This is a genomic window from Kiloniella antarctica (genome assembly GCF_042682825.1).
GTDB classification, from domain to species: Bacteria; Pseudomonadota; Alphaproteobacteria; order Kiloniellales; family Kiloniellaceae; genus Kiloniella; species Kiloniella antarctica.
This window is the reverse complement of record NZ_JBHUII010000011.1, coordinates 1-57671: the sequence shown is the minus strand read 5'-3', so window position 1 is coordinate 57671 and position 57671 is coordinate 1. Positions and strand designations below refer to the sequence as shown.

Annotated in this window: 51 protein-coding genes, 1 pseudogene and 1 riboswitch; of the genes and pseudogenes, 20 read left to right on the top strand and 32 right to left on the bottom strand. The window is 44.4% G+C overall.

Features of this window, described 5'->3' with window-relative positions; genetic code table 11:
* Window positions 1-227: 227 nt before the first annotated feature.
* The 11 genes from ACFSKO_RS16180 to ACFSKO_RS16130 form a co-directional block, all read right to left on the bottom strand.
* Window positions 228-986, bottom strand: a complete 759-nt coding sequence (locus ACFSKO_RS16180) for a DeoR/GlpR family DNA-binding transcription regulator (protein ID WP_380253529.1) — start codon at window positions 984-986, stop codon at window positions 228-230.
* Window positions 987-1073: 87 nt separating this feature from the next.
* Window positions 1074-3587 carry an ATP-dependent helicase HrpB gene (gene hrpB / locus ACFSKO_RS16175; RefSeq protein ID WP_380253527.1) on the bottom strand — a complete coding sequence of 838 codons (2514 nt, stop codon included), beginning with the start codon at window positions 3585-3587 and terminating at the stop codon, window positions 1074-1076.
* Window positions 3588-3743: 156 nt separating this feature from the next.
* Entirely contained in the window at window positions 3744-4061 is a 318-nt protein-coding gene (locus tag ACFSKO_RS16170) for a PH domain-containing protein (protein ID WP_380253525.1), read from the bottom strand.
* Between the two features lie 177 nt (window positions 4062-4238).
* On the bottom strand, window positions 4239-4595 hold the full coding sequence (fdxA, locus tag ACFSKO_RS16165) for a ferredoxin FdxA (RefSeq protein ID WP_380254440.1): 357 nt from the start codon (window positions 4593-4595) through the stop codon (window positions 4239-4241).
* A gap of 63 nt (window positions 4596-4658) precedes the next feature.
* Window positions 4659-5192, bottom strand: a complete 534-nt coding sequence (locus tag ACFSKO_RS16160) for a DUF934 domain-containing protein (RefSeq protein WP_380253523.1) — start codon at window positions 5190-5192, stop codon at window positions 4659-4661.
* A 92-nt stretch (window positions 5193-5284) separates the two neighbouring features.
* Window positions 5285-6052: a phosphoadenylyl-sulfate reductase gene (locus ACFSKO_RS16155; protein ID WP_380253521.1), complete on the bottom strand. Its 768-nt coding sequence runs from the start codon at window positions 6050-6052 to the stop codon at window positions 5285-5287.
* A complete protein-coding gene (locus ACFSKO_RS16150; protein ID WP_380253519.1) occupies window positions 6045-7697 on the bottom strand; it encodes a nitrite/sulfite reductase in 1653 nt (550 codons plus the stop codon). The genes ACFSKO_RS16155 and ACFSKO_RS16150 overlap by 8 nt, the downstream gene beginning before the upstream one ends.
* A gap of 11 nt (window positions 7698-7708) precedes the next feature.
* On the bottom strand, window positions 7709-8020 hold the full coding sequence (locus tag ACFSKO_RS16145) for a DUF2849 domain-containing protein (RefSeq protein ID WP_380253517.1): 312 nt from the start codon (window positions 8018-8020) through the stop codon (window positions 7709-7711).
* 28 nt (window positions 8021-8048) lie between these two features.
* Complete coding sequence (gene cysG, locus ACFSKO_RS16140) at window positions 8049-9500, bottom strand: siroheme synthase CysG (protein ID WP_380253515.1); 1452 nt, start codon at window positions 9498-9500, stop codon at window positions 8049-8051.
* 319 nt (window positions 9501-9819) lie between these two features.
* Window positions 9820-10692 carry a pyridoxal kinase gene (pdxY, locus tag ACFSKO_RS16135; protein WP_380253513.1) on the bottom strand — a complete coding sequence of 291 codons (873 nt, stop codon included), beginning with the start codon at window positions 10690-10692 and terminating at the stop codon, window positions 9820-9822.
* Window positions 10693-10701: 9 nt separating this feature from the next.
* Window positions 10702-11796 (bottom strand): aminoglycoside phosphotransferase family protein, encoded by a 1095-nt coding sequence (locus tag ACFSKO_RS16130; protein WP_380253511.1) that lies wholly within the window; start codon window positions 11794-11796, stop codon window positions 10702-10704.
* 165 nt (window positions 11797-11961) lie between these two features.
* On the opposite strand from ACFSKO_RS16130, the gene hutU reads away from it, so the two are divergent.
* From hutU to hutC, 3 genes are all read left to right on the top strand, one after another.
* Window positions 11962-13626 carry a urocanate hydratase gene (gene hutU, locus ACFSKO_RS16125; RefSeq protein WP_380253509.1) on the top strand — a complete coding sequence of 555 codons (1665 nt, stop codon included), beginning with the start codon at window positions 11962-11964 and terminating at the stop codon, window positions 13624-13626.
* A complete protein-coding gene (hutH, locus tag ACFSKO_RS16120; RefSeq protein WP_380253507.1) occupies window positions 13623-15173 on the top strand; it encodes a histidine ammonia-lyase in 1551 nt (516 codons plus the stop codon). The genes hutU and hutH overlap by 4 nt, the downstream gene beginning before the upstream one ends.
* 202 nt (window positions 15174-15375) lie before the next feature.
* Window positions 15376-16116: a histidine utilization repressor gene (gene hutC, locus ACFSKO_RS16115; protein ID WP_380253505.1), complete on the top strand. Its 741-nt coding sequence runs from the start codon at window positions 15376-15378 to the stop codon at window positions 16114-16116.
* 19 nt (window positions 16117-16135) lie between these two features.
* Here hutC and mnmC1 read toward each other — a convergent pair whose 3' ends face one another.
* From mnmC1 to ACFSKO_RS16100, 3 genes are all read right to left on the bottom strand, one after another.
* Window positions 16136-17431 carry an FAD-dependent 5-carboxymethylaminomethyl-2-thiouridine(34) oxidoreductase MnmC1 gene (gene mnmC1, locus ACFSKO_RS16110; protein WP_380253503.1) on the bottom strand — a complete coding sequence of 432 codons (1296 nt, stop codon included), beginning with the start codon at window positions 17429-17431 and terminating at the stop codon, window positions 16136-16138.
* Window positions 17432-17663: 232 nt separating this feature from the next.
* Window positions 17664-19718: an AsmA family protein gene (locus ACFSKO_RS16105; RefSeq protein ID WP_380253501.1), complete on the bottom strand. Its 2055-nt coding sequence runs from the start codon at window positions 19716-19718 to the stop codon at window positions 17664-17666.
* A gap of 149 nt (window positions 19719-19867) precedes the next feature.
* On the bottom strand, window positions 19868-20722 hold the full coding sequence (locus ACFSKO_RS16100) for an OmpA family protein (protein ID WP_380253499.1): 855 nt from the start codon (window positions 20720-20722) through the stop codon (window positions 19868-19870).
* Between the two features lie 603 nt (window positions 20723-21325).
* On the opposite strand from ACFSKO_RS16100, the gene ACFSKO_RS16095 reads away from it, so the two are divergent.
* A complete protein-coding gene (locus tag ACFSKO_RS16095) occupies window positions 21326-21568 on the top strand; it encodes a CDGSH iron-sulfur domain-containing protein (RefSeq protein WP_380253497.1) in 243 nt (80 codons plus the stop codon).
* Between the two features lie 110 nt (window positions 21569-21678).
* On the opposite strand, the pseudogene ACFSKO_RS16090 reads toward ACFSKO_RS16095, so the two are convergent.
* From ACFSKO_RS16090 to ACFSKO_RS16055, 8 genes and pseudogenes are all read right to left on the bottom strand, one after another.
* Window positions 21679-22361, bottom strand: a pseudogene (locus tag ACFSKO_RS16090) (IS5 family transposase); the annotation flags it as partial.
* A 92-nt stretch (window positions 22362-22453) separates the two neighbouring features.
* Window positions 22454-23557 carry a carbohydrate kinase family protein gene (locus ACFSKO_RS16085; RefSeq protein WP_380253495.1) on the bottom strand — a complete coding sequence of 368 codons (1104 nt, stop codon included), beginning with the start codon at window positions 23555-23557 and terminating at the stop codon, window positions 22454-22456.
* Between the two features lie 19 nt (window positions 23558-23576).
* Window positions 23577-24650 (bottom strand): class II fructose-bisphosphate aldolase, encoded by a 1074-nt coding sequence (fbaA, locus tag ACFSKO_RS16080; RefSeq protein WP_380253493.1) that lies wholly within the window; start codon window positions 24648-24650, stop codon window positions 23577-23579.
* Between the two features lie 45 nt (window positions 24651-24695).
* Entirely contained in the window at window positions 24696-25769 is a 1074-nt protein-coding gene (locus ACFSKO_RS16075) for a Gfo/Idh/MocA family protein (RefSeq protein ID WP_380253491.1), read from the bottom strand.
* Between the two features lie 36 nt (window positions 25770-25805).
* Complete coding sequence (gene nagA, locus ACFSKO_RS16070; protein ID WP_380253489.1) at window positions 25806-26966, bottom strand: N-acetylglucosamine-6-phosphate deacetylase; 1161 nt, start codon at window positions 26964-26966, stop codon at window positions 25806-25808.
* Entirely contained in the window at window positions 26966-27997 is a 1032-nt protein-coding gene (locus ACFSKO_RS16065) for an SIS domain-containing protein (protein ID WP_380253487.1), read from the bottom strand. The genes nagA and ACFSKO_RS16065 overlap by 1 nt, the downstream gene beginning before the upstream one ends.
* 24 nt (window positions 27998-28021) lie before the next feature.
* Window positions 28022-28777, bottom strand: coding sequence for a GntR family transcriptional regulator (locus ACFSKO_RS16060; protein WP_380253485.1), 756 nt, complete (start codon window positions 28775-28777; stop codon window positions 28022-28024).
* The gene (locus tag ACFSKO_RS16055; protein ID WP_380253483.1) at window positions 28774-29697 is read right to left on the bottom strand and encodes a glucosamine kinase nucleotide-binding domain-containing protein; all 924 of its coding nucleotides are present in this window, start codon (window positions 29695-29697) and stop codon (window positions 28774-28776) included. Before ACFSKO_RS16055 ends, ACFSKO_RS16060 begins: the two co-directional genes overlap by 4 nt.
* Window positions 29698-29978: 281 nt before the next feature.
* On the opposite strand from ACFSKO_RS16055, the gene ACFSKO_RS16050 reads away from it, so the two are divergent.
* The 9 genes from ACFSKO_RS16050 to ACFSKO_RS16010 all read left to right on the top strand — a co-directional run bounded on the left by ACFSKO_RS16050 (window position 29979) and on the right by ACFSKO_RS16010 (window position 39512).
* Entirely contained in the window at window positions 29979-30878 is a 900-nt protein-coding gene (locus ACFSKO_RS16050) for an N-acetylmuramic acid 6-phosphate etherase (protein ID WP_380253481.1), read from the top strand.
* A gap of 56 nt (window positions 30879-30934) precedes the next feature.
* Window positions 30935-32206 (top strand): ABC transporter substrate-binding protein, encoded by a 1272-nt coding sequence (locus ACFSKO_RS16045; RefSeq protein ID WP_380253479.1) that lies wholly within the window; start codon window positions 30935-30937, stop codon window positions 32204-32206.
* 107 nt (window positions 32207-32313) lie between these two features.
* Window positions 32314-33246, top strand: a complete 933-nt coding sequence (locus tag ACFSKO_RS16040; RefSeq protein ID WP_380253476.1) for a carbohydrate ABC transporter permease — start codon at window positions 32314-32316, stop codon at window positions 33244-33246.
* Window positions 33247-33258: 12 nt separating this feature from the next.
* Window positions 33259-34092: a carbohydrate ABC transporter permease gene (locus tag ACFSKO_RS16035; RefSeq protein ID WP_380253474.1), complete on the top strand. Its 834-nt coding sequence runs from the start codon at window positions 33259-33261 to the stop codon at window positions 34090-34092.
* 66 nt (window positions 34093-34158) lie between these two features.
* Complete coding sequence (locus ACFSKO_RS16030) at window positions 34159-35322, top strand: ABC transporter ATP-binding protein (RefSeq protein ID WP_380253472.1); 1164 nt, start codon at window positions 34159-34161, stop codon at window positions 35320-35322.
* 319 nt (window positions 35323-35641) lie between these two features.
* Window positions 35642-35890 (top strand): chaperone NapD, encoded by a 249-nt coding sequence (locus ACFSKO_RS16025; RefSeq protein ID WP_380253470.1) that lies wholly within the window; start codon window positions 35642-35644, stop codon window positions 35888-35890.
* Window positions 35891-35936: 46 nt separating this feature from the next.
* On the top strand, window positions 35937-38441 hold the full coding sequence (gene napA, locus ACFSKO_RS16020) for a nitrate reductase catalytic subunit NapA (RefSeq protein WP_380253468.1): 2505 nt from the start codon (window positions 35937-35939) through the stop codon (window positions 38439-38441).
* Between the two features lies 1 nt (window position 38442).
* On the top strand, window positions 38443-38892 hold the full coding sequence (locus ACFSKO_RS16015) for a nitrate reductase cytochrome c-type subunit (protein ID WP_380253466.1): 450 nt from the start codon (window positions 38443-38445) through the stop codon (window positions 38890-38892).
* A 38-nt stretch (window positions 38893-38930) separates the two neighbouring features.
* Window positions 38931-39512 (top strand): NapC/NirT family cytochrome c, encoded by a 582-nt coding sequence (locus ACFSKO_RS16010; protein ID WP_380254438.1) that lies wholly within the window; start codon window positions 38931-38933, stop codon window positions 39510-39512.
* A 204-nt stretch (window positions 39513-39716) separates the two neighbouring features.
* Here the strand turns inward: ACFSKO_RS16010 and ACFSKO_RS16005 are convergent, their stop codons facing one another.
* Window positions 39717-39887 carry a periplasmic nitrate reductase, NapE protein gene (locus ACFSKO_RS16005; RefSeq protein WP_380253464.1) on the bottom strand — a complete coding sequence of 57 codons (171 nt, stop codon included), beginning with the start codon at window positions 39885-39887 and terminating at the stop codon, window positions 39717-39719.
* A 220-nt stretch (window positions 39888-40107) separates the two neighbouring features.
* A riboswitch (TPP riboswitch) is annotated at window positions 40108-40220 on the top strand.
* Window positions 40221-40555: 335 nt separating this feature from the next.
* Between ACFSKO_RS16005 and ACFSKO_RS16000 the strand changes: the two genes are divergently transcribed.
* The 4 genes from ACFSKO_RS16000 to ACFSKO_RS15985 are packed head-to-tail and all read left to right on the top strand — an operon-like array spanning window position 40556 to window position 43158.
* Window positions 40556-41569 (top strand): FAD-dependent oxidoreductase, encoded by a 1014-nt coding sequence (locus ACFSKO_RS16000; RefSeq protein WP_380253462.1) that lies wholly within the window; start codon window positions 40556-40558, stop codon window positions 41567-41569.
* Window positions 41569-41766 carry a sulfur carrier protein ThiS gene (gene thiS / locus ACFSKO_RS15995; RefSeq protein WP_380253460.1) on the top strand — a complete coding sequence of 66 codons (198 nt, stop codon included), beginning with the start codon at window positions 41569-41571 and terminating at the stop codon, window positions 41764-41766. The genes ACFSKO_RS16000 and thiS overlap by 1 nt, the downstream gene beginning before the upstream one ends.
* A gap of 2 nt (window positions 41767-41768) precedes the next feature.
* Window positions 41769-42557: a thiazole synthase gene (locus tag ACFSKO_RS15990; protein ID WP_417457973.1), complete on the top strand. Its 789-nt coding sequence runs from the start codon at window positions 41769-41771 to the stop codon at window positions 42555-42557.
* Window positions 42550-43158: a thiamine phosphate synthase gene (locus tag ACFSKO_RS15985; RefSeq protein ID WP_380253458.1), complete on the top strand. Its 609-nt coding sequence runs from the start codon at window positions 42550-42552 to the stop codon at window positions 43156-43158. The genes ACFSKO_RS15990 and ACFSKO_RS15985 overlap by 8 nt, the downstream gene beginning before the upstream one ends.
* Window positions 43159-43210: 52 nt before the next feature.
* On the opposite strand, the gene pyc is transcribed toward ACFSKO_RS15985, so the two are convergent.
* Window positions 43211-46669 (bottom strand): pyruvate carboxylase, encoded by a 3459-nt coding sequence (gene pyc / locus ACFSKO_RS15980; RefSeq protein WP_380253456.1) that lies wholly within the window; start codon window positions 46667-46669, stop codon window positions 43211-43213.
* Window positions 46670-47059: 390 nt separating this feature from the next.
* Window positions 47060-47575, bottom strand: a complete 516-nt coding sequence (locus tag ACFSKO_RS15975) for a PAS domain-containing protein (protein ID WP_380253454.1) — start codon at window positions 47573-47575, stop codon at window positions 47060-47062.
* Window positions 47576-47726: 151 nt separating this feature from the next.
* Between ACFSKO_RS15975 and ACFSKO_RS15970 the strand changes: the two genes are divergently transcribed.
* Window positions 47727-48284, top strand: a complete 558-nt coding sequence (locus ACFSKO_RS15970; protein WP_380253452.1) for a tetratricopeptide repeat protein — start codon at window positions 47727-47729, stop codon at window positions 48282-48284.
* A 12-nt stretch (window positions 48285-48296) separates the two neighbouring features.
* Here the strand turns inward: ACFSKO_RS15970 and ACFSKO_RS15965 are convergent, their stop codons facing one another.
* Window positions 48297-48803 carry an A24 family peptidase gene (locus tag ACFSKO_RS15965; protein WP_380253450.1) on the bottom strand — a complete coding sequence of 169 codons (507 nt, stop codon included), beginning with the start codon at window positions 48801-48803 and terminating at the stop codon, window positions 48297-48299.
* Between the two features lie 206 nt (window positions 48804-49009).
* Here ACFSKO_RS15965 and betI point away from each other — a divergent pair, with 206 nt between their 5' ends.
* Both betI and betA read left to right on the top strand, forming a co-directional pair.
* Window positions 49010-49627 (top strand): transcriptional regulator BetI, encoded by a 618-nt coding sequence (betI, locus tag ACFSKO_RS15960; protein ID WP_380253448.1) that lies wholly within the window; start codon window positions 49010-49012, stop codon window positions 49625-49627.
* Window positions 49621-51285, top strand: a complete 1665-nt coding sequence (gene betA / locus ACFSKO_RS15955; RefSeq protein ID WP_380253446.1) for a choline dehydrogenase — start codon at window positions 49621-49623, stop codon at window positions 51283-51285. The genes betI and betA overlap by 7 nt, the downstream gene beginning before the upstream one ends.
* Before the next feature lie 88 nt (window positions 51286-51373).
* On the opposite strand, the gene bioB is transcribed toward betA, so the two are convergent.
* The 6 genes from bioB to ACFSKO_RS15925 all read right to left on the bottom strand — a co-directional run bounded on the left by bioB (window position 51374) and on the right by ACFSKO_RS15925 (window position 57404).
* On the bottom strand, window positions 51374-52537 hold the full coding sequence (bioB, locus tag ACFSKO_RS15950) for a biotin synthase BioB (RefSeq protein WP_380253444.1): 1164 nt from the start codon (window positions 52535-52537) through the stop codon (window positions 51374-51376).
* 178 nt (window positions 52538-52715) lie between these two features.
* Window positions 52716-54032, bottom strand: a complete 1317-nt coding sequence (bioA, locus tag ACFSKO_RS15945; RefSeq protein WP_380253442.1) for an adenosylmethionine--8-amino-7-oxononanoate transaminase — start codon at window positions 54030-54032, stop codon at window positions 52716-52718.
* Window positions 54025-54714: a dethiobiotin synthase gene (gene bioD, locus ACFSKO_RS15940; RefSeq protein WP_380253440.1), complete on the bottom strand. Its 690-nt coding sequence runs from the start codon at window positions 54712-54714 to the stop codon at window positions 54025-54027. Before bioD ends, bioA begins: the two co-directional genes overlap by 8 nt.
* A gap of 37 nt (window positions 54715-54751) precedes the next feature.
* Window positions 54752-55573: a methyltransferase domain-containing protein gene (locus ACFSKO_RS15935; RefSeq protein ID WP_380253438.1), complete on the bottom strand. Its 822-nt coding sequence runs from the start codon at window positions 55571-55573 to the stop codon at window positions 54752-54754.
* Entirely contained in the window at window positions 55570-56208 is a 639-nt protein-coding gene (locus ACFSKO_RS15930; RefSeq protein WP_380253436.1) for an alpha/beta fold hydrolase, read from the bottom strand. Before ACFSKO_RS15930 ends, ACFSKO_RS15935 begins: the two co-directional genes overlap by 4 nt.
* Entirely contained in the window at window positions 56208-57404 is a 1197-nt protein-coding gene (locus ACFSKO_RS15925) for an aminotransferase class I/II-fold pyridoxal phosphate-dependent enzyme (RefSeq protein ID WP_380253434.1), read from the bottom strand. The genes ACFSKO_RS15930 and ACFSKO_RS15925 overlap by 1 nt, the downstream gene beginning before the upstream one ends.
* Window positions 57405-57671 lie beyond the last annotated feature (267 nt).

The window sequence follows — 57671 nt, the reverse complement described above, 5'->3', positions numbered from 1 at the left end:
CATAATGTGGGATTGCGTAGTTGTTGCGAAAAGAAAGGGGAATAATCGACACAAATTCCTTATGGTGCATAATATTTTTTGCCCAAAATAAAACCGCAAAATCTTGTTATAATTTTGGTAACACCAGGCTTTCTTACTGCCTATACTCGAAGAAAAAAAGATGACCACATATCTGTTGGCCACCTGTCAGCTACAATAAAATTTTCGAAAGATCACAAGGAAATCGCTTAAGCGATGATCACTTTAACCTCTGCCTCAACAAGGCATGCGGCAAGAGCCTCATCTGGCTCTTCATCTGTAATTAAGATATCAACACCTTTGATCGGCCCAACTTTAACAAGTCGAGATCTGTTGAATTTACTTTTATCCACCACGGCTATCGTAATTTGCGCCTGAGCCATTACTGTGCGTGAAAACTCTGCTTCGGCAAGATGATCAACCATCAACCCCTTAACCGGATCAATCCCCCCAAGAGATAATATCGCATACTTCACATCAAATTGGGCGACAAATGCATTTGCTGATGGACCAAAAGCCGCAGCATCATCAGCCCGGAGTTCGCCGCCAGCAATATAAACCCTATTGCCATTTCTAGTCGCCAAGGCCCTTGCCGTTTCAACTGAATTTGTTACCACCAAAAGGTTTGAATGATCTTGCAGCGCATGTGCAGCAATCGCCGTAGTACTGCCCGTATCCAAAATAAGAGAATCGCCATTTTGAATGATTCGGGCCAAGGCTTCGCCTATTTTCCTTTTCGCTTCCTGATTTTCTACCATCCGAAGTGAAAAGGGCGGTTCATGGGCTTGATCAGGTACAATTATACCGCCATGTACTTTTTCAACAAGACCGGCAGATACCATCGGCTTCACATCACGCCTTACAGTTTCATCCGAAACAGAGAACTGTTCGGCCAACTCAAGGATCGTGCAAAGCCCTTTGCTGCGAACCGCCTTTAGAATTTCTTTTTGTCTTGTTGTTGGATGCATGAAATCCACAAATCTCCATAAACTTTCTACAGCAATAAGGTAATTTCAAAAGAAAATCAAATACTCAGAGACCAAATCAGCTTATCGTTATCGCTTCCGCACCATGTTTTTTTTGGTTTTTGATGTTGGTTCAGCCACCAAAGGATCATCAGGCCAATAGTGTCTGGGATATCGGCCTTTCATATCTTTTTTCACATCGTGATATGTATTTTGCCAAAACCCCGCTAAGTCGTTTGTCACCTGAAGAGGCCTGCGGGCAGGAGAGAGCAAATGCAATCTTAAAGGAACTTTTCCCCTTAATATAGAGGGCGTTTCTGACAACCCGAACAATTCCTGCAACCGAACCTCTAAAACGGGCAGTTCGGGATCATTATAATTGATCCGCGGACTGTTACCAGTTGGCACCGTAAACCGCTCGGGAAATTCTTTATTTAAAAGCTGAAGTTTATCCCAACCCAACAATGAGGACAAAAGTGTATAAAGATCCAAATTTTTCAAATCTTTGAAGGAGGAAACATTCTTGAGGTATGGCGTGAGCCAAACATCAAGATTATCCAGCAACCAATGCTCATTAAAGTCCGGCCAGTCATCAACCTCACCATAGCACCGCGCCGTCGCAACTCTCTGACAAAGTTGCACCGCCTTCTCACTCGGCTCTAAAAACGAAAGCCCCTTGTTTCGAATAACCCGGAGGATTTCTTTTACAATAGATTTTTGGTCGGGATGTTTCTGACGTTTAGCAGAAAGGATCAATTCAGCAAATCTCTCGACCCGTTCCCCAAGGAAGATCCCTTTTACCTCATCTATACGGACCTGATCTTCAGAAGCTATTCTCTCCGCATGCAAACTTCGAACATCAAGTTCAGAAAGAGCCAAAGCCTGGTAAACGCGAACACTCGCGCCATTACCGCCCACATTTGTCATCACCAGATATGGCTCTGACGCCAAACTATCCAACGGATCAATTTCAGCGCCCTTGCCGCTGGACAACTTAAATCGGCCAGTAGAGTTTTTCCTGAGCTGACCAATGCGATCCGGATAAGCAAGAGAGGCAAACGCCCCTGCCATAGTCAAGTCGACACGGCCACCAACCTTAATATTGATTTGTTTGGCATACTGCTCGGCAATTCTTTTTATTTGTTTGATACGTTGCCGATCAAATCGTAAACCTTTATCAGCTCCTTTTCCAACCACACCTTCAAGGCGCAGCCGTAAATCAATGGGAGCCTTTGCGCTACTCTTTTGAAGGACATCCCGCTCATTTAACAAGGCAGCCAACAGACAGCCAAGCCACCCCTCACCCTGTTCTTTCGCCATAATCAGCATATGCGCCAGTCGCGGATGAACTGGCAGTCGCGACATAGCCTTGCCATGAGGCGTAATCCGTCCCTGTGTATCTATGGCTCCCAAAGAAGACAGAATCTCGACTGCCTGCTTCCAGGATGAGGCAGGTGGCATATCACACCACGAAAGCTCACTTGGGTCCGTCGTCCCCCAATTAAGAAGTTCTAGGACCAGCGAACAAAGGTCGGCTTCAAGGACTTCCGGCTTGTTTTGCATTGCCAAGGCACCGTTTTGAACTTCCGGCCACATGCGATAACAAACACCGGGCTCCAGCCGTCCTGCACGACCAGCACGCTGCTCTGCCGAGGCTCGCGAGACCCGGAGAGTTTCCAATCGTGTCATTCCACTAGATGGATCAAAACGCGGACTGCGCATATATCCGCAATCAACAATAACCCTTACCCCTTCAATCGTGAGACTGGTCTCTGCGATTGAAGTTGCCAATACGACCTTTCTCATGCCCGCGCCAGAGGTTGAAATTGCACTGCGTTGCTCTGCTAAAGCCAAATCACCATAAAGAGGCCTCACTTCAACATTTGATGGCAAAGTCTTGGATCGCAATAAATCATGTACCCGTTTGATTTCACCTACCCCTGGCAAGAACACCAAAACGCTTCCCTTCTCGCTCCGCAAGACTTCTTCAACCTTGTCTGCTACATCAAAGGAGATATTTTTCCGGTGCGTTTCCGGCCCATAGATATTTTTGACAGGAAAACTACGACCTTCACTGGTAATGATTGGCGCTCCGCCCATAACTTTTGAAACCGCGTCACCGTCCAAGGTCGCTGACATAACCAATATCCGAAGATCATCCCGAAGTGCCATTTGCGCTTCCAAGCACAAAGCCAGGCCAAGATCCGCTTGCAGACTTCTTTCGTGATATTCATCGAAAATAACCAACCCATAGTCAGAGAGTTCAGGATCAGTTTGCAAGATCCTGGTCAGAATTCCTTCAGTGACCACTTCGACTTTGGTGTGTATACTTATTTTACTTTCTAGGCGAATACGATATCCAACGCTCTCCCCAACATTTTCACCCAGCATCCCAGCCATTCGAACTGCAGCAGCACGGGCAGCAAGTCGTCTAGGCTCAAGCATGATAATCTTTTTATCACCAAGCCAGCCAGACTGGATCAAATGTATAGGGACGACCGTGGTTTTCCCGGCACCAGGCGGTGCCTGAAGAACGGCAGAGGTATTTTCATCAAGTGCCAATGATATTTGAGGAAGAACTGAATTTATGGGTAAGTCGATCATCACAGGCTTATATCATTACCTTTGAACCAACTTCTACAACATAATAACCCTATGTATGACGATGACAAAGGCGAGTTGTGGGTTTATGCGGTTAGAGACACAAGTTTAATCATAATATCCATGACAAACTTTCATCAACACGCACACCAACTATACTTACTCAGAAGTGTTGAGACAGTTCGCTGTTCCATTTACCTTGCAATTAAACAACTTGATAGCCTCATCACCTTTCAACCGCGCCTCGTCTTTCACACACTTTGTCCATACATCTAAACTTTCAAGATAATAAGTCACTTCTCTTTTACATATCTCAAAATCTTTAGAATCAGAAAATTGCACTTCAATATATTGGTTGGTGCATTTTGGTGGGGCATAATCAGGTTTTTTACAATCGGCCAAAACTTGGGTTGACCATAGAACGATGCTCATACCCAAAACGACACTTAGTTTATTTCTCATTTTCTCTTCGGCCAATCAGGATCTCACAAGGCTGAAATCCATGTACAATTTAAGGTTATACACCCTAAATACCCATAAAATGGTAAACGAAGTTATAATGAGAAAAAGCACAGGCTCTTTCGTTCGCATGTAGCGCATAACACAACACGCGGACAAAAATCCCCCTGTTGCCAAAGCAAGATCTCAACGGTATTAGCCGAATTTTTTATCTAGTTCTTGCCCACCCGGCGCAGGATTAAAGAATTTCGCATACTTGCCTTTAACACCGTTAAACTCATCTGCGTCAGACGGGGGTGTTCCCTGCACGGTAATATTTGGCCAGATCTCTGCGTACTTCGTATTCATCGCCAGCCAATTTTCAGCCTCAGGATCCGTGTCTGGTAATATTGCTTCTGCAGGACATTCCGGCTCACAGACGCCGCAATCAATACACTCATCCGGATGAATTACCAGAGTGTTTTCACCTTCGTAAAAGCAATCAACCGGGCATACTTCCACACAGTCCATGTATTTGCACTTGATGCAATTATCCGCAACGACATAAGTCATAACGTACTCCATTAGATCTTGGCCAGAACCCAGATCCTAATAATTCAACTTTGAAAACAAGCTTTAGGAAGCTTTTTCGTACCCAAGTTCTTTATGGCTATCAAGCAAACGCTTGCGAAGAGAAGAAGCTGTTGCTTCACCATCTCCTGTAGGCTGATAGAAAACATTCACATCCGCAGATTTATTGCGATTTAAAGACCGTAAGGTTGCTGGATTTTCAATTTCCATCGTATCAAATCCGCAGCGGTGCATGAGCTGAATTTGGTCATAAAGCACATCGCCAATCGCCCGAACCTCACCCTTAAAACCATAGCGCTCCCGAAGGATGCGGGCATAGGAATAAGCACGGCCGTCGCCGAAAGCAGGAAAGTTCAATGCAACCAAAGAAAGCTTATCAAGACCGTTTTCAATAAGTTCAGGAGATTGATTGCTTTCCAAAATAACACCAAGCTCAAGGGCCGATTTCAACAAATTTTCTGCATCATCGTTCCAGCGATCAAGTGAAACTATTACAGGAAAATTGTCAGAAATTTTAGCGTCATCAGCTAACTTTATCCAATTATCAGCAATCTGACGTCCATCTTTTATGAGCGGCATTTTACTCTCTTTTCTCTATCAATTGGCCGGAATAAAATATCCGGCTCTTTGGCAGCGATCTTGCTGCAAAAAATTATAAAACCCGACTTGATTTAGCCGTTGGTCTTTGCTGATCCGGTATCGAGAAAATGTATCCCGCACTCGGTTTTATCCTGATTTTTCCAGCGTCCACTACGGGGATCATCGCCAGGTTCAACCTTGTCAGTACAAGGCATACATCCGACAGAAGGATATCCATCTGCTTCCAGTGGGTGCCGAGGGAGATTGTGCTTATCGAAATAAGCCGTGATCTCGTCTTTCTCCCAATAAGCTAGAGGATTGATTTTGATACGGCTTCCTTCGGCTTCAACCATCTCCAACTTCGATCTTGATGCAGATTGAAAACGCTTCCGTCCGGAAATCCAGGCATCAAGACTATCCAAAGCACGATTCATCGGTTCAACCTTACGAACCCAGCAACACATATCAGCATCTTGGTTCCAAAGGATTGACTTTGGATCCTTCTCTGCCAAATTTGTCTCATCGGGCAAGATCTGACGCACGTCCGTAAGCCCCAAAAATTCAGTCAATTGACGGCGATAACGATGAGTTTCACCAAACAACTTCCCCGTATCCATAAAGACAACGGGCGTCGCTGGGTTAACCTGCGCAACAAGATGTAAAAGGATGGCAGACTCTGTTCCAAAAGATGAGACCAGAGCAACTTTTCCTTTAAACTCTTCTTCGATCAGGCGGACAAGAGCATCATGGGTCGACAAATTCCTCACACTGTCCAGCAACTCTGCTGCGCGTGATTTTGTCGTCTCAAGACGTTCTCGTGCGCTTCCTTCTTTTGGCAACAAGGTCGGTGCACTAAGCATAGAGCTTTTCCTTGAACGGAGCCATTCCTACCCGGTTATAGGCTTCGAGGAAACTTTCCTCGGCACCGTTCCGGAGTTCCAGATAAATATTCACGACGCTCTCAACTGCATCCACGATTTTGTCGTAAGAAAAAGAAGGACCGATAATCTTGCCAATAGCAGCGTTCTCATTGGCATTACCACCCAGTGTAATCTGGTAGTACTCTTCACCTTTACGATCCACGCCCAAGATACCAATATGACCAACGTGGTGATGTCCACAGGCGTTGATACATCCGGAAATCTTCAGCTTTAACTCGCCGATGTCATGCTGGCGCTCAATGTCGGAAAACCGTTTGCTGATTGCTTGAGCTACAGGAATGGAACGCGCATTTGCCAACGCACAATAATCCAAGCCCGGGCAGACAATCATATCCGATATCAAACCAAGATTAGCTGTCGCAAGCCCCGCCGCTTTCAACCCTGTGAAAACCTCATAAAGATCTTCTTGTTTCACATGCGGTAAAACCAAATTTTGTTCATGTGTTGCCCGGATTTCATCAAAGCTATATTTCTCGGCAAGATCTGCCACGACTTCCATTTGATCATCAGTGATATCGCCAGGCGCTTCACCTTCTGGTTTCAACGAAATGTTAGCGATCGCGTATCCGGCTTGCTTATGCCCGACAACGTTTGCCCTCACCCACGTAGCAAAGTCACGATCTTCAAAGCGTTTAACTTCAAACCCACGCGATGTCACATCCAGGGTTTCAAAACTTGGTGGTGTAAAATACTCATTGATCCGATCAACTTCTTCCAGCGGAAGCTTAAGAGCCGTATCCTTGATACGCTCCCACTCAGCTTCGACCAAGCGGCGAACTTCATCAATTCCTGTTTCGTGCACCAGGATTTTAATACGCGCTTTATATTTGTTATCGCGACGGCCAATTTGGTTATAAACTCGAAGAATAGCCTCAAGATAACTCAAGAGGTGTTCTTTCGGCAGAAACTCACGTACGACTTTACCAATCATGGGCGTCCGCCCCTGACCACCGCCGACATGCACTTCAAAGCCGACTTCACCTTCGTCATTTTTGACAATTGCCAAGCCAATGTCGTGAACACGGATTGCAGCACGGTCAGTGGTTGCACCTGTTACGGCAACTTTGAACTTACGTGGCAAGAAAGTGAATTCAGGATGCAAAGAAGACCACTGGCGAATAATTTCGCAATAAACCCGAGGATCTTCAATCTCATCGGCCGCAGCACCTGCATATTGATCAGAAGTCGTATTTCTTATGCAATTACCACTGGTTTGAATGGCATGCATTTCAACTTCGGCCAACTCTTTCAATATTTCCGGCACATCCTTGAGAACAGGCCAGTTGTATTGCAGGTTTTGACGGGTCGTAAAGTGGCCGTAGCCTCTGTCATATTTTCGGGCAATATGTGCCATCTTCCGCATCTGTAGCGAATTAAAGGTGCCATAAGGAATGGCAACACGAAGCATATAGGCATGGAGTTGCAAATACAGACCGTTCATCAAACGGAGCGGTTTGAACTGATCTTCAGTAAGATCACCCTCAATACGACGTTCCACCTGATCCCCAAATTGGGCAACACGCTGTTTTACAAAATCAGCATCAAATTCATCATAACGATACATTGCTTTATTCCTTACCCGGCCTGCTGCAGGATATTGTTATTCTGTCCGTGACCATAATGGACGGTTGGCCCCTTAGCCCGGATACCTTCTTTAACAGAAAGAGTGCGAATACCAGTTTCGTCGCGCTCAACTTTAATCAAATAAGGACCAACAATAAGCTGATTGGCTTCAGCCTTTTCAGCCTCCTTACGAAGAACAGCTTCACCGTCACTGTCATCGACAGTCTTTGCAGCAGAGAAATCATCTGTCCATTCAGCATTTTCGCCAAAGTAAACAACTCCACCACCAAGTAATCGGTTCGCAGTCATAATCTGCAATGCCATTGTTTTTACTCTCTCCTAGACGTGCCGATTAAAGTCCGGCAACGGCGACTTCGTTTAAATACAAAGCCACATTTTTGTTTTCTATCGCTCCAGCAGCTATTTGCTGAAAATCCGCTTTACTTGCAAAGCTTGCAACCGACCCGATAACGATCAACGCTGGCCCTGTAATATTATGCGTCTCAACCATGTGCGCCGTATCTAACAGCTTGCCCGGCAGCACCCTTTGATTTGGACGCGTGCCATTTTCGATAATTGCAACAGGTGTGTTTCTATCCAACCCATGTCTTATCAGCTTGCTCGCAATCTGATCGGCGTTGGAAATACCCATGTAAAAGACCAATGTTTGGCGGTTATTTGCTAAACCCGACCAGTCAGCCTGTGTGATCCCATCACCATTTTGTCCCGCAACAAAGGTAACCATTGAGGCATGATCTCGGTGGGTCAGCGGAACTCCTGCAGCTGCAGCACAACCAACCGCAGCGGTGATGCCTGGAACGATATCTACATCGATCCCTTCAGATTGCAGAACTTCCATTTCCTCGCCACCACGGCCGAATACAAAGGGATCTCCACCTTTCAAACGCACAACCCGCAAACCTTTTTGTGCTTGCTGAACAAGGATTTCATTAATCTCGTCCTGAGTTTTACTGTGTTTTCCCGGTGCTTTACCAACATAGATCCGATCAGCATCACGACGAACGTAATCAAGAATATCATCACTGATCAGTCGATCATAAACCACCACGTCAGCCTGTTGCATGAAACGCATAGCACGAAAGGTCAGAAGATCAGGATCACCAGGACCAGCACCAACGATGGCAACATGACCAGCTTTGCGCTCTTCTTTCCAATTTAGATTAATGAGCCCAAGCATTTTCTCCCGGGCAGAAACCTCACGACCGGACAAAACAGCTTCTGCAACAGGTCCATCAAAGAAATCTTCCCAGAATTTTCGACGTTCGTTTCCGCCTGAAATCGTTCCCTTAACCGCACCACGGAAGCTATCGGCAAAGGTTGCCAAACGACCGAGGGCGGGCGGCAGAATACTTTCGATTTTCTCTCTTAAATTTCGCGCAAGAATAGGAGCTGCCCCACCACTTGAAATTGCAACAACCATTGGAGAACGGTCAACGATTGCGGGCATAATAAAGTCTGAAAGATCAGGACGATCCACAGCATTAACTTTGATACCATGTGCCTGCGCAGCGTGACTTACCGAAGCATCCACCGCCTCTATATCCGTCGCGGCAAAAACCAAACTTGCGCCAACGACATCACTACTGTGAAATTTGCGTTCTTCATAACCGATGTGGGCGCCGGCAACCAACTCTTTAATTTCATCACAAAGAGTGGGAGCAATCACAGTGACAGCTGCATCAGCCTTACGAAGAAGACGCAACTTTCTCGCGGCCAGATCTCCGCCGCCTACTAAAATGACCTTCTGACCCTTAAGAGCCAAGAAAATAGGAAAGTGATCCATGACACCCTCACGTTAATTTCACACAAAATAAACGATAATTATTTTATCAATTACATTTGTTCATAGTGAATAGATGACATGTCTCGTTAAAAATACAAGCAAAAAAGTAAATTGTCTTAATTCGACACATAATTTGTGTTATTAATAAATTAATCAATAAAAACTTACTACTAATGATTAAAACACTCACCGCGGAATGTTATATTTTGTTTTATTTCAATTAATTATATCAATTTTTTTGAAAATATTTTTATTCAATGTTCGAATTAAAAAGAAAATATTGTACCAATTATAGTTAATTACAGAGCAAAAAAATATTTTATTCACAGTAAATAATTGGGAATATATTATCATTATCACATATACATTTTTGATGTGTGATTATATCAAGTTCCTCTTTACCACTCTGAACCGTTAACTCAATAATACGATACAGAGCACTAATTGCCTTTTGTGCAGCCTTTTCTTCAGCCTCCCCCTTCATCAACCATCCCATAAACAAACCTGTAAAGAGATCACCTGTTCCCGAGAAAGAAACGTTAAGACAAGGGGTTATGATCAAATGGGCCGTTTCGGAAGTAACGACAAGGACGCCAATGTTTGGCACTCTCTTATCACCAAAAATGTCGGGGGACGGTTCAGCAGATGTGATAACAACGCATCGTAAGGAAGTCTTATTTATCAAAGTCCGAGCGGCAGAAATCATCTCGGCGTAAGTTACCGTTTTCGTTTGCGTAATATAATCAAACTCAAATTTATTGGGCGTTATAATATCCGCAAGCGGCAATAAACGCTCCACGATTAGCTCAGGTATCCCCTTATTTACAAAAAATCCCGTTCCCTTGTCCCCCATGACAGGATCAAGACAATAAATTCCCGCTGAGTTGAGCCTTTTATAACGCCCTACTGCCTGTGCTATTATTTCAACATTTCCTACAGAAGCTAAATAACCCGACAAAATGCCCGCACAGTTCACAAAGGCTCCACGATCTTCAATACCATTAAATAGCTTTTGCAACAGTACGGGATCAACTGCTGCGCCATAAACACTCGGATGTGCAGGATGATTGGAAAGAAGTGTGGTAGGAAGGGAAACCACTTCAACTCCAAGCTTTTGCATGGGAAACACTGCTGCGGAATTACCAACATATCCATAACAGACGTAGGATTGAATAGAGATTACAGATGGCATGTGCCTACCTCATATCTTCTTTGTTAGTTCCACTACTGACTGTTCCGATGTACTCGCCAAGCTCTGAACCAGATTCCTGTCAATTGACACAAGGTTAGATTTGAAATCCGGAAAGTTCATCTCGAACCAATTCCTCACTGGGGACAAAATTTCCTGCTCCAAAGATCCCGTCATCAAATTGGAAACCCTTGGAATGTGCTGTAAGTATACGCTCTTGTTATCCCTGGCATTAAGGCGGGCAAATAACCCCAATACTTTGGCGTGCCGTTGTGCCGAAAGAACATAAAACCAATCCATAAAGATTTTCTGTGCTTCAGGTGAGGCATAAACCTCTCCCATGCTCGACAGATAACGGGATATCATCTTCGTTCGAAACTTGGGAACAATATCCCGTCTGGCATCCTCAACCAACGACATCAAATCATAGGGAGCAGGCCCAAGGACTGCCGTTTGGAAGTCCAGTAAACCACAAGATGCAACCCCATCACGCCCCTCAAGGATCATCAAATTATCTATATGAAAATCACGAAGCACCAAGGTCGTTGGCAAGCAAGGTAGATTATTAAATATCTCACACCACGCATCAATAAAGCTTTGACGTTGATTCGAAGTCAGTGCATTAGCGTTCACCGTGGGATAATACCAGTCCACCATAATAAGGGCTTCTCGGATGAAAAATGCCAGATCATATGGCGGCATTTCAATTTCAGGTAATTGCGCAGATGAATGCATCTTCACCAGCACATCCACCGCCAACGCATAGAGTTCCTCTTCGCTTCCCCCTGCAGCCAAGAGCTTGGCGTAGGTTTTTTCACCAAAGTCCTCTAGGAGCAAAAAGCCCTTTTCAATACTCTCCTCGTAAATCACCGGAACCGAAATTCCACAGGAAAGAAGGTGTCGGGCAACTTTGGCAAAAACCTCGACTGGCTCGGCAACACCGGGGGGAGCATCCATCAAAATTCTGGTTTCGCCATTTTTGCTAAGCCGAAAGTAACAACGCGCAGAAGCATCAACGGGCAAAGCAGAGATTTCTGCCTCTTCCCACCCCGAGCTTTTTACAAAGTCGATTCTCTCTTTTTCTCGCTGAACAGGATTTATCTGCACGAACTATACCGCCACACTATATACAGGTGAAAACTCAAATATTCTCAATAACTTTCCCACAGTATATAGCTGTCGTGCGCGGAAAATAAACACCCGTTATTCTCTCCCTATTGACAAGATGTATATACAAGTTAATTTGTCTATACATATTGTGGAGTTGAGAACATGAAAAAGAACATTCGTACCATCCGTGCCCCTCATGGCACCGAGCTGTCATGTCAGAGTTGGCTAACCGAAGCCCCTCTTCGCATGTTAATGAACAACCTTGATCCCGATGTTGCAGAACATCCCGAAGATCTTGTTGTATACGGTGGTATTGGCCGCGCAGCACGTAATTGGGAATGTTACGATAAAATTGTCGAAAGTCTTCAAAAGCTGAAAGATAATGAGACTCTTCTCGTACAGTCTGGCAAACCAGTTGGCATTTTCCCAACACACCCTGATGCACCACGTGTTCTTATTGCAAACTCCAACCTTGTACCGAACTGGGCGAATTGGGAGCATTTCAACAAGCTGGATAAAGCTGGCTTGATGATGTACGGCCAAATGACCGCTGGATCATGGATCTACATTGGCAGTCAGGGGATTGTTCAAGGCACCTACGAGACTTTCGTCGAAGCTGGTCGCCAACACTATAATGGCGACCTTTCTGGCCGTTGGGTTCTCACTGGCGGCCTTGGTGGCATGGGCGGCGCACAGCCTCTTTCTGCGACGATGGCTGGAGCATCTATGCTGGCCGTAGAGTGTCAGGAAGATCGCATCGATATGCGGATCAGAACGGGCTATCTCGACAAAAAATGTACCAACATTGATGAAGCCCTCGCCGTCATTAATGACGCTGTAGAAAACAAAAAAGCAATCTCCGTTGGCCTGCTCGGCAATGCTGCAGATATCTTCCCTGAGTTGGTAAAACGCGGCGTACGCCCGGATATCGTAACCGACCAAACATCAGCGCATGACCCTCTCAATGGCTACCTGCCACAAGGTTGGACTTGGGCTGAATACGTGGACCGTGCGCAAAAAGATCCCAAGGGCACAACCACTGCCGCCAAAAAATCTATGGCTGTTCAAGTTCAGGCAATGCTTGATTTCCATGCTCAGGGTATCCCGACAGTTGATTATGGTAACAACATCCGTCAAATGGCACTGGAAGAAGGCGTCGAGAACGCTTTCGATTTTCCTGGGTTTGTTCCTGCGTACATACGGCCGCTCTTCTGCCGTGGTATCGGTCCCTTCCGTTGGGCAGCACTTTCTGGTGACCCAGAAGATATCTACAAGACAGACCAAAAGGTTAAAGAGCTGATTCCAGACGATCCTCACTTACATAACTGGCTGGACATGGCCCGTGAACGCATTCACTTCCAGGGTCTGCCAGCCCGAATTTGCTGGGTTGGCCTCGGTCAGCGGCATAAACTTGGCCTTGCTTTCAACGAAATGGTTCGCAACGGCGAACTGAAAGCTCCCGTTGTTATCGGACGAGACCATCTTGATTCTGGCTCTGTCGCAAGCCCAAACCGTGAAACAGAAAGTATGATGGATGGCTCTGATGCCGTCTCGGACTGGCCACTGCTTAACGCTCTTCTGAACACGGCAGGCGGCGCGACATGGGTTTCTCTCCACCACGGTGGCGGTGTCGGCATGGGCTTCTCTCAGCACTCAGGTGTTGTTATCTGTGCCGATGGGACCGAAGCTGCGGATAAACGCTTGGCCCGCGTTCTCTGGAACGATCCGGCAACAGGTGTGATGCGTCATGCCGATGCTGGTTATGAAATTGCGAAACAATGTGCTCGAGATAACAATCTCGACCTCCCTATGGAGTCAGAAAAATGAAAAACCCAGAAACAAAACATTTGGTACTGACACCACGTCAACTTACACTACCACTATTACGTTCTATTACTTTCGATGATGTTACAATCAGTCTTGATCCAGCATGCCGGGAGCAGATTGAAGCCTCCACAGAAACTGTCCGCGACGTCCTTCGAGATGGCAGAACGGTATATGGCATCAACACCGGGTTTGGTCGACTGGCTTCAACACGTATTGATGATGAGCAACTTGAGCAGCTGCAAAGCAACCTCGTACTTTCACATTGTACCGGAATGGGTCCTCTGCTTGATGATGAGGTTGTTCGCCTTATCCTCGCGCTCAAGATTACATCTCTTGCACAGGGTTTCTCTGGCATTCGCCATGAAGTCCTCGATTATCTCACCAAGTTCTTCAACGAAGGCCTTTACCCTTGCATCCCGTCCAAAGGCTCTGTCGGTGCTTCCGGTGATCTGGCACCGCTTGCACACATGTCGGCCCTGATTATCGGTTCAGGTAATGCACGCTACAAAGGTGAGATCCTTCCTGCAAAAGAAGGCTTAGCACGGATTGGCCTCGCCCCAATGGTTCTCGGCCCAAAAGAAGGCCTCGCCCTTTTAAATGGTACTCAGGTCTCTACAGCACTCGCGCTTCTTGGATTGTTCAGAGCAGAAAACCTTCTGAATGCTAGCACTCTCGTTGGCTCCATGAGTGTTGAAGCCGCTAAAGGATCACACGTTCCTTTTGATCCCCGCATTCAGGCCGCACGCGGTCAGGTGGGGCAGACAGATATTGCTGCTGTATTCAGAAAAGTTCTTGATGGAAGTCCAATTAACGAAAGCCACGCTGATTGTTCAAAAGTACAAGATCCTTACTCTTTGCGTTGCCAACCCCAAGTACTAGGTGCTTGTCTCGACCATTTACGTTTTGCTGCGACTATCTTTGAGCGCGAAGCCAATGCCGTTTCTGACAACCCAGTCGTCTTCATCAAAGAAGGTGACATTCTATCGGGTGGTAACTTCCACGCGGAACCAATAGCAATGGCATCTGATGTTCTCGCGCTGGTTATTGCAGAAATTGGTGCCCTTTCTGAACGTCGTATTGCCCTATTGATGGACAGCTCGATGTCAGGGCTTCCACCATTCCTCGTCGCAGGAAGCGGTTTGAATTCTGGCTTTATGATTGCACAAGTTACAGCAGCCGCACTCGCATCTGAAAACAAGTCCATGGCACACCCCGCTTGTGTCGATAGTCTTCCTACGTCTGCCAACCAAGAAGACCATGTATCTATGGCAACCTTTGCAGCACGTCGACTTTCTGACATGGCAAAAAATACTTCTGGCGTATTGGCTGTTGAATTCCTGTCAGCAGCTCAGGGGATTGACTTCCTTAAACCTTTAAAGACTTCGCCTGTGCTGGACAAAGTAATGACCCGATTGCGTCAGGATGTGTCATTCTTTGAACAGGATCGTTATTTCTCCGATGATTTGGAACTCACCAGTGATCTGGTTTGGACAGGCGAATTCAACAAGTTTTCAAACGCGGATTTTTTACCAAGCTTCTCTGAATAACACTCAGATAAATTGGTAATACAAGGAAAAGCTTTATCCGGTAAAGTTTAAAATAATACAGCGTATTTTCAGTAACACATTTTCAGTAACACGGTGACTTTTTACTGGAAATACGCTGTAGAAAAATGCATCAATGACAAGGCGAGTGTAAAAAACAATAAAACAAAATAGAAAACGCAACCCAGCGTGTAGGAATTTCAAGATGTTCAGCCAGGGCAGTGACACGATTGTGAACCAGGATAAAAAAGTCCCCCTTTATCAAAAGGTAAAGGACTATATTATCGAACACATTCGTTCTGGAGAATGGGAAACCGGATATCAAATCCCATCAGAAAATGAACTAACCCTAAGTCTTGAAATGTCTCGCATGACCATACACCGCGCTCTTCGTGAACTAACCTCTGATGGTTGGCTGATGAGAGTACAGGGTGCTGGAACTTTTGTCGCAGAACCAAGACCACAATCAGCTGTTCTTTCCCTACGCAGCATCGCCGATGAAGTTCAATCCAGAGGCAGTATATACACCAACCAGTTGATCAGTCTGGAAGAAGAAAAAGCAACTCCTTATATAGCTGGTGTTCTCGAGCTAGAATTAAACGCTCCTGTTTTTCATTCCGTTATCGTTCACAAGGAAAACGGCATTCCAATCCAATTAGAAGAGCGTTATGTCAATCCACAAACAGTTCCGGATTACCTTTCCCAAAGCTTTCAGGATGTGACACCCTACGATTATCTTATCAACGTCGCCCCCTTGAGTAACGCTGAACACACTATTTTAGCAATTGCTCCGGATGCACAGCAATCAGAGTTGTTAGAAATTAAGCCGCAAACACCTTGCCTTCTTCTGAGACGACGTACCTGGTCAGAAGGTAGAACGGTTACCTATGCCAAACTCCTTCATCCTGGGGACAGGTATAGTCTCGGCGGCTCATTCCAAGGTTAATTGCAATATTACTCTGAACTCATGGATCAACCGAGATTGTCTCGATACCCCTTTTCAGATCTCTGATAACAAAGCGCGCTGGGTGAACAGCTTGCACAACGGCATCAGAGATAGGCAAAGTTTCGCCAAGCATTAAAGAACTCAAATAGTGAGCCATCAAGGGAGCGGTAACAAATCCTCTCGATCCCAACCCTGCGAGAATATAGAGACCAGAGTGATAACTAGGCTCATTCCATTCTCTGTGTTTTGCACCATTTTTTAACAAAGCATAATCTTGAACATAGTTGTCGTGATTATGTAGCGGTCCAACCAGCGGTAATCGATCCACGGTTGTTCCTCGAACAGATGTTCTTCCCCCAAGATTTTCTAAAGAAAACGCCTTCCCAAATTCAGGCAAAAATTCTTCAATAAACTCTAAATTATGTTTATGGCGATCATCCGTAAGGGAAAGATCTTCCGCTTCGCCAAATGAGTGTAATCGCTCAAATGTTGCGCCAAAAACATGGTTATTTTCAATGAGTGGCGTCAGATACCCAGCACCACTAACAACGCATTTGAGTTGATTACTTATTCTTACACCAGCGTGTGTACTCACCTGTCCACGGTTCATCACCACAGGAAGACAATATGATTGCTCAAACTTGCGAACATCGAATGCATTCGCCATGACAACAGCATCAAAGTCTAAAGAAGTAATTTCATCAGAGAAATGTAACCGCCAGCAGGGTAATTCTCTTTCACTTCGGTTTTCAATTTTTAAAACATCATAATCAAGCTTTATATGGAGATCGCTTGTTAAAGATCTCGCCAATGCAGAGGTGTTAATACATCCCCCCTTGGGATACCAAATTGCGGATTGAGAAATTGCAATACCCGCTCTCTCTGAAGCTTGTTCCGGGCTGGCTATCCTATAATGATCAGTCGTCAGTTCTGCATTATCTTGAAAAGATTGATGCCTTTTAAGGTCCTTGTCGTCAACAATAAGATTTAACGTACCACCTCGGTGATGCCAGATGTTTTCGCCAGTTTCCTTTTCAAGATTTTCATAAAATTTCAACGCATAAAAATAACTGGAGGTCAGATACTGACCAAGCGGGGTGCCGCCTCGCATGAGTTTAGGCTCAAAAATTGCTGACGGATTACCTGACGCTCCTTGGGCCAAAGTGTCTTTTTTCTCAAACAACGTCACCTCAACACCTGCGCAGTTGAGGTGATAGGCAAGAGAGTTACCAGCGATTCCTCCCCCGATTACGGCAACTTGTCGAGGCCTTTTCGTAACGCATTCAGGAAGCTTGAACCAAGGAGAAGTTTCCATTTATACTTTTAATTCTCTCAATAAATAAAATTCACTTCCAAGACGTTCTTTTTATACCTAAACCTCTTCTGTTTTTCCATAATAAATCCTTTTTAAAAAAGCTCTCTACTCTCATGCTTTACGAAAATGAAGGTCATTAATTCCTAATCCCCCCTGAAGGCTTGATAAAATACTGGATACAAAAAAACCGACTGTAAATTATACAGCCGGTTTTTCATGGAGTAAGGAAAAACTAGTTTCCAAACAATTTCTTCAAAGCCTCTTGAGGCTTTTCGATTACCTCATCAACACCACTTCCACCGCTGCTTTCGCCACCAAGAGGAAGTTTAGGAATTTCTATTCCACCTTCTCCACTTTTGATACCTTCGATCAAGGCAGAAGGATCTTTGAGTTGATCTGTGAGGGCTCCAGCAAGATCAGGGGTAATTTTTGGATCACTCCAAGAGCCTGTAATCAAAAGAGGAACAGCGAGGCCAGTTGCACCAGAATTACCGCCCTGTCCTTCAAGATCACCAACCAACTTTGGTTCTACCCGATAATCAAGGGTTTTAGGTGGCATTGGAACAGTGCCCTTACCGGACAGACGGAACAAGGGTGCAATCATGCTCAAATCCTGATTATCAACAACGCCCTTGGTAATTTTGTAGGTACCGGACAATTCCGCAAAATCTGTAGATTGCGCATCATCAAAAGATTTTTGCAGTGCTTCTAATGACACGTTCCGGATTAAACCTGGAATATTAATCCCTTTTACCGCACCATCTTTAAAAATAAAATCGCCTGTGCCATTTAGGTTCAAGACCATCGCTTTTTGGCTGTTTCCTGATGTTGTCAAATTCGCAGAGGAATTCAAAGATCCCAACAGTTTCTCAAAATCAGCACTATCGGACAACAATGGCTCAGCTTGAACACCAGCTACCTCAAACTGAATGGCCGTCGTTGGCATTGATGTAGAACTATCTAGTACAACTTTACCTTTTGCCTGACCATCATACATGGCCAACTGTTTGAGATCAGCAGTAAGCTTCCCGCCTTTAAGAAGAACACCAAGTTCGCTGATCCCAATCGTGATCTTACGAATTTGGATACCTTCTGTTTTTAAGGCAAGGTCTGCATTAACTGCTTTTAAACCTGAAAAATCGATTGGGTCTTCACTCCAACCTTCATCTCCCGATGTCTGTGCAGTTGTATCAGTTGCCGTCGTGCTGGCACCTTCACTCGCGTCACTTTCAGAAGATGCTTCAGGAGGAAGGTACGGTGTTAGATCCAGTACGCCAGTCGAAAGAGCAGCCCGAATATCTGGCACAGCACCGGTACTGTCAATTTTCAAAGCACCTTGAGCTGTCAAAGCATCAAAAGCCAAGGCAACATCATCAAAAGCGACTACTGCCCCTTTGAGATCAAGTTTCCCGTTAACAGTCAGCTTTTCAAAGGTGTTTTCGTTGTTACGTTCGATTGGTACGCCAACCCAGTCTGTTAATCCCTTTACAGATGGAACCACAAGATCAAGTGCACCTGCTAGGGCAAAATCTTTTCCTTGCTGAGCAGTACCTTCAAAGCCAAAATTCACTGGATTTGATTGTACAGATGTCGCCAACTGACTGCTCGCGCCATTCATCAAGTCTTGAAGATTCGCAACATCGGCAGAAATCTCGATCGTTTCGCCTTTCCAAGCCAGACTACCTTTTAGCGTCAAAGGTTGATTTAGAGCCTTGAGTGCGATTTCAAGGTTAAGAGCCTCGATATCTTCCTTCGCCCCAGAGACGAGATCAACGTAGTGCAACTCGCCACCTTGAATACGAACATCACCAAGTGAGAGCCCACTTAAAGATGAGCCACCTGATGTTTCTGATGAGGCGCTATCACTACTGGAACCGTTTGCATCAGAAGAAGCTGCCTGTCCTTCAAGTTCCCAGTTTGGCTTGCCATTCTTATCAACTTCCAAATTAATAATAGGATTAACCAAAACAAACCGGTCGATAACAACTTCGCTTGAAAGCAAAGGCATAACTTGTAACTCAAGAGCCATTTGATCAAGCGTTACCATGCTGGTTGCTTGTCCTTGATCGAAATTAGCTAATGATACACCGTTTACTTCAACAGCAACCGTAGGGAAAAGACTAAGAGAAATATCTCCATCAATCTTTAAATCGCGCCCTGTCGCCTCTTTCGCTTTAGCAGCGATTTCAGGCTTATAATCTTCTAAGGAAATAAATAACGGGGCAATTAGTAGTACTGCGATAATCAGTACAATCAAACCACCAATTGAGATGAGAATTTTTTTCATTTTAGTCTCCATTACACGGGACGATTTTGGAAGCCGTGCAAATGACACGATTGGTTAAAAATCTAGGATACAATAACATCAAGGCGGTATCAGCTAAAGCCAATACCGCCTCGTATTTACGATGAGCTACGAAAGCCCATCATAACCTATCACTTTACAAGTGTAACAACAACGCGACGGTTTCTGAACTCAGAGATACCATCACCTGTGTTAACAGCAGGAGCATTTTCACCAAGGTCTTGACTGCTGACGTTACTGGCAGCAATACCATGGCTTTCGAGTGCAGCTACAACTGCCGCTGCACGAAGGCCCGCAAGATTTTGGTTATAATCGGAAGCGCCTGCAGTATCTGTGTGACCAGCAACAATTACCTTAGATGGTGAATGCTTTTTAATTGCTGCAACAATAACAGAAATTTCTGCTTTAGCATCAACAGTCAACACATCAGAATCAAAATCGAAATAAATCGCGTAAGGATCAGGCAGAGCCATTGGCGCAGGAGCTGGTGCTGGCGTTGCTTTAGGTGCAAGAGCAGCATCTACTTTTGCCATCGCTGCCAAGAAACCATCACGACAGGCGTTAATATGATCTGGTTGGATATTTTCTTCCTGCTCTTGAATCCAGCAATCAAACATAACCTGAGCTTGAGCAGCAGATGTCGGAGCTTTATCCGCAGCACCATTTGCAAGTGCTCCAGCTAGACGATCGTGAGCAGTCGTTAGACCATCAACAAATTCTGCACCCAGATCCCAATTTGCCACTTCTTCAGGCGCAACTGCATTACCATCCGCTGCAGCAATAGCCTTATCAGCAAACAGGTCTGAATCGCCCCAGTCTTTTTCTGAACGTTCGTCGCCGGATAAACCGACATATCCTTTATAAAGCTCTCTCGTAAAAGATGAACCACTTGGCTCAGCATTTGTAGCGGCCTGATAACGATCAGTACAAGCTGATAGAGTAACGGCTGCAACACCTGCAACTAGTATAAATTTTAAACCCCGCATGATATTCTCCCTCGTAGGTTTTCATATGCATAGAACACGAAATAAATAAAAACTGACCCGATATTACACTAACATTGTCCCATCCACGCTAAGTTGTAAAAACATACCACAACATAAGGTGAATAAGTTATCATTTTCTCACATAATTTGTAATGACCAGATTCCCATTACAATAGTAGTATATCAAAAAATGACTATTTTTCAATTAGATATATAAAGGAATCAATGCTTGTTTTTCTTTCGTTTCTTCTAAAGTCAGGTCGAGAATAAATTACACCGAATACTGTATCAACCCAGAGTAATCTAACAACTCACTTCCTTAACGTCTTCATAACAATCATACAAAATTTTGAATTCAAATCATCTTGGTATAAATACTTACCCGTAACTAATTGTTTTATATATGATAATTTTATTTTTAATGATTTTTTATAAATTTATTAGGTAGAGACTCCTAGATTTATCTATAATTCCTTTAAAATGATACTATTAACTCACCACAAACAACGATACATACGTCATACGCGTTTAAGTTATAACACTTACTACCTATAAGTGATAATGTAAAAAAGCAAAGAAATCGAATAATTCAGGAGATTTTCTATGGAAACACCTGTTATCGCTCACGCTGGTCCGTCTAAGGTCGAACTTGAAGAGGGGAAAACTTATTTCTGGTGTGCATGTGGGAGATCAGAAAAACAACCATTTTGTGATGGTCGGCATAAAGGAACAGAATTCAAGCCTCTTTCCTTTACTGCAGAAACCTCAAAACAACATTACCTCTGTCAATGTAAACACAGCAGCAAGAAACCATTTTGCGACGGTAGCCACAAGCATCTGTTATAAGCCTGATTATCCACCCTATAACAGATAGTATCTAGGGTGTGGACTCAATTGATCCAACATTTTATGGAGAACAGGAATAGCATGTTTAGAAAGTTTACTCCTTTTTTCTCAAATCTTGTTGCTAGCCGCCTCATATCCTTCATTTTACAAAAGAACCGCTCGACAATATTTCTCATTGCATAAAGGTTTTTATCGTGAGAGATCGGCTTTTTTGCGTTACTTTTTGTGGGAATGACAGCTAATGCGCCTTCATCAGCGATGGCTTTTCTGATTTTCTGACTGCTATAGGCCTTATCAGCAACAATGGCCAGAGGTGGTACTTCCCAATCAAGGAAATCAGGCATCAGTTTGCTGTCGTGAACCTGGCCACCACTAATAGCAAGACGGATCGGGCGGCCTTTCTGGTCTACGGCCACGTGAACCTTACTTGTGCGACCTCCGCGTGAGCGGCCAATACTTTCCGCCAGTTCCCCTTTTTTGACCCAGCCGCTGCGCGGTGAGCCTTTACAATAGAACCATCAATAAAAATCAGGGCGTCTTCGCATTCTTCAGCCAAAGCATCAAATATGCCCTTCCAAACACCACGCTCTCCCCAGCGAACATAACGGTTATAGACTGTTGTGTGAGGGCCGTAACGCTCAGGAAGATCGCGCCATGGCGCGCCTGTGCGCAATATATAAAAAATCCCGTTCAGAATAACCCGGTCGTCCCGACGGGCTGGACCACGGCCTTTTTTCGGTAGTAAAGGCTCAATAACCAACCATTCTGCATCGCTTAAATCAAATCGTGCCATGATAAAACTCCTTAATTCGGAGTTATGAATCATAAAAAGTCATATACAGCAAGAGATTGAATTGGGTTCACACCCTAGTAGAATATTGTGATTTATTCTGTCAACGAATAGGTTTTGAACTTACGCCAGTCAGCCTTTTCTATCCCCGCTGCTAATTGCTCATGAGTTAACAATCCGGATTGAGTATCCATAACAGACACGACAGAGGCCGAGTTAACAGAAGCCGCTTTGAGGGCCTCTTCCTCATTCTTACCAAGCCCAATAAACGTTGCGAAGGTAGAAGCAAAGGCATCACCTGCTCCAGCAGTGCCCATTACCTTTGCTTTTTGTGCCGGGCAAAAATGTATTTCATCCACAGTTCCAAGGTAAGCGCCTTCTTTGCCATTTGTAACCAACAAACGTTGAGGCCCAAGCTTACCAAGGGTGATAACAAACTCTTTTAAAGCCATCATGGTTCCTGAAACTCCAACGCCTTTTTTGAGGAGTTCAGGCAACGATAGATCACTGGAATACTTGCAAGATCGAGTGGCATCCACTTCACGCTTGGCCGCTATAAAAGGAACCAATTGCCCAGCTTCAACTTCATTTACAACAAGAACGTCAATATATTGTAATGATTCCCAAAACGATTGAGCTCGCGATGACAGCTGACGAATACCAGGATTCGCAACAACAAGACTGCCCGCTTCCTTGGCCAGCTTTACGATTTTTGGAAAACAATCCGCGGATGCACCACTGAGCCCTGTAACATAGGTAAGCCCTACTCCCGCAAACATCTCAGGCTTTATTTCTTCGAGCTTCAAAAGTGTATTGGCTCCACGGGCAACGAATATTGTCGGGTTTCGAACATGTGATGAAACCATAACCGCGCAACCTGTTGCCAGTTCAGCTCCAGTGAGAACCCATTGACTTCCGATGCCTCTTTCTTCGAGGCGTTTCAAGACCATTTGGCCTTCGATATCATCAGCAATTTTTACTGCACAGGAAATATCCAACCCAAGAAGAGCCATAGAAACAGAAGCGTTAATGGCACCGCCACCAGTATGAGTTTCAACGGCCTCAGCATCGACCTTTTTTCCCTCTTCAAGCAAAAGGAAATTTGTCGTCGCATTGTGCATTGTCATCCGTTCGACTTCATCATCCAAAACAGATGCAATGATATCAACCGTTGCGCCACCCAGTGCCAGTGCCTTCATTTTAACGTCCTACCTTAGATCAACCCTCAGCGAGTGTCTTACCCACAGAACCAAGCACAGCGAAAATACCATCAAGCTTCGTACCCACACCCTTCTCTGCTTCACGCACCCACTTACGTGGATCGTATTTACTTTTGAGAGGTTTTCCTGTTTCAGGATCTATCTGAGCGATAAAAGCATTTTGGTTCGCATTTACGTATGCACCAACAGGCTCCGAATAGGCATACTGCAAGTCGGTATCGACGTTCATTTTAAAGACGCCGTAGGAAACAGCTTCTTTAATGTCCGTATCAGACGAGCCTGATCCCCCGTGGAAGACAAGATCAAGAGACTTCTCTTCCAATCCATAACGCTCCGACATCAAGGCTTGAGAATCTTTCAGGATAACTGGGCGTAACTTAACATTCCCTGGTTTATAAACGCCATGAACATTGCCAAAGGATGCAGCCACGGAAAAATCACCTAAGGGGTTTAATTGCTCATAGGCGTAAGCAACATCTTCTGGCTGAGTATAGAGTTTAGGGTTATCTGCGCCTGTATGCTCAGAGCCGACACCATCTTCTTCACCACCAGTAACACCCAACTCAATCTCAAGGCTCATGTCGAGAGGAGACATTTTCTTAAGATAGTCAGCACAAGTACCAACGTTATCTTCCAGCGTCTCTTCGGAAAGATCGATCATATGAGACGTATAAAGCGGCTTGCCGTTCTTTTCTCTAAATTTTGCGCCTTCAGCCAATAAACCATCAATCCAGGGTAATAATCCCCGGTTAGCATGATCGGTGTGAAGTACGACACAAACACCATAACCTTCAGCGAGCAAATGGACATGCTGGGCGAGAGAAACCGCTCCCAATATTTTTCCTTGCAGGGAATTGGGGTAAGCTGCACCAGCATAAAACGCGGCACCGCCATTGGATACCTGAATAATGACATCTGATTTATTGCGAGCAGCTGCTTCCAGTACTGCATTAACAGTACTGCTGCTCGTTACATTCACAGCCGGAAGCGCATAGTTCCCTGCCTTACATGCCTTAACAAGTTTCTCATAATCCTTACCGGTTACTACACCCGGGCGAAGTTTCACAGACATCGCCGACCCTCCCTGTTTTACTTTACTTTCACTAGACGCTAAACGTCACAAATACACGATTTTGCCGCTCCGAATTGATTCATCAGCAGCCAGCACAATTTTCATACTGTTCACAGCATCTTGCATGTGAGAAGTCAAATCTAAATTTTCGGTTATAGCCTTTAACAGAAATTCCTGCTCCCTTAAACAAAGAGCATCATGATTAGGTTCATCATCCATACGAATGATATTATCTTTATTTAAAAAATTTGATTTTTGATCAAAGTCTGCTGAATGACAAAGGATGGCAGAGGTCTTTGTATGGGCGTCGATATCATCTGACTCCATAGAATTATTCTCCTCAGCTGCCACGATTGATACACTTCCATTTGGGCCGATAACGTCTTTAACAAAAAAAGCTGTCTCACTCATCATTGGGCCCCATCCTGCCTCGTACCAACCGACTGATCCATCGTCGTACGTTACTTGTAGCTGACCATAGTTATACATATCCTCATCAATTTCTTCACTCAACCTCACTCCAATGGCATGCACTTTGGTTGGCTGCGCTTCGGTCATAAGACACATCATATCCACGTAATGGACGCCGCAATCAACAATCGGCGAAACCGACTTCATCAACTGTTTATGCACCTGCCAGGTTGCACCACTACTTTGTTGATTAAGGTTCATCCTCATAACCAGAGGCTTACCCAGTTGCTTGGCCTGAGATACAAACTCCTGCCAAGAGGGATGGTGCCGCAAAATGTAACCAACAACCAGCTTTAGACCTTTTTTCTCAGCCTCGGCAATGACCCTTTGCGCGCCAACAACCGTATCTGAAATAGGCTTTTCCAAAAACACATGTGCGCCTGCGCTAAATGCCTTAAGAGCATAGGATTCATGTGTATCGGGCCAGGTATTTATGGAGACAACATCCGGTTTTAACTCTTTAAGGGCCAGATCATAATCACAAAACTTGGGATAGCTTGAAATTTCATGCGGAAGCGGTGTCTTTTCATCGAGGCTTCGGCTGCACAATCCAACGATCTCAAAACCCGAGAGGTGATGATATGCCTTTGCATGAGACTTACCCATGTTACCAAGTCCAACGACCAATACTCTTTGTTTTGCGATCATTTCCGCCTCTACGTAAATCTCAATTTAAGAAAATTGTTACTCAGAAAACCCATCCGCAGCCATATCACGACCCTCAACCCAGCTATCGAGAACCGAACCTCCCGCGTCCAATAAAACCATCGAGGCTTTGTACCCTTGCTTAATCATACCGTACTCATTTCCAAGCCCCAGAAACTGTGCGGGATAGAGCGATGCCATTCTAAGTGCCTCATCATGAGACAAGCCAAGCATCTCAACTGTGTTTTTAACAGCGGTTGCCATATCCAGATGGGCACCAGCAAGCACACCATCATCGGTAATACAGCGCCCCTCGCGACTATAAATTTTCTGCCCATATAATTCAAAAAAGTCGTGTACGCTTCCAACCGTTGGCATCGCGTCTGTAACCAGCATCATTTTACCACGTTGCTTGGCTTTTATTGCGACTTTCAAAGTTGCAGGGTGGACATGAAAACCATCGACAATCAAACCACACCAGCTGTCATCATGATCCAAGGCAGCACCAATAGTTCCGGGTTCCCGACTGTTCATCGGGGTCATGGCATTGAACAGGTGAGTGAAGCCAGACAAACCCTCAGTAAAAGCCCGTTGGTAGTCATCATATTCTCCCGCGGTATGCCCAGCAGAGACAATCACACCGGCTTGAACCAATTGCTTGATTGTCCCCGGTGCATTTTTTTCAGGCGCCAGAGTTACAAGGGTGACCCCCTTCTTCAAGCTTGAGAGAAGAGACAACGCGCCCTCTTCCATTGCTCGGATCTTATCTTCTTGATGAACACCTTTACGCTTTTGGTTAAGGTAAGGCCCCTCGAAGTGTATCCCAAAAATACCTGGCTCTTTAAGAGAAACGGCTTCTTCAACAGCTTTTACTGCCTTCTCCATCACCCCAAGATCGTCAGTAATCAGGGTCGGAAGCATCCCCGTTGTACCGTATTTCCTATGGGCACGAGCAATCGTCCTTACACCTTCGAGGTTAGTTTCTTTGTTGAGTAAAGCGCCTCCGCCCCCATTGACCTGCACATCAATAAATCCAGGTACTAAATTACCATTTTCCAAATCACGAACTTGATCAACATCGATTAAAATTTCAGTATCTTTACCCACATACTGAATACGATCGCCATCAATTAAAACAGTCGCTCCTTCGAGCCATTCCTCACCGGTAAAGACACGCGCATTGATCAAGGCAGATCTCATTAAACTGTCTCCGTGACTTTTTTCAAATGACGGGGATTGTCTGGGTCTAGCCCACGTAGCTGTGTAATTTTCTCAGCCATAACATAAAAACTCTGCACCATTACAGGAAGTTGACAGAAAGGATGGATATTTGCTTCTACAGGCAAGACACCTTTTCCTGCGGCGCCTTCTTGAGCCGTAAAAACTGCCCCGCCTTTTTCTTTAAAATTGGACGCCAGCTCACCAACGGAATCCCAAGATTGATCCCGTTGCCTAAACACAAGAACCGGGTAACCATCAGAAACAAGAGACATCGGGCCGTGCTTGACTTCGGCAGCACTAAATGCCTCAGCATGAATGTAGGAAGTCTCCTTGAATTTTAGGGCAGCTTCCAATGCGATTCCAAATCCCGGCCCCCGACCAACTGTAAAGAGGTTTGAAGAGGTTGCGAATATTTCTGTAGGTTCGGACCAATCAGCTCTTAAACCCCGCTCTAACTGATCAGGTAAGCGATCAAGGGCAGGTAAAAGGCCGCTATCTAAATTCCAAATGGCCGCCAACTGTAAGAGAACAGTTAAAGAGGCGATATAGCTCTTGGTTGCAGCAACTGAATTCTCAGGCCCGGCATGAAGAGGTAAGAAACAATCAGCCAAATCAACCAACGGGGCTGAGGAGTCATTACATATGCAAACAATAAAAGCCCCTTGTTCTTTCGCCGCTTGTGTTGCTTGGATCAGATCAGGACTACGACCAGATTGAGACACGGCAATAAAAAGACAATCTTGTAAGTTAACCGTTCCGCCATAGAGTGTCGAAACTGACGGCGCAAAGGAAACGACAGGTAATCCAACACCAATTTCTAAAATATATTTGGCAAAAGCGCAGGCATGATCCGAACTGCCTCTCGCACACGTTGCTATAAATCGAAATCGACGACCTCTGATTTTTTGAGACAAATCTTCAAGTACTTCTCGATTTGCTCTTAATTGCCGGGATACAACAGCAGGCGTTTGCGCTGTTTCTTTTGCCATAAGGCTTATTTTATTAATCATTCAATTCTTCAATCTTATTTGATTTCAATTATCTAAATAGAGCTCCGCTATGAAATCATAGCTGTCTCCGCGATAATGAGATCGAGTAAATTCTACTGGGCGCATGTCGGGAAGAAATGAACGCCTTTCGATATAAAGGGTAGGACCTCCAGCAGCCACGCCGAGTAACTCTGCCTGAGGAGCTTTCAATAATTCAGCACGTAGCCTTTGAAGCGCACGTAAGGGACGATGGCCTGATTTATCCAGAATTTTATATAATGAATCTTCGACGATAAGAGGATCTGGTAAAAATTCCTGAGGTACAGTTGCCAGCTCAATTGCCAGTGCTTTGCCATCCGCACATCGGATACGGTGTAATCGCGAAACACCAATTCCAGGAGATAAATTAAGCGCCATAGCTTCTTCAGGCGTTGCTAAACCCGTTGCACGCTCAACCCAAACAACGGAAGGTTCCATACCCCTTGCTGTGATATCCTCGGTAAAACTGGTAAGCTTTGATAACGGTTGTTCCATGCGAGAAGCTACAAATGTTCCGGCTCCCTGTTTTTGAACGAGAAGACCATCTCTAACCAACCCCTGAACCGCTTTGCGTACTGTTACGCGAGAGACTTCCAGTTCTGCCGCGATATCTCTTTCACTGGGAAGAGCATCTTCAACTTTAAAAGCTCCGGTTTCAATCGCCTGCCTGATAATAGTTTGCAGCTGTTTGTAGAGCGGTGTTGGATTAGAACCATCGAGACGGTTTTTAACCTTTAAAGCCCTAAAGGTGCTTACCTTCATGCTTTGTCTCCTCCTTTACCAAGCACATCGTGGTCTTTTAAATTGGGAACCGACACATCTTTGCGCACCATCCGTATGGCGCCGTCCATCGCATCACCAAGAGGGTCACAAAGAAAGACATTAAACTCCGTGGGTAAAAGCGGCTTGATACGTTTGGAGATCCCCCCCATGAGACAAATACTTTCCACACCTCGCGCACGTAGCGCTTTAATCATGCTTGATGCCTCATATACAGACTTAGCAACCAACCTTTCCGCCAGAGGATCTTTTTTCTCAGCGAATTCAAAAACTGTTGGCGCGAAGGACCCATAGTTATGCGGCTCTGCATTTTCAGCCCATTTCACCATAGATTGAGGGTCATCTTTAAAGTGTCCCATTATCGCCTTGGTCAGAGCCGTTTCAGGCCGACACCCCTCTGCGGCAAATAACGAACTTCTAATCGCGCTTAATCCAAGCAGCGCACCGCCGGCATGATCAGATATTTCAAACCCCCACCCCCCAATGTTGATGACCTCCTTTTCCACAATGCCCAAACCACAAGACCCGGTGCCCAGGATAAGAATACCACCATTCTTCCCCGCATGTGCACCAAGACACGCTGTATAAGCATCCGTTGCCGCAGATACAGAAGCAAAAGAATGTGGAAAGGAAAGCATGGCTTGCACTTCCCTTTGAAGTCCAAGCCCAGCAAGTCCTAATCCGACATGTATACGAGAAAAATCTTCTCGACCTCGACCAGACTGATGCAAAGCTTCAACACAAGCTTTTTCAATTTCAAAATAAACCCTCGCAGCACCCAACCGTGAGTTAGATGGCCCGGCATACCCCTCACCCAGAGTTTGACCAGCCGCAGTTTCAATTCGGACACGACAGCTTGTTCCGCCGCCATCCACCCCTGCAAAGAGCATATCGTTAGTCAATTGAAACTCCGTACCAAAACAAGACCAATACACCAAACCAATTAAATACCAATTTAATATATTTTTTTCCAAAGGTAAATTCAAAAGATTAAAATTTATTTTTACAATTAAATTATATTACATATTATTATTTTAATTCAAATGCTTAGTGTAAAATATTTTTTCATACATTACTAACAACATGTAATTTTTTTGCAAAAATTTGAAAAAATTGATTTCAAATTGGTTTCTTTTTGGTATTATAAAATTAAATATCAATAAATTCATTTGGATTCAAAACCTTGGCAAAAAATCTACAGCAGACTGAAAGACATAGTCCTCGGTATCGAGGTCTAGAAACATGGCCAGATGAAGATATTCTCGAATCTCTATGGGCCTCACAATTAAAAGCTGTCTCATGCGTTCAATTGGCAATCCCCTCCATAGAGAAGGGCGCAAATGAGGTTGCTGAAAGATTAAGTAACGGAGGGCGTCTTTTTTATATTGGCGCAGGATCTTCTGGGCACCTTGCTATTCAAGATGGCTTAGAACTCAACCCAACTTACGGCTGGCCCCTTGATAGGTTGATTCCCCTCATTGCAGGCGGAGAAAAAGCACTCCTATCTCCTATGGGTGGAGCTGAAGATGATACCCATTCATCGGTTGAAACCCTGAAATATTATGACATCTCTGATCAAGACGTACTTATCGCCGTCGCAGCAAGTGGATCAACACCATACACTCTCGCAGCCGTAAAGCATGCCAACAAGATCGGCGCTCTGGTCGTAACGATAGCAAACAATGAAAAAGCTTCTATGTTTGAGTATTCTAATCACAGGATACTTTTAAACAGCGGCAGTGAAGTTATCGCAGGATCAACTCGAATGGCCGCAGGGACCGCGCAAAAAACAGCCCTAAACATGCTTTCTACTTTGGTGATGACAAAATTGGGTCATGTTCATGATGGCCTGATGGTTTCCATGATTATAAACAATGAAAAACTAGCCAACCGTGGTGTCGAAATTGTTCAAGAAATCACCGGTGACGATTGGGAAACTTCAAAAAAAGCATTAGAAGATGCACAAAACGATATCAAACTTGCCGTACTATTAGCAATGCAACACCCAATACCTGACGCTACAAACGCCCTGAAAAAGTCCAACGGCCATCTGGGCCAAGCCATCCAACTACTCAACTTATAACAATTATAACAATTATAACCGGGACAACCCGGACTCATATAAACTCGGAGGACACGATGACTAAAATGAAAAGAACCTTAAGCACAGGTGCAGCTGCTGTTGCTCTTACTGTTGCAGCACTTACACCAATAGTATCTGCCCACGCAGACGAACTCATTATCGAAAGCTGGCGTACAGACGATTTGGATATATGGGAAAGCCAAATTATTCCTGCGTTCAACAAATCACACCCGGACATTCAAGTACGTTTTTCGCCATCACCACCAACAGAATATAACGCTAACATGAATGCCAAGCTAACCGCAGGCACGGCTGGTGACCTTATTACCTGTAAGCCATTTGATGCTTCGTTAGACCTGTACAACAATGGCCACTTAACAAAAGTTGATGGCATTGACGGCATGGAAAATTTCTCAAACGTTGCCAAATCAGCTTGGCAAACAGATGATGGCTCAACAACTTTCTGCCTGCCAATGGCATCAGTAATTCACGGCTTCATTTACAATAAAGAAGCCTTTAAAGAGCTTGGCATTGAAATCCCTAAAACTATTCCTGAATTCATGGCCGTTCTTGAAAAAATTAAGGACGATGGAACCTACGTCCCAATGTCAATGGGGACCGCTGATCAGTGGGAAGCAGCAACTATGGGATTCCAGAATGTTGGACCTAATTTCTGGAAAGGTGAAGAAGGCCGTAAAGGTTTGATTGATGGGTCTCAGAAACTTACAGACCCTCAATATGTCAAAGTTTACGAACATCTCGCAGATTGGGGCCCATACCTTGGCAAAGGCTACAAAGGCCAATCATATCCTGATAGTCAAAATCTATTCAGCCTAGGTCGCGCGGCAATTTATCCAGCTGGTTCATGGGACATTTCGACCTTTAACGGCCAAGCAGACTTTGAATTCGGTGCGTTCCCACCACCCGTACCTGAAGGTCAGGACACTTGTTATATCTCAGATCACACAGATATTGGACTTGGCATCAATGCCGCATCTAAGAATGTTAAAGCTGCCGAGACTTTCCTTAGCTGGATGGCCTCTGCAGAAGCGGGATCAATTTTCTCAAATGCTTTGCCTGGCTTCTACGCACTTTCCAAACATGAATTGACAATCAAAGATCCTGTAGCCCAGGAATTTGTGAGCTGGCGTGGAAAATGTGAATCTTCAATTCGGAATTCATATCAGATCCTTTCGCGCGGCACGCCAAACCTTGAAAATGATCTTTGGAATACATCAGTTGGTGTAATTAACGGTAGTATGACAGCCGCAGAAGCTGCAAAGAAAGCGCAAGACGGTCTAGCAAGCTGGTATAAACCCCAACAATAATAGCTTGATATTATAAAACGCCGATACCGTTTGGTGTCGGCGTTTTACCTATCTGCTATAAGGTTAGATACAAACTAAATTTCAATCCATAGAGAGTTGAAACCCAAATGGCTTTAAAAACCAAACCGGGATCGTCTTTTCGAACACATATCTTCGTGTTCCTTCTTCCAGCGGCCCTAATCTACACACTCTTCATGATACTCCCGCTGATTGACACCGTACGGTTCAGTTTTTATAGCGAAGAAGCCGGGGGACCAACGACTTTTGTAGGCTGGGACAACTATATCCTTATTCTTACCGATGAACGATGGTGGAGAGATTTTAGCAATGCGCTTGAAAACAACTTTATTTTCTTTGTTGTCCACATGCTCATTCAAAACCCAATAGGCCTCCTTCTCGCCGCGTTACTTAGTCTTCCACGCCTAAGGATGGCAAACAGTTATAGAACCCTTATTTTTATGCCAACTATGCTTTCTGTCGTAATTATTGGATTTATTTGGAAGCTTATCCTCAGCCCTCTTTGGGGCGTAGGAGATACTCTTGTTGGTTTTGTTGGGTTCACAGACGGCCTGCCTGCCCTTTTGGGTGAAGAATCGACTGCTCTCATTACATTATCACTGATATCGGTTTGGCAATTTGTCGGTATCCCGATGATGTTGATTTATGCCGCACTTCTCAATGTTCCAGACGACCTTGTTGATGCGGCAATTGTAGACGGCGCAAACCAATGGACCGCGTTTTGGCGTATCAAACTACCTTTGATTTTACCAACTGTTGCAATGGTTTCGGTACTAACCTTCGTTGCAAACTTTAACGCCTTTGACCTGATTTATGCCGTAAAAGGAGCACTCGCTGGCCCAGATTTTCACACGGACATTATGGGCACAATGTTCTATCGAACGTTCTTCGGTTTTCAGCTACAACCTGGCAGCGCAACTATGGGTGCGACAGTGGCAAGCTTAATGTTCCTTGTCATTCTTTGTGGTGTGATGATCTATCTTTTCGTCATCCAACGTCGCTTACACCGATATCAGCTTTAGGAGGGCGGACAAATGAAAATATCCAAACGCATAGGCCCGTTAGGCGTTCACGCCATTCTCCTAACTTATACCGCTATAGCCCTTTTCCCGATCCTATTAGTAGTTATGAATTCCTTTAAAAGTAAAAAAGGAATTTTTCGCGACCCGTTGGCTTTTCCAGATGCAACAACGTTTGATCTAATCGGTTTTGAGAAAGTGATCGCCCGATCATCGTTTGATGTTTATTTCAGTAATTCGATATCTGTGACAGTCATAAGCCTCGTGCTCGTTCTTTTACTTGGCGCTATGGCAGCCTGGGCCCTTGCTGAATACGATTTCCCAGGAAGCGATTTGATGGCCCTGTATCTGGCGATCGGGATAATGATCCCTATTCGCCTAGGAAGTGTAAGTCTTCTTAAGATGATCGTAGCCATGGATTTAGTGAACACCCTAACTGCGTTAATATTGGTTTACACTGCTCAGGGCCTACCACTTGCCATATTTATCCTGAGAGAATTTATGGCGCAAATACCAAATGACCTTAAAGAAGCAGCCCGTTGTGACGGTGTTTCTGAATATAGAATTTTTTGGTCGATCATACTTCCATTGGTTCGCCCTGCATTGGCTACAGTCGCAGTATTCACAATGATCCCAATATGGAATGATCTTTGGTTTCCGCTTATTCTTGCTCCGGGTGAAGAAACGGCAACAGTTACACTTGGAATTCAACAGTTTATTGGACAATACGTAACAGATTGGAATGCCGTACTTGCGTCTTTAACTTTGGCTATTGTTCCAATCCTGATCCTTTATGTGATTTTCTCCAGACAACTAATCCGGGGATTAACATCTGGAGCAGTCAAATGATCAAAGTGTTTAGGAACAAATCAAACAATATAAAATGCACGGCTGTGCATCAGGAGAGGTAGATCCATGGCTGATATTACACTTTCAGGCATCAAAAAATCATATGGCAAAGCCGAAGTTCTGCACGGCATCGACATTGACATCAAACACGGTGAGTTTGTTGTCTTCGTTGGCCCTTCGGGTTGCGGAAAATCAACCCTGTTACGCCTTATCGCAGGACTGGAACCCATCACAGATGGCGAACTAAAAATAGCAGGTGAAGTCGTAAATGATATGACGCCTTCCCAACGTAAAATCGCCATGGTTTTCCAATCATATGCTCTTTACCCTCATATGACAGTCTACAAGAATATGGCCTTCGGCCTTACCCTTGGGAACAAAGGCCCCTTGGGTGGGTTATTTGGCGGCGGAGAGAACAAAAAACTCATCGACGAGAAGGTACAAAAAGCTGCAAAGAGCCTTCAACTCGAAGAATACCTCAATAGATACCCAAGAGAACTTTCTGGTGGTCAGCGCCAACGCGTGGCCATTGGGCGCGCTATTGTGCGTGACCCAAATGTCTTCTTATTTGATGAGCCCTTAAGTAATCTCGACGCCGCTTTACGGGTAAATACACGTTTGGAAATTGCCAAACTACACCAAGACCTTGATGCCACGATAGTTTACGTAACACATGATCAGGTTGAAGCCATGACATTGGCTGATAAAATCGTTGTCGTTAACGGAGGTAATGTTGCTCAATTCGGTTCACCGCTTGAACTTTATCACCACCCAGCCAATAAATTTGTTGCAGGATTTATCGGCTCCCCTTCTATGAATTTTTTAGAAGGGACGGTAACTTCCCTTGGCAGTAAAAATATCGAAATTTCTTTAGATTACGATGGAACCAACGTCCATATTCCTGTTCACCCGGACACAACGAATGTCGGCGACAAAGTCTCCGTGGGTGTACGCCCTGAACATATGCAAGAGGGTACAGATCTCCCTTTCCAACTCAAAGCAAAAGTAACCGTTGTTGAGAGGCTTGGTGATGCCAGCTATCTCTATTTGGAGAATGGTGAAAATGATCCCCTTTGCATCAAAACGGACGGTCACAGTACCACCCGTTCAGGAGATACGGTCGAATTCAGTGCTGAATTTTCTGCTATCCATGTATTCGACAGCCTTGGAAATGCCTTAACACGCACAACCACCGACGAGCGCTATAGAGCACCCGAATTAAACGTTTAAAACCGAAGACAAGACAATGTTAATGAAATGGGCAGGTTCTCTATAGGGGAGCCGGCCTTTTTTGCTTGTTCTCAATAAAATCTATCAATGATTGGATTGATACCTCATAAATCAATTCAAAACCAAGCAAAGTTCCACTCTCTCCATAAAATTGATCCACATCAACGACATGAATATTTGATCTCTTATAATACCGAATATCAATAGTAATCGAGAACGACTATTGCACGAGAGATGAGACATAATTTAACGGGCAAGCTACGAAATCAGAACAACCTGAAAGTAAGCTTCTAAGTCCGGTCGGTGGATAATTTAAAACATGACCAAAGATTCTGATCTGTTCATTTCCAGTCATATTGCTCAGATAGCTCCCGAGCATCTGGAAATTACACTCCAAGAAATTCTTAAACATCCTTACGCAGATGTTCCCCTCGTCGACGACAAGGGAAAGGTTGTCATTTTGATCGATGCACCAACGAATAAAGATGCAGTATCGACCATAGATAGCATCAGAACGACTGAAGGTATTTTTTCCTTCTCTCCCGTCTATCAACACCAAGAAGATTGACCCCGGAAGCTACGTATCTATCCCGGTTGAATAAGGATCCTATGTCATGAAATTATCCAGACGTGACTATATTAAAGCCAATGCTATCGCACTTGCCGCCGGTGTAGCCGGAATGGCAACCAAAGCCTCTGCTAGCAATCTGATCACAGACAGTTCAAAAACTGAACTCAAATGGTCAAAGGCCCCCTGCCGTTTTTGCGGAACAGGTTGCAGTGTTATGGTTGGCACAAAAGAAGGCAAAGTAGTTGCCACGCACGGCGATGTAAAAGCCGAAGTTAATCGTGGTTTGAATTGCGTCAAAGGATATTTTCTATCCAAAATTATGTACGGTAAGGATCGCCTAAAAACGCCCCTACTTCGGATGACCGATGGTAAATACGATAAAGAAGGCGAGTTTACCCCTGTGTCCTGGGATGTAGCCATGGACACCATGGCCGATAAATTTAAAGCAGCTATAAAAGAAAATGGTCCCACTTCGGTTGGTATGTTTGGTTCTGGACAATGGACTGTTTGGGAAGGTTATGCCGCTTCTAAATTGATGAAGGCTGGTCTCGGTACCAACAATATTGATCCGAACGCGCGCCATTGTATGGCTTCTGCTGTTGGTGGCTTCATGCGGACCTTCGGTATTGATGAACCAATGGGTTGTTACGACGACATTGAAGCAACAGATGCATTCGTGCTTTGGGGTTCCAATATGGCAGAAATGCACCCAATTCTTTGGACCCGGGTTACAGATCGTCGTTTAAGCGCACCCAACACAAAAGTTGCCGTACTATCAACGTTTGAGCATCGTTGCTTTGATCTTGCCGATATTCCAATGATCTTCACACCCCAAACCGATCTTGCGATCCTCAACTTCATTGCGAATTACATTATTCAAAATGACAAAGTAAACCATGACTTTGTATCTAAGCATGTAAACTTCCGTCGCGGTAATGATGATATTGGTTACGGCCTTCGCCCAGAACATGAGCTTGAGCAAAAAGCAAAAAATGCTGATAAAGCAGGCGGCTCTACAGAAATGAGCTTTGAAGAATTCAAAGTCTTTGTTGCTGATTATACCGTAGAGAAAGCATCTGAACTGTCTGGCGTTCCAGAAAATCGTCTGATTGAACTTGCTGAGCTATATGCCGATCCGAACCGTAAGGTCGTCTCTTTCTGGACGATGGGTTTCAACCAACATACACGCGGTGTTTGGGCGAACAACCTCATCTACAACATTCACCTTTTGGTTGGTAAGATTTCCACACCGGGTAATTCACCTTTCTCCTTAACAGGTCAACCATCTGCTTGTGGTACAGCACGTGAAGTTGGAACATTCTCACACCGCCTTCCTGCTGACCTCGTCGTTGCAAACCCCAAGCACCGTGCTATTGCAGAGAAAATTTGGAAAATTCCGGCAGGGATTATTCCACCAAAACCTGGGTTTCATGCCGTTCTACAAAATCGCATGCTCAAAGACGGTAAACTTAATGCCTACTGGGTTATGTGTAATAACAACATGCAAGCCGCACCAAACCTGAACGAAGAAGGTTATCCCGGTTATCGCAATCCAAAAAACTTTATCGTCGTATCTGATCCTTATCCTACTGTGACAGCTGAAGCTGCAGATCTCATCCTACCAACAGCTATGTGGGTAGAAAAAGAAGGTGCTTATGGTAATGCGGAACGTCGTACTCAGTTCTGGCACCAATTAGTTGACGCCCCAGGAGAAGCCAAGTCAGATCTATGGCAGCTTATGGAATTTTCCAAACGCATCACAACTGACGATGTTTGGCCAAAGGAAGTTCTCACCGAAAATCCTGAATTTAAAGGGAAGACGCTTTTTGAAGTTCTTTACCAGAACGGGAACGTTGATAAATTCCCTCTCGAACAAGCTCATCCTGATTACGGAAATGTGGAAGCCAATCACTTTGGTTTCTATGTGCAAAAAGGTTTATTTGAAGAATACGCCGAATTTGGCCGCGGTCACGGCCATGACCTCGCCCCCTTTGATCGTTACCATCTGGAACGCGGCCTAAGATGGCCTGTCGTCAATGGTAAAGAGACCAAGTGGCGCTTCAAAGAAGGTTCTGATCCTTATGCCAAACCGGGTAGTGACTTTGATTTTTACGGTAAACCCGACGGAAGAGCGGTTATCTTTGCCCTTCCCTACGAACCCGCCGCTGAGAGCCCGGATGAAGAATACGATTTATGGCTCTCTACAGGGCGCGTACTTGAACACTGGCATTCTGGTTCAATGACCCAACGTGTGCCTGAGCTTTACAAGGCCTTCCCTGATGCAGTTGCTTTTATGCACCCAGATGATGCCAAAATGCGTGGGCTCCGACGCGGTCAGGAAATAAAAATCATCTCCCGTCGTGGTGAAATGATTACCCGTGTGGAAACCCGTGGACGTAACAAACCGCCAAAAGGATTGATTTTCGTTCCCTGGTTTGATGCCAGCCAGTTGATTAACAAAGTTACGCTTGATGCAACTGATCCTATTTCCAAGCAGACAGACTTCAAAAAATGTGCTGTCAAAGTTATTGCTACCGGGAGAGCGTGAAATGAAAAAATTTCTTATTAGCGTCGCCGCTGTCGCGGGATTCCTTGCTTTTGGTGTCAGTGCCCATTCCGACGGCGCCGCCACTCTTCGCCAAGGGACGCCAATCACCTCTGAAGCAGAGGCTCCGAAGATGAATAAGGTTGAAAATAAGGACGTAAAACGGATTAGAAATTACCCTGAACAACCTCCAACTATTCCTCATAAAATCAGATCTTATGAGATCTCAACCAATGCCAACAAATGTCTTTCTTGCCACGCACGAACCCGCACAGGTGAGTCTCAAGCTCCCATGGTGAGTGTTACCCACTATATGGACCGAGATAATCAGGTATTGGCAACAGTTTCACCACGTCGATATTTCTGTACTCAATGTCACGTAACCCAGGTCGATGCCCCACCGCTTGTTGAAAACGAGTTCATTGACGTTGAACACATCATTAAGGCTGAATAGGCAAAACCATGTTGACACCTTTTAAAAAATTGTGGGGTATGGCCTGTTGGATATGGTCCCATGGCAATCGCCCCGCGAAACATCTTTCAATTGGTTTCCTGACCATTGGTGGCTTTGTTGCTGGCGTTATGTTCTGGGGTGGTTTCAATACCACTCTGGAACTGACCAACACCGAAGAGTTCTGTGTCAGTTGTCACGAAATGGGCGACAATGTTTTTGTTGAGCTGAAACCAACCATCCACTACAGCAACCGCTCTGGCGTCCGCGCCAGTTGTCCAGACTGCCACGTACCGCATAACTGGACTGACAAAATTGCCCGTAAAATGCAGGCTTCCAAAGAAGTATGGGGCAAGCTGTTTGGCACCATCAACACCCGAGAGAAATTTCTCGCCGAAAGACGACGTCTTGCCGGACATGAATGGGATCGCCTTAAGGCAAACAACTCTCTGGAGTGTCGTAACTGCCATTCAACCACATCTATGGATATAACAGCTCAATCCGAAAGAGCGGCAACAGCCCACCAAACTTATCTATTCACGGGAGAAAAAACTTGTATCGATTGCCATAAAGGCATCGCACATGAACTACCGGACATGACAGGTGTTGAAGGCTGGGAATAACTTCCTCCGTCGATTGCTTTACAAAAAAGGTGAACTCTCATTGGAGTTCACCTTTTTATTTACTGCAAAATATCTAAGTAAAGGCGAGATTCGAACTCGCCTTATCAAATTAAACCACATACAGCCCTATTATAACTAAGTGTAATTAACCAGACACACTCAGTTATAATAGGGCTGTACTACCTTTACAGTAACATTTAAAATCTAGCTTGTGGGTGGCCCAGAGATGACAGCCTGATACATCCAGATACTAAACCCATAGGCAATGACGAGCCCAAGAGTTATTGCAGGAACTAAACCCGCAGCAAGAAACATAAACAAAGTTATTTCTTGTGCTTTTGTTTTTTCAGTTGAGGTATTTTGAATATCTTGCACTTTAATTCTCGCTATTTTTCAAAGTGACCCACCTACTTAAACCGTGAGCAGATGATCATTAAACTCTCATTAGATATGAGAGGATAACGCGCAATAATTAAAATCACATTGATACATATCAAAGTCCATCAAAAGAGTAACAATCATCTGAACCAATCTTATGTGAAAAATGGATCCAGTCGTTAGCGACTTGTAACGGACTAAATCTTGACTTATAAGCGAGTTATCCTAGGGGTGCCTCATAATATGGGGCTGAGATTGTGCTGGTATGTACGGGACCCTTCGAACCTGATCCGGGTCATGCCGGCGAAGGGATTGGACCCACGGCAGAATCAAAACTCAGCTTATAGAGATTAAATCTATATCTGCCCAAAGCCTCCCAAAGCTCCCCGGATCTCCTTGTGAATTAGACAACAGGAGATCTAACGTGTCTGAACTTAAGAACACACAGTCCCACCCACCACTGGTGTCTTCACCGGAACCAAAAGTACATACATGAACCCGCCAAACGATCCTGATCTTCTCGACTAGAAGTTAGGGACTATACAGAGAGATCAACGATAAGACACAAGGCATAACGCAAATGAGTCGCCAGTATAAAATAATGGGAAGCCTATTTATATTGATGCTGATCGCGTCGAAAAAGTGGTAAAGGAACCAGCAGAATAATGCATATAGAAATCATTGGGTCAGGTATTGTTGGCTTATCATGTGCTGCCGCTTTTGCGGAAAGATGCTGTGATGTTACCGTTATTTCTGAAAGTAACGGACCTGACGAAAGCTGTTGTTCATGGTGGGCTGGAGGGATGTTATCCCCCTGGTGCGAGATGGAGAGCGCAGAACCTCTAATAGGAGAACTTGGCGTTGAATCCATGGCTTTTTGGTCTCGTTTCACATCTACCTACAGGCAAAAAGGCACACTTATAGTCGCCAGTCCACGGGATGTGCCTGATTTAAAACGCTTTGGACGCAGAACCCAGAATTGGGAACAAGTCAAAGAAGAGCAAATCAAGATACTTGAACCAGATCTTGCAGGACGATTTACGACCGGATTATATTATCCACAAGAAGCACATTTTGATCCAAGGGAGGTTCTCCCTGAATTGGTAGCTTACTTGCAGGAAAAAGGCGTTACGTTCCAATTCAACAAAAAACAGTCCGATGATTTTCTCAAAATCCCGACAACCGCAGATTACCGCATAGATTGTCGCGGCTTGTCTGCCAAAGACACACTGAAAGACCTGAGAGGCGTCAAAGGAGAGATGGTGCTGATACAAAGCAGCGAAATTTCGCTCTCTCGCCCAGTACGTCTACTACATCCACGTATTCCTCTTTATATCGTTCCTAGGAATAATGGCGTATTCATGGTTGGCGCAACCATGATAGAAAATGAAGAACGTACCAGGGCCAGTGTGAGATCTATCTTGGAATTACTTTCTGCGGCTTATGCTCTCCACCCGGCCTTTGGCGAAGCCGAAATACTTGAAATTGGTGTTGATGCTAGGCCCGCCTTCCCAGATAATCTACCCCGGATTGTTCAAATGGGGAAAACAATTTATCTCAACGGTATGTATCGCCACGGTTACCTCGCAGCACCCGCCATGGCCAAAAAGGTCGTTGAACTTGCATTATCTGGTAATGGAAATACTCCCCCATCCAGTTCGTACACAGGAAACAGTTAATGAACTTAACGCTCAATGGTGAGGCTATCATCACAAAGACATCAACACTAGCTGCGCTGCTGGATGAGCAAGGTTATGGAGATGCAAAAATCGCAACGGCCGTAAATGGTACTCTCGCACCGGCAAGTCTAAGAGCAACAACTGACTTAAAAGACGGTGATGCCATTGAAGTTGTTGCCCCAATGCAGGGAGGATAATCATGACTATTCAATTTTATGATCAAGAAGTCTCATCTCGCTTTTTAATCGGCACGGCTCTCTACCCCTCTCCCTCTATCATGCTTGAAGCAATCAAGGCTTCTGGGTCTGATATCGTCACTGTTTCTCTACGAAGAGAGTCTGGTAAAGAACAGTCAGGTCAAAATTTTTGGTCTTACATCAAAGAAACAGGCGCTAAAGTCCTTCCAAACACTGCGGGTTGCAAAACGGTAAAAGAAGCCGTAACCACGGCTCACATGGCCCGTGAAATTTTTGAAACACCTTGGGTAAAGCTTGAGGTGATCGGCGAAGACGACAGCCTGCAACCTGATGTTTTTGGCCTGGTCGAAGCTGCAAAAATACTCAGCGAAGATGGTTTCCAGGTTTTCCCTTACACAACAGAAGATCTTGTTGTGGCAGAAAAACTTATCGCTGCAGGATGTGAAGTACTTATGCCTTGGGGCGCACCAATTGGAAGCGGACGTGGATTAAACAATATCTATGGCCTACGCAGTCTTCGTGCCCATTTTCCCAAAGTACCATTAATTGTTGACGCGGGGATCGGATTGCCTTCACATGCAGCAGCTGCGATGGAACTTGGCTATGACGGTGTACTTTTGAATACAGCCGTCGCCAAGGCAGGTGATCCCGTTCTTATGGCCAAGGCTTTTGCAATGGCTATTGAAAGCGGTCACTTGTCCTTTATCGCTGACCCAATTGAAAAAAGGGATATGGCCGCGCCTTCCACCCCGGTAGCAGGCCTTCCCTTCTGGAACCAAGAACATGCTTAACCCCTTTTACCAGATCGTTGACAACGCTAACTGGCTTCCTCGGCTTCTCCCAGTAGGTTTAAAGCTTGTCCAATTGCGTATAAAAGATGCCGAAGAAGACGAAGTTCGCGAACAAATCACCCTTGCGCAAGAGCTCTGTAATCAATACCAAACCCAACTCATCATCAATGATTACTGGGAACTGGCAATTGAACTTGGCTGCGATTTCATTCATCTTGGTCAAGAAGATCTTGATGACGCAGATATCGGGGAAATTCGCCAAGCTGGCCTTCAGCTAGGTGTCAGTACTCATGATGAAAATGAACTCGATAGAGCTCTTGATTTAGAGCCCGACTATATCGCTCTCGGCCCGGTCTATCCGACTATTCTTAAGGAAATGCACTGGGAACCCCAGGGTGCCGAAAACGTAAGGCGTTGGAAGGAAATGGTTGGACACATCCCTCTTGTTGCAATCGGCGGTCTTTCCGTAGAGCGTGCTTCTGAAATATATGATGCAGGGGCCGATACCATCTGTGTCGTTACCGATGTTCTTTATAACGAAAGTCCCGAAGAACGTCTTCAGGAATGGCTTGAACTCAGTATAGAGAGACAAGCTGAATAAATTAATGACGGTCACTTATCACATTGAGTGACCGTCATTCTATAAATCAGGACTAATCTGAAATAACAGCCAGTAAATCTTTCGTTTCGATTTTTGAACCCGGCTTAACGAGAAGTTCAGTTACCGTTCCGGTCTTTTCAGCCAGTACGGACGTCTGCATTTTCATAGCTTCAATAGACATCAATACATCTCCCTGCTCGACTTGATCACCTTCACTAACAGACACCGTCACAATTAGGCCAGGCATTGGTGCTCCTATATGATCAGAGTTTCCAACAACGGCTTTGGGATGTGCAACTTTAGCAGATGCGCGGCTTCGATCTGTTACCCTCACATTTCTCGGTTGACCATTAAGTTCGAAGAAAACAGTACAAACACCCTCATCATCAGGTTCACTGATTGCTCTAAAACGAATGATCAGCGTTTTTCCTTGTGCGATATGTACAGAGAGTTCTTCACCAATATTCATACCATAAAAGAACGCTGGTGTTGGCAGAACAGATACAGTACCAAAGTTTTTCTGGTGCGCTGCATAATCCACAAACACTTGTGGATACATTAAATAAGAAGCAAATTCCCGATCACTTATCGCGCGTTCAACTCTTTTCTCAACTTCAGCTTTTTCAACAACTAGATCAGCCGCAGGCATCAAAGATCCCGGCCTTGCTGTAATGGCCTCTTCGTCTTTAAGAACCTTTTTTTGAAGCGCTTGTGGGAAACCACCAACGGGTTGTCCAAGATCACCTTTGAAAAAAGATACAACTGATTCAGGAAAGGCAATTTCCTTATCAAAGCTTTCAACATCTGCGCGTGTAAGATCACTCGTAACCATCATCAAGGCCATATCACCAACCACTTTGGAAGATGGTGTTACCTTAACAATATCGCCAAACATATCATTGACCTCAGCATAAGCTTTAGAGACTTCAGGCCAACGTTCTTCAATACCGAGAGAGCGGGCTTGTTGACGGAGATTGGTATACTGTCCACCGGGCATTTCATGATGATAAACATCTGAGGTTCCACTACGAATATCACTTTCGAAGCCGATATAATTAGCTCTGACATGCTCCCAATAACCAGATAATTCTTGTAGAGCACCATCATCAAGTCCGGTATCACGATCTGTATTGCGCAAGGCAGCCGCGATCGATCCCAAGCTAGGTTGTGATGTCAGACCGCTCATTGAATCAATACAAGCATCAACCGCATCAACGCCGGATTCAGCCGCAGCAAGAACAGTTGCAGCAGATATACCACTGGTATCATGAGTATGCAGATGAATTGGCAAACCAACTTCATTTTTGAGCGCTTTGATAAGAATTTTGGCCGCGGCTGGTTTTAACAGTCCCGCCATATCCTTGATGCTCAAAATATGGGCCCCTGCACCTTCAAGCTCTTTGGCCATGTTCACATAATATTTGAGATCGTACTTAGACCGATTTGGATCAAGAATATCGCCCGTATAACAAATCGCAGCCTCACAGATCTTGCCAGTTTCACACACAGCATCCATTGCAACACGCATATTCTCGACCCAGTTCAGGCTATCGAATACCCGGAAGACATCCATGCCAGCATCCGCAGATTGCTGGACAAAATACTTCACAACGTTATCAGGATAATTGGTATACCCCACGCCGTTGGATGCCCGAAGTAACATTTGGGTGAGCAAATTGGGCATTGCAGCCCGAAGCTTCTCTAAACGCTCCCATGGGCATTCTTTTAAAAACCGCATGGATACATCAAAAGTTGCGCCCCCCCAGCATTCCATTGAAAACAGATTACTTAGATTTTGCGCGTAATAAGGAGCGATTTTATGTAAATCATCGGTGCGAACCCTGGTTGCAAGCAAGGACTGATGTGCATCACGGAAGGTCGTATCCGTGATCAATAGACGCTTTTCATCCTTCATCCATTGCGCAACTGCTTTAGGACCTTTTTGATCCAAAAGTTGTTTCGCACCATCTGGAATAGATCCACCGTTTGTTTTTGGCACCTGTGTTTCATGAGGGCTTGTCGGATGTATCCGCCCTGTAACCTCACCGTTGCCATTGACCATGACATCGCCGATAAACCGTAGCAATCGCGAGGCACGATCTCTGCGACGTGGCATATGAAAAAGTTCGGGCGTTTCATCGATAAACTTTGTTGTATATTCACCACCACGGAACTTTGGATGGGATAAGACGTTTTCAAGGAAAGTGAGGTTGGTTGAAACACCTCTGATCCGGAACTCACGTAAAGCACGGTCCATACGTGCAATGGCTTCATCAGGTGTCCCGCCCCACGCGGTAACTTTCTCCAACAAAGAATCATAATGGCGGGTAACAACAGCGCCAGAAAATGCCGTTCCCCCGTCAAGACGAATACCAAACCCCGTTGCGCCACGATAGGCGAGGATTTTACCGTAATCCGGAATGAAGTTATTCTCTGGATCTTCTGTGGTTACACGACATTGAATCGCGTTACCATTCAAACGAATGTGTTCCTGCGCAGGAACACCGGAATCGTTCCCGCCAATGGTTCCCCCTCCGGCAATACGAATTTGAGCCTGAACAATATCGATCCCAGTAACAGTTTCAGTTACAGTATGCTCGACCTGGACGCGGGGATTAACCTCGATGAAATAGAACTTTTCAGTGTCCATATCCATCAGAAACTCGACCGTACCCGCATTTGAATAGTTGACTGTCTTCGCAATTGCTATAGCAGCATCACTAAACTCTTTACGCTGAACGTCACTCAAATAAGGAGCAGGCGCGCGTTCGACAACCTTTTGGTTACGGCGTTGAACTGAACAGTCACGTTCGAATAAATGAACGACATTACCATGGCTGTCGCCAATAATCTGAACTTCAACGTGCCTTGCCCGACGAACCAGCTTTTCCAAATAGATTTCATCACTGCCAAAGGCCGCCATAGATTCTCTGCGTGCAGCATCAACCTGTTCTATCACTTCACTCTCGTTTTCGATAACACGCATACCGCGGCCACCGCCCCCCCAACTCGCTTTGGTCATTAAAGGATAACCGACAGCAGCAGCCATTTTGCGTACGTCATTATCATCATACGGCAAAGCTATGGTCGCAGGCATTACAGGGGCACCGGCCTGCTCAGCGAGATTACGCGCAGAGACTTTATTCCCCAGCCCACGCATAATATCACCTGAGGGGCCAACAAAAATGATCCCTGCCTCTTTACATGCATCCGCAAAGTCAGGATTCTCAGAAAGAAATCCATACCCAGGGTGAATCGCATCAACTTTGGCCTCTTTTGCAACCCGTAAAATATCTTCGATACCGAGATATGCTTGTACAGGCCCCTGCCCTTTACCAACGAGATAGCTTTCATCAGCTTTAAATCGGTGCAAAGCAAATCGATCTTCATTTGAATAGATTGCGACCGTCTCAATACCAAGTTCTGTTGCCGCCCTAAAAATCCGAATAGCAATTTCGCTACGGTTTGCAACCAACAGTCTTTTGATTTTTTTGTTCTCGAGATCGTTCACAACTCTTAATCCTTTTGATTTTTCCGTGTTTTTATTTCTTCACAAAGTTGGACCGCTTTATGAATTCCCCATTTACGTCTCTGTCTTCTATCTCGAATACGACACAGAGCTTAATTATTTACCAATTAAATACTCTCAAGTGTCCAGTAATCGATCGACATAAACACTTAGATTCAATATTCACCGTATAAATAGCACATACACGAAATCAATCCATGAGATTAACAATAAACAAAGAAAAGAAATGGAGTTGTACCGAGACAATATATAAGTGATAATTACAACTGTTATTGTATAGACATCTTATTTTGCACCCCAATAACTGGATTAAACAAAAACATAAATTAATATACAGTATTAATAAGAAATTATTTCAAGATAGAGTAGTTATTAAGGCTTTCGATATAACCGCACAGTAGGTCCGGTAATATCTTTATCCGTTTCAATAACCATTCCCAAGATCATGTTAACCTTCGTGCCGTCTTCTGCTAAGGGAAGCAATAATCTTTTATATCCAACATGATCTCGTTCTTCAACGCCCCACGCCACTTCCCAATAATGAGGGCAAGCCGTTTCAACGACGGACTCAAAGGCATTTTGAACAAGGGGAAGATTCTCAGGAGGGAAGAGTTCCGAAATAAATTTCCCCGTACAATCTTTCCCAATAATTTCAGTTAAAAATGATCCCCAAAGACGATAATGAAAGTCATACTTCCCGTTATCAAAAGAAACATCGACCAAAGCAATTCGACCAAGTATCTCAATTATCTCTGCGGGATTAAGATGCTGTCTTCCTGGCAACAACCCATTTCCAGGAGAGATAGCACACCAATAATCGTAAAGAGTTTTAAAAGACTCTTCATTTGATGCTTTTTCCGGGAGCTCACATAACCCTGTAAAATTCATAGTTCCATCCAACAGTACAGGCAGATGTAACCCCATCAACAACATAGCATAAAAAAAATTAAAATCTACTTTCGAGAATAAATAAAAAACTTCCAACAAATACACAGATACGTGATTTCATTTTTTATCGTTCTCAGTCCAAACTTTATAGATGACAAAATCTCTCATCATTTTCTTTATATCCATATCGGCAACTCTCATAAACAACAGTACCAACGCTGATCAAAAAGATCCTCGATTATCAATGTTGTTTACACGGTTATTAACGGTATCACCGGGCCCGCGAAGTATTGCCCTTGAAAACGATATATGGAAGATTTGGTTGGAAACCGAAGACCAAGCCATCCAAAAATTGATGAAAACAGGAGATTATGCAACCCAAGAAAATCAGCTTCAAGACGCGTTAAAGACATACACCCAAGTGCTACAAAAAGATCCAAATTTTGCTGAGGCATGGAATAAACGAGCGCTTACCTACTACCTTATGGGAAACTATACGGCTTCCCTTTCTGACATAAGAAAGACGCTCACTCTTGAACCCAGACATTTCGGCGCTCTGTCAGGGCAAGGTTTGATCTACTCTGCGCAAAATAAGTGGACCCTTGCAAAAAGAGTATTTAGAAAAGCACTGGAAATTCACCCAACGATGCGTGGGCCTCGGATAAACTTATCTATTATTGAAAAACAAGAAGACGAAGAGGAAGCTTAAATAAATTAATGCCTAAGACCAATATGGTAACCGTTCAAATACAATAAGCATTGCGATACCAATGGAAAGCCCATAAGGGACCCCCCCATCACGTTGAAGCCATTCAGGTAATTGGATATTAAATTTTGCCAATAAATATTCTAGTTGATGAGAAAACTTTCGAAGTAAAAGTATGATAATTACTTGCCCGCCTCCGACAAGAGATAAAATAACAACAAAAGGTGGGAGAAGCCCAAACCCGGTCCAAAGTGCGAGGCTACTTAAAAACTTCACATCTCCTCCTCCCAAAATTTTAAAGGCAAACAGAGCAACACCAGCAACGAGAACAACTAACATAGCACCTATATGATCAAGTAAAGGTGTGGCAGCTCCTCCCCCCAGATAAGCGACTGGAAATAGTAAAATGATTGCAACAGGGATCACATTTGGTATCCGCATCTGAATAAGATCAGACAGCATCGCAATAATCACAAAAGCAACTAAAACGAACTTCGTTATAAAGAACGGTTCCAATTCCATTTTCACTCCAAAATTTAACTTCTTATCTTTAGAGATTATCTAGGGTTGATTCTCAGATATACTCTTTTCATATATTCGGTCAATTACGGTAAATGCTTCATTAAGATCAATTTTAAAAACAAATTATTCTTATAAATGATTTTTTTATTGATTGGACGTCCAATTAAAATAAAATGTCTTAATATTAGAATTACGGAATTTGAATAATGCCCAAATTGGGGATGGAAACCATCAGAAAAAAACAGCTCATTGAAGCAACGATCACCTCTATTCATGAGTGTGGTTTTTCTGATATTTCCTTGCGAATGATAAGCCAAAAGGCAGGCGTCTCTACTGGAATAGTACATCACTATTTCCGGGACAAAAATGATCTTTTACAAGCAACAATGAGAAAGATGCTCGAGGATCTAAGAATATCCGTTTTACAACACCTTAAGGGCACATTGTCTCCAGAAGAACGTATAGAAGCCCTCTTATCTGCTTACCTAGATCCCAAACTTTTTGAGCCTGAGACAGTTTCTGCTTGGCTCGCATTTTGGGCGCACGTGCCTCATTCTGACAGGCTCAAACGTTTACAACATGTTTATGAAAAAAGGCAAATGAGTACCTTCCGGCACGCATTTAAAAGCTTACTTCCTCATGAAAAAGCCGAAAAAGCTGCTCGTGGAATAGTCGCACTTATTGACGGGCTCTGGATCAGAACATCTCTTCAAGAAAACGTAATAGACTACGAGCAAGCCCATGAAATTGTACAGCAATATTACGAAATGCTTCTGTATCAAAACAGCAAGACCAAACTGGGAAGAAAGAACGCGACATGTTAAATAACACATTCGATTACATCATTGTAGGTGCCGGATCCGCTGGTTGTGTATTGGCAAACCGCCTCAGCAAAAACCCTGACCGCTCAGTGCTCCTTATAGAGGCCGGCGGGAGTGATGGATCAATTTTCATCCAAATGCCAACTGCTCTCTCCATCCCAATGAATATGTCTCGTTATAACTGGGAGTTTGAATCAGAGCCCGAACCCTGGATGAATGACCGACGCATGCATTGCCCTCGAGGCAAAGTCCTTGGAGGATCATCATCCATTAATGGTATGGTTTATGTTAGAGGGCACGGTTGTGACTTTGATGAATGGGAAGAAGAAGGCGCTTTAGGCTGGGGCTACAAAGATTGCCTCCCTTATTTCCAACGTGCGGAAACCTGGAAAGGTGGCCGGGATGAGTACCGTGGCAATGAAGGTCCTCTGGCGACCTGCAACGGCAATGAAATGAAAAACCCTCTCTATTCAGCTTTTGTGAAAGCGGGTGAAGAAGCAGGTTATGGCGCAACAACGGATTACAACGGTTATCGTCAAGAAGGTTTCGGCCCTATGCATATGACCGTAAAAGACGGCGTTCGTTGGTCAACGGCAAATGCCTACCTGAAGCCCGTATTAAAACGCCCCAACCTCAAGGTTATCTCTAACGCCCTCACCAAACGCATTGTCATGGAAGGCAAAAAAGCCACAGGTATAGAAATTGAAGTTGGTGGACAAACCCAAATTTACAAAGCTGCAACTGAAGTAATCCTCTCCTCAGGTTCTGTGGGCTCCCCACAGCTGCTTCAGGTTTCAGGTATTGGGCCGGCCAACGTTTTGAAAAAAGCTGGCGTAGATGTCATTCATGACCTGCCTGGCGTTGGGGAAAACCTTCAAGATCATCTTGAAGTTTATTTCCAATTTCGCTGTAAAGAACCTATTACCCTGAACGGAAAACTGGATCTTTGGAGTAAATTCCTCATCGGGACACGCTGGATCCTCTTCAAAGATGGTCTTGGTGCAACCAATCACTTTGAATCTTGTGCTTTTATTCGCTCGAAAGCAGGATTGAAATGGCCTGACATTCAGTATCACTTTCTTCCTGCAGCGATGCGGTACGATGGGCAGGCTTCGTTTGATGGCCATGGTATTCAAGTTCACGTTGGCCCCAACAAACCAAAGAGCCGTGGTCACATCCGGATCAAATCCGGTGATGTGAACGACAAACCCGAAATACTTTTTAACTACAATGAGCACGAAGACGACCGTGCGGCCTTCAGAGCTTGTATTCGTTTAAGCCGTGAGATCATGGAACAAAACGCCATGGCACCTTATGCCCAAGACGAAATCCAGCCCGGTGCTAACCTGCAAACCGACGAAGAGTTGGATTCCTGGATCCGTGAAAACGCAGAAAGCGCATATCATCCTTCTTGCACTTGTAAAATTGGTTCAGATGATGATCCAATGGCTGTTTTGGATAATGAATGTAAGGTAAGAGGCATCGAAGGTCTGCGAGTGGTAGACAGCTCTGTCTTTCCGACAATTACAAACGGAAATCTCAACGGCCCCACGATCATGGTCGCCGAAAAAGCTGCCGATTGTATTCTTGGCGCTCCACCGCTTCCAGCATCTAACGCCCCAACTTGGATCCACCCCGAGTGGGAGACTAAACAGCGGTAAAGTTATCTACTTTAGTAGATATATGACTTTCAAAAAAAAACGCGGCTTAAATAAGCCGCGTTTTCTTGTATTTCTGAATTGTACTTAGTCAGATACAGCCACAATCCGGAGAACCACAGCCGCGAGGAGCTTCGTGTTGATGCTCAACAACTGCACCTTTTTGCTCTGTTTTCAAACCAAGGCGCTCAAACAAAGCCATATCTTCGTTTTCTTCAGGGTTAGCAGTCGTAAGCAGCTTGTCACCATAGAAAATTGAATTAGCCCCTGCCATAAAGCAGAGTGCCTGCCCTTCGTCACCAAGTGAACGGCGGCCCGCAGATAAACGAACGTAAGACTTTGGCATCATAAGACGGGCGACAGCAACGGTTCTCACCATTTCAAAGCTATCAAGACGCTTCATATCACCAAATGGCGTCCCTTTAACCGGAACCAGCATATTGATTGGAACGGACCCCGGATGTTTGGGAAGGTTCGCAAGAGCCATCAGAAGACCTACACGATCTTTGCGCTCTTCGCCCATACCAATAATACCGCCGGAACAAACATTCAAACCAGCTTCACGAACATTACCCAACGTTTCAATACGATCATCAAATGACCGCGTGGTAATTACTTCAGGATAATACTCAGGGGACGTATCAATGTTATGGTTATAGTAATCCAAACCTGCTTCTTTGAGGCTGTCAGCCTGATCCCGATTTAACATACCAAGGGTCATGCATGTTTCCATGCCTAGGTCTTTAACTGCAGTTACAATTTCTGCAATTTTGCTGATATCGCGGTCTTTTACGTTACGCCAAGCAGCGCCCATGCAGAACCGGCCGGAGCCATTGGCTTGCGCTTTTTTTGCGTATTCAAGAACAGTATCTTTATCCATCAACTTACTGGCACCGACGTCGGTGCTGTAGCGTGAAGACTGCGAACAGTATTTACAATCTTCGGCACAACCACCCTCTTTGATATTCAAAAGAGTAGATAACTGTACTTTATTTGGATCAAAGTATTTACGGTGAATGGTTTGCGCACGAAAGAGTAAGTCCATCATTGGTAGATCGTAAAGGGCCTCGATTTCTTTCGATGTCCAGTTGTTACGAATATCCGTATCAGTGGAATCTTCACAGATTTCATTTTTCAATTGATCAGCCACAGCTTCAACAGAAGAGATGGCTACCTCGTGTCCAGAAATCTCTTCATCTGATACTTCAGGGGACACAATACTTACTTCGTTTTCCATGGCGATCTTCGCTCCCATGTTTAATCCTATGCGCTGTTCTAACTGTCCAAAATTATTTCGGCAAGCAACAAGCACGTTCGGTGTTATACTTTTACCGCAATTTACGTATTCTAAATTTTCTAATATCAGCTTGTTAATTGTATAGAGACAAATAAGTCAGTTTCTACGGCCTAAACACACTTTTATTATTGAATTTTTATAATGGGTTAAGCTCTTTCATCGCCAATGCCATCGCTTTCCATGCCTCGTCTATCTGTTCATCGTTAATGACATAAGGCGGCAAAAGGTACAGCACATTTCCAAGAGGGCGTATAAGCATATTACGATCCCAGAACCACTTTTTAAGATCACCACCAAGGGAAGAGTTATACCCACCGTCATCAACAATGGCATCAAACGCCCCAATAGTCCCCATAATGCGATGATGTCGAGTTTGCGGAAGTTCCCGAATGTAATCCATCCCGCGATGGTGCGCCGCCTCAATCCTCTTGAAACTCTTTTGCGTCTCATCACTTTGCAATAATTCAATCGAAGCTAAAGCTGCCGCGCAACCAAGAGGATTGGCCGTAAATGAATGTCCATGACAAAAGGCTTTATCAAAAGTCTCTCCTAAAAAGGAATTGTACAGTTCATCTGTTGCAACCGTAACGGACAAAGGTAAGAACCCGCCTGTCAAACCCTTTGAAATACAGATCAAATCAGGTGTTACCCCAATTTTCTGACAAGCAAAGTTACTTCCTGTACGACCAAACCCTGTCATAACCTCATCGAAAATGACAAGAATGCCGCGCGATTGAAGTTTATCAACAACAGACTTAAGAAATACAGGGCGCACCATGCGCATCCCCCCTGCCCCCTGGACCAAAGGCTCTAAAATCATCGCACAGATTTCATTCCCATACGTTTCCAAGTGCCGATCCAAGGCCTCTAATGCAGCGGCTTCTTTTTCTTCTACATTATCGTCGTGTTCCCAAGTATTGGGATAGGGCATGATATCAACGGAAAACAAAAGATCTTTCCAGGCATCAAACATCTGACAGGATACCCCCGCAGACATTGCCCCAACGGTATCGCCATGATAAGCCCCATCGAAGGTCATAAACCTTGTCCGGCCAGTTTGGCCCGTATTGCGGCAATGTTGATAGGCAATCTTCATCGCGACTTCAACAGCGGTCGAGCCATTATCAGAGAAGAAAACTCTGTTTAAAGATCCAGGGAGAAGATCACTTAGAGCTTTTGCAAGTTTAACCGCGGGTTCGTGAGTAAATCCGGCAAAAATAACCTGTTCTAATTTATTTGCCTGATCAGCAATGGCCGTTGCAATTTTTGGATTAGCATGACCAAAAACATTTACCCACCAAGATGAAATATAATCAACGATTTCACGTCCATCTTTGGTAAGTAAGAACACTCCTTGGGCGGAATCAATAACGACAGGATCTGGTGCAGTTTGAGCCTGGGTAAAAGGATGCCAGACATGACGTTTATCCAACTCCAAAAAATTGTCAGTCATTATTAACATTCCTTCCAAAAAGTTCCGTCACTCTTTGTAATTTTGGTTTAAGAGAAGCAATCGTATTAAAGCTCACATCATCACATTGCGGAAGTTCTGCCAAAACCTCTATGTCTCCGTATTTTTCTATCGCGTTTCGATTTCCAGGATTGGCCGGACCGTTCATGATCACACCTGCCACGTTTATTTCTCTCGAACGGAGAGATTCTAAAGTAAGAAGCGTGTGATTAATTGTCCCTAATCCAGAACGTGCAACGATAACAACGGGAAAACCCAATCGTACAATTAAATCAATCATCATAAAATCATCATTTAAAGGGACCAGAACCCCGCCGGCACCTTCAACTACTAGAAATTCTTCCGCGCCATGTTCAGGCAATCGAATATTCTCGAGGTCAATGACCTTATCAACATTCTTCGCAGCGGCATGAGGAGACAAAGGATCCGGAAAACTGTATGAACAAGAATAAATTGAAGTTTCGTCAATCCCCGTCAACCTTTGAATTTCCGGACTATCATGATCTTTAAATGGCCCGGTTTGAATAGGTTTCCAGTATGAAGCTTTCAAAGCTTTGACAAGCGAAGCAGCCACGAAGGTCTTACCAACTTCAGTATCCGTGCCTGTCACAAACAGGCCCGCAGAATTCAAAGTCGTTTTTCCAGGAAAAATTGTCTCTTTCATACCTCACCGGTTTCATTAATCGTTTCAAACACCGAAGTCATTCATTTTTGCTGCAGAGCACAAAAACCACATCATAATCAGCTTCGACAACCCCATCTGTAAAGTAACTTTCATAATTTTTAAGCAAGCTCCGCAATTCCCCAACTCCTAAGGGATTTCGTCCTAAATCACGGGAATGTGCTCCGATTTCCCTTAGATTTCGTAAAAACTCCAAACCGTTATTATGGCGTTGTACAAAGAGTTTTTTTTCTAGTTCAACTGTAAGTCCAGCAAGACTATCAGTATAAAAAACAGCTGGTGGAAACTCTGGAGCCATCCTATCAATTGATAATTCCTTTTGGCATCTATGCCATAAATCAAAAGTATCAGAAGCCAGTGAGGTAAAAGCCATAAGGCCTTGGGGACTAAGAAGTTGAGTTAGTTTATGCAAACTACCTTCGAGGTCGCGAAACCATTGAAAAGCCATATTAGAACAAATTAAATCAAACGGCCCTTCAAAATCTGGGTTTTCTCCATCCATAACCGAGAAAATTATATTTTTGTGTCCGGTAATGCCGCAATTATTTTCTGCTGGGATAGAACTTTGACACTGCTTCAGCATGTCCTCAGAAATATCTGTCACATGCCACTGAATCTCTTGGTTAACATCAGAATATAAATCATAGAGCGCTCTGGTTAAGTATCCCGTCCCACAGCCGATTTCTAATATTCTTATTGGCACTTTTCTATCAAGGTGTTGTTTAATTAAGTTAGATAAAAATATGGCTGTCTTCTGTTGTACTTCGGCCTGTTTTTCGTAACTCTGCGCTGCCGCACCAAATCGGCGCACAAGGCCGTCTTTCCATACATTATCAATCATAGACTTGTAATCGCCCGTTCAATAAGAGCATTACAAGCCGCTGGTGCCGTTAGAGGAACAAGATGTCCCTTCCCTTCAAGCCACGTAACATTCTCAAATCCAAACAGAGACGTAGTCATGGCTTGTGACACAACTTGGTCACCTTTATCTGCAAGAATAAAAGTATTAAGTGGGTCATAATGAAGACGTGCATCCTCATCACAAAGAAATTGCAAGCCCCACATTAATTGTTCTTGATTTGGGCAAGAGGACAGATCAAAAGGAACTTGTTTTTCTGGATCACACAATTCATGAAAAGTCCTCAATACTCCCTCTGATGAGAAAGGAAGCTTTCGGATCATACGTTCAATAACCCGGTTTGGCACTCCCTCAGGAAAGCTACCCCCAGTTGAGTACTTTGAAAATCCACAAATAGAAATCAATTTTTCCCAGGTTATTTTATTCTGAGAGAGAAGCCATAATACCCCAAGAGAGTGACCAACCACGATGTCATAATATCCGGGGTCAGGCATTTTTTTCATTCCAAAAAAACCAAAGTCTGCCAATACATACTCAACATCAGTTTGCAGATTTTCGACAACAGCATCCCATATCTCTGTACTATTACCCCAGCCATGAACGAACAATACTCGCATTAAAGTCCTATTTCTTTACAGCTATGAACAATCGCTTTTGCCAAAGAGATAACCTGTTCTTTTGAATGCACAGCACTGAGGGTTACACGCAACCGAGCTGTTCTCTCTGGGACAGTTGGTGGACGAATTGCCCCAACGATAAATCCTTTTCCCTCAAGATAATTAGCCACAGCGATAGTTTGCTGATCACTTCCGATCATTACAGGCACTATTTGAGTTTGAGACAGGCCTGTGTCCAGACCTTCTTGTTGTAGTATACCTCGAAACACGTCGCCTATTTCCTTTAGGTGTGATCTTTCTTGATCCTGTTCGGGTATCAACTCCAAAGCAGCATCAATAGCCCCCAAGATTTGAGGTGGTAAAGCGGTGGCATAAATCAGCCCGCTACAGGTATTGATTAAATAATCCCTTACGACTTTAGAACAAGCAACATAGGCTCCATAAGATCCCAGCCCCTTGCCGAAAGTTCCCATCACCAATTCATCATTTGATATGCCGCCAGCACACAAGCCCATTCCTTTGTTGCCGAGTACACCGGTCGCGTGAGCTTCATCAATATAAAGAAAGGCATCGTGCCGTTTCGAAATCGTCCGAATTGCTGTCACATCCAGCATGTCACCGTCCATGGAAAAGACACTTTCCGTGATAATTATTTTCACACGTTCGTCATCTTTATGTTGGAAAAGTAACTTTTCCAGGTGATCTAAATCATTGTGGCGAAATCGAATTTGTTTTGCGTTGGCTGCCTGAGCACCAAAGTGCAAACTGGCATGGTTGAGCTTATCGGTAAACAGGAGGACTTTAGGATTTTCTTTCCCGCCCAGTAAGGATCGTTGCAAAAGTGCCGCTAGAACCGACGCATTGGCTTGAAAGCCAGAATTGAGGATCAAAGCCGTTTCAGATCCTTTTAGATTTGCAAGCTTTCTTTCTAGATCTTCATAGAGGGCATGATTTCCAGTAATAAGACGTGAAGCACCTGATCCCGTGCCATAAGCTTGCGCCCACTCACGTGAACGCTCTTTAAGCAGTGGGTGATGCGATAAGCCAAGATAATCATTAGAAGCAAAATTATGAAAAATCTTTTCCCCACGCTCAATGCGTCCGTCTTCAAGGGGAATTGAGCTCTTAAGTGAGCGCCGTCGGTCTTCTGGAATTTTCAGAAGTTTTTCTTCTATAAGATCAGATAAGCTTACCACTCGAACTACTCCAACAGCTAGCTATTCAATAGAGCCGTTACGACCCCAGCCGGGTTCTTGACAAGTTTTAATGGCAAAGAAACATAAGAGCAACTGCCGTGATAATGATCAACTGTGATAACGATCAAATTGATCTAATTCTTATAACCAATAAAAAAAAGGTGGCATAAATGCCACCTTTTTTTAAACATGTTTATATATTTATCTATGCACGTCGGCGACTGCGACGACCTTCACGCGCCCCACCAGCGCCTTCTGCTGCTGGCT

What these genes read in the sequence shown, in the direction of transcription:
- bioD (WP_380253440.1), bottom strand. Translation starts at nt 54,714, where the DNA reads ATGAAAGAGACAATTTTTCCTGGAAAAACGACTTTGAATTCTGCGGGC.
- ACFSKO_RS15930 (WP_380253436.1), bottom strand. Translation starts at nt 56,208, where the DNA reads ATGCGAGTATTGTTCGTTCATGGCTGGGGTAATAGTACAGAGATATGG.
- ACFSKO_RS16105 (WP_380253501.1), bottom strand. Translation starts at nt 19,718, where the DNA reads ATGAAAAAAATTCTCATCTCAATTGGTGGTTTGATTGTACTGATTATC.
- ACFSKO_RS16145 (WP_380253517.1), bottom strand. Translation starts at nt 8,020, where the DNA reads ATGGCATTGCAGATTATGACTGCGAACCGATTACTTGGTGGTGGAGTT.
- nagA (WP_380253489.1), bottom strand. Translation starts at nt 26,966, where the DNA reads ATGAGATCTGCCTTGATCAATGCGCGTGTCTTTACCGGTGAGGAATGG.
- ACFSKO_RS16040 (WP_380253476.1), top strand. Translation starts at nt 32,314, where the DNA reads ATGGCTTTAAAAACCAAACCGGGATCGTCTTTTCGAACACATATCTTC.
- hutU (WP_380253509.1), top strand. Translation starts at nt 11,962, where the DNA reads ATGAAAAAGAACATTCGTACCATCCGTGCCCCTCATGGCACCGAGCTG.
- napA (WP_380253468.1), top strand. Translation starts at nt 35,937, where the DNA reads ATGAAATTATCCAGACGTGACTATATTAAAGCCAATGCTATCGCACTT.
- ACFSKO_RS16075 (WP_380253491.1), bottom strand. Translation starts at nt 25,769, where the DNA reads ATGATCGCAAAACAAAGAGTATTGGTCGTTGGACTTGGTAACATGGGT.
- ACFSKO_RS15975 (WP_380253454.1), bottom strand. Translation starts at nt 47,575, where the DNA reads ATGAATTTTACAGGGTTATGTGAGCTCCCGGAAAAAGCATCAAATGAA.
- ACFSKO_RS16150 (WP_380253519.1), bottom strand. Translation starts at nt 7,697, where the DNA reads ATGTATCGTTATGATGAATTTGATGCTGATTTTGTAAAACAGCGTGTT.
- ACFSKO_RS16180 (WP_380253529.1), bottom strand. Translation starts at nt 986, where the DNA reads ATGCATCCAACAACAAGACAAAAAGAAATTCTAAAGGCGGTTCGCAGC.
- betA (WP_380253446.1), top strand. Translation starts at nt 49,621, where the DNA reads ATGTTAAATAACACATTCGATTACATCATTGTAGGTGCCGGATCCGCT.
- ACFSKO_RS16100 (WP_380253499.1), bottom strand. Translation starts at nt 20,722, where the DNA reads ATGCGGGGTTTAAAATTTATACTAGTTGCAGGTGTTGCAGCCGTTACT.
- thiS (WP_380253460.1), top strand. Translation starts at nt 41,569, where the DNA reads ATGAACTTAACGCTCAATGGTGAGGCTATCATCACAAAGACATCAACA.
- ACFSKO_RS16045 (WP_380253479.1), top strand. Translation starts at nt 30,935, where the DNA reads ATGACTAAAATGAAAAGAACCTTAAGCACAGGTGCAGCTGCTGTTGCT.
- ACFSKO_RS16010 (WP_380254438.1), top strand. Translation starts at nt 38,931, where the DNA reads ATGGCCTGTTGGATATGGTCCCATGGCAATCGCCCCGCGAAACATCTT.
- ACFSKO_RS16030 (WP_380253472.1), top strand. Translation starts at nt 34,159, where the DNA reads ATGGCTGATATTACACTTTCAGGCATCAAAAAATCATATGGCAAAGCC.
- ACFSKO_RS16155 (WP_380253521.1), bottom strand. Translation starts at nt 6,052, where the DNA reads ATGCTTAGTGCACCGACCTTGTTGCCAAAAGAAGGAAGCGCACGAGAA.
- hrpB (WP_380253527.1), bottom strand. Translation starts at nt 3,587, where the DNA reads ATGATCGACTTACCCATAAATTCAGTTCTTCCTCAAATATCATTGGCA.
- hutC (WP_380253505.1), top strand. Translation starts at nt 15,376, where the DNA reads ATGTTCAGCCAGGGCAGTGACACGATTGTGAACCAGGATAAAAAAGTC.
- ACFSKO_RS15985 (WP_380253458.1), top strand. Translation starts at nt 42,550, where the DNA reads ATGCTTAACCCCTTTTACCAGATCGTTGACAACGCTAACTGGCTTCCT.
- ACFSKO_RS15965 (WP_380253450.1), bottom strand. Translation starts at nt 48,803, where the DNA reads ATGGAATTGGAACCGTTCTTTATAACGAAGTTCGTTTTAGTTGCTTTT.
- ACFSKO_RS15990 (WP_417457973.1), top strand. Translation starts at nt 41,769, where the DNA reads ATGACTATTCAATTTTATGATCAAGAAGTCTCATCTCGCTTTTTAATC.
- ACFSKO_RS16060 (WP_380253485.1), bottom strand. Translation starts at nt 28,777, where the DNA reads ATGAAGGTAAGCACCTTTAGGGCTTTAAAGGTTAAAAACCGTCTCGAT.
- ACFSKO_RS16015 (WP_380253466.1), top strand. Translation starts at nt 38,443, where the DNA reads ATGAAAAAATTTCTTATTAGCGTCGCCGCTGTCGCGGGATTCCTTGCT.
- ACFSKO_RS15970 (WP_380253452.1), top strand. Translation starts at nt 47,727, where the DNA reads ATGACAAAATCTCTCATCATTTTCTTTATATCCATATCGGCAACTCTC.
- ACFSKO_RS16035 (WP_380253474.1), top strand. Translation starts at nt 33,259, where the DNA reads ATGAAAATATCCAAACGCATAGGCCCGTTAGGCGTTCACGCCATTCTC.
- pdxY (WP_380253513.1), bottom strand. Translation starts at nt 10,692, where the DNA reads ATGCCATCTGTAATCTCTATTCAATCCTACGTCTGTTATGGATATGTT.
- ACFSKO_RS16160 (WP_380253523.1), bottom strand. Translation starts at nt 5,192, where the DNA reads ATGCCGCTCATAAAAGATGGACGTCAGATTGCTGATAATTGGATAAAG.
- ACFSKO_RS16095 (WP_380253497.1), top strand. Translation starts at nt 21,326, where the DNA reads ATGGAAACACCTGTTATCGCTCACGCTGGTCCGTCTAAGGTCGAACTT.
- fdxA (WP_380254440.1), bottom strand. Translation starts at nt 4,595, where the DNA reads ATGACTTATGTCGTTGCGGATAATTGCATCAAGTGCAAATACATGGAC.
- bioB (WP_380253444.1), bottom strand. Translation starts at nt 52,537, where the DNA reads ATGGGAGCGAAGATCGCCATGGAAAACGAAGTAAGTATTGTGTCCCCT.
- ACFSKO_RS15935 (WP_380253438.1), bottom strand. Translation starts at nt 55,573, where the DNA reads ATGATTGATAATGTATGGAAAGACGGCCTTGTGCGCCGATTTGGTGCG.
- bioA (WP_380253442.1), bottom strand. Translation starts at nt 54,032, where the DNA reads ATGACTGACAATTTTTTGGAGTTGGATAAACGTCATGTCTGGCATCCT.
- ACFSKO_RS16085 (WP_380253495.1), bottom strand. Translation starts at nt 23,557, where the DNA reads ATGAAGGCACTGGCACTGGGTGGCGCAACGGTTGATATCATTGCATCT.
- cysG (WP_380253515.1), bottom strand. Translation starts at nt 9,500, where the DNA reads ATGGATCACTTTCCTATTTTCTTGGCTCTTAAGGGTCAGAAGGTCATT.
- ACFSKO_RS16025 (WP_380253470.1), top strand. Translation starts at nt 35,642, where the DNA reads ATGACCAAAGATTCTGATCTGTTCATTTCCAGTCATATTGCTCAGATA.
- betI (WP_380253448.1), top strand. Translation starts at nt 49,010, where the DNA reads ATGCCCAAATTGGGGATGGAAACCATCAGAAAAAAACAGCTCATTGAA.
- ACFSKO_RS16065 (WP_380253487.1), bottom strand. Translation starts at nt 27,997, where the DNA reads ATGATTAATAAAATAAGCCTTATGGCAAAAGAAACAGCGCAAACGCCT.
- mnmC1 (WP_380253503.1), bottom strand. Translation starts at nt 17,431, where the DNA reads ATGGAAACTTCTCCTTGGTTCAAGCTTCCTGAATGCGTTACGAAAAGG.
- fbaA (WP_380253493.1), bottom strand. Translation starts at nt 24,650, where the DNA reads ATGTCTGTGAAACTTCGCCCGGGTGTAGTAACCGGTAAGGATTATGAG.
- hutH (WP_380253507.1), top strand. Translation starts at nt 13,623, where the DNA reads ATGAAAAACCCAGAAACAAAACATTTGGTACTGACACCACGTCAACTT.
- ACFSKO_RS16000 (WP_380253462.1), top strand. Translation starts at nt 40,556, where the DNA reads ATGCATATAGAAATCATTGGGTCAGGTATTGTTGGCTTATCATGTGCT.